Origin of the sequence: Streptomyces sp. NPDC059909 (genome assembly GCF_042730885.1) — a bacterium.
Taxonomy (GTDB): domain Bacteria; phylum Actinomycetota; class Actinomycetes; order Streptomycetales; family Streptomycetaceae; genus Streptomyces.
In genome coordinates, this window is record NZ_JBHWKX010000066.1 from 1 (window position 1) to 41632 (window position 41632).

General features: G+C 71.2%; 32 protein-coding genes and 1 pseudogene. 9 read left to right on the top strand and 24 right to left on the bottom strand.

Going from position 1 to position 41632, the window contains the following annotated elements:
* Positions 1–174, top strand: a 174-nt coding sequence (locus ACFV9O_RS31590) for a zinc ribbon domain-containing protein (protein WP_385423900.1), incomplete at its 5' end; no start/stop codon positions are given.
* 73 nt (positions 175–247) lie between these two features.
* Here ACFV9O_RS31590 and ACFV9O_RS31595 read toward each other — a convergent pair.
* Positions 248–337 (bottom strand): annotated as a pseudogene (locus tag ACFV9O_RS31595) (repressor LexA); the annotation flags it as partial.
* Between the two features lie 94 nt (positions 338–431).
* Here ACFV9O_RS31595 and ACFV9O_RS31600 point away from each other — a divergent pair.
* The 3 genes from ACFV9O_RS31600 (at position 432) to ACFV9O_RS31610 (ending at position 3878) form a co-directional block, all read left to right on the top strand.
* Positions 432–671, top strand: a complete 240-nt coding sequence (locus ACFV9O_RS31600; protein ID WP_385423844.1) for a helix-turn-helix domain-containing protein — start codon at positions 432–434, stop codon at positions 669–671.
* Between the two features lie 206 nt (positions 672–877).
* Entirely contained in the window at positions 878–1783 is a 906-nt protein-coding gene (gene tnpB, locus ACFV9O_RS31605) for an IS607 family element RNA-guided endonuclease TnpB (protein ID WP_385423846.1), read from the top strand.
* Positions 1784–3425: 1642 nt separating this feature from the next.
* On the top strand, positions 3426–3878 hold the full coding sequence (locus ACFV9O_RS31610) for a MarR family winged helix-turn-helix transcriptional regulator (RefSeq protein ID WP_385423848.1): 453 nt from the start codon (positions 3426–3428) through the stop codon (positions 3876–3878).
* A 116-nt stretch (positions 3879–3994) separates the two neighbouring features.
* On the opposite strand, the gene ACFV9O_RS31615 is transcribed toward ACFV9O_RS31610, so the two are convergent.
* The 7 genes from ACFV9O_RS31615 to ACFV9O_RS31645 all read right to left on the bottom strand — a co-directional run bounded on the left by ACFV9O_RS31615 (position 3995) and on the right by ACFV9O_RS31645 (position 13024).
* Positions 3995–5698: an NAD-dependent malic enzyme gene (locus ACFV9O_RS31615; RefSeq protein WP_385423850.1), complete on the bottom strand. Its 1704-nt coding sequence runs from the start codon at positions 5696–5698 to the stop codon at positions 3995–3997.
* A 223-nt stretch (positions 5699–5921) separates the two neighbouring features.
* Positions 5922–7112 (bottom strand): thiolase family protein, encoded by a 1191-nt coding sequence (locus tag ACFV9O_RS31620; protein ID WP_385423852.1) that lies wholly within the window; start codon positions 7110–7112, stop codon positions 5922–5924.
* An 11-nt stretch (positions 7113–7123) separates the two neighbouring features.
* Positions 7124–7771 carry a CoA transferase subunit B gene (locus ACFV9O_RS31625; RefSeq protein WP_385423854.1) on the bottom strand — a complete coding sequence of 216 codons (648 nt, stop codon included), beginning with the start codon at positions 7769–7771 and terminating at the stop codon, positions 7124–7126.
* Positions 7768–8526 (bottom strand): CoA transferase subunit A, encoded by a 759-nt coding sequence (locus ACFV9O_RS31630; RefSeq protein WP_385423856.1) that lies wholly within the window; start codon positions 8524–8526, stop codon positions 7768–7770. The genes ACFV9O_RS31625 and ACFV9O_RS31630 overlap by 4 nt, the downstream gene beginning before the upstream one ends.
* 10 nt (positions 8527–8536) lie before the next feature.
* Positions 8537–10300 carry an FAD-dependent oxidoreductase gene (locus tag ACFV9O_RS31635; RefSeq protein ID WP_385423858.1) on the bottom strand — a complete coding sequence of 588 codons (1764 nt, stop codon included), beginning with the start codon at positions 10298–10300 and terminating at the stop codon, positions 8537–8539.
* Positions 10301–10314: 14 nt separating this feature from the next.
* Entirely contained in the window at positions 10315–12255 is a 1941-nt protein-coding gene (locus ACFV9O_RS31640) for a maleylacetate reductase and hydroxyquinol 1,2-dioxygenase domain-containing protein (RefSeq protein WP_385423860.1), read from the bottom strand.
* 379 nt (positions 12256–12634) lie between these two features.
* A complete protein-coding gene (locus tag ACFV9O_RS31645; protein ID WP_385423902.1) occupies positions 12635–13024 on the bottom strand; it encodes a helix-turn-helix domain-containing protein in 390 nt (129 codons plus the stop codon).
* A 1171-nt stretch (positions 13025–14195) separates the two neighbouring features.
* On the opposite strand from ACFV9O_RS31645, the gene ACFV9O_RS31650 reads away from it, so the two are divergent.
* Positions 14196–14390, top strand: coding sequence for a hypothetical protein (locus ACFV9O_RS31650; protein ID WP_385423862.1), 195 nt, complete (start codon positions 14196–14198; stop codon positions 14388–14390).
* Between the two features lie 65 nt (positions 14391–14455).
* Here ACFV9O_RS31650 and ACFV9O_RS31655 read toward each other — a convergent pair whose 3' ends face one another.
* The 3 genes from ACFV9O_RS31655 to ACFV9O_RS31665 all read right to left on the bottom strand — a co-directional run bounded on the left by ACFV9O_RS31655 (position 14456) and on the right by ACFV9O_RS31665 (position 19336).
* Entirely contained in the window at positions 14456–16918 is a 2463-nt protein-coding gene (locus ACFV9O_RS31655) for a SpoIIE family protein phosphatase (protein ID WP_385423864.1), read from the bottom strand.
* 239 nt (positions 16919–17157) lie between these two features.
* The gene (locus ACFV9O_RS31660) at positions 17158–18456 is read right to left on the bottom strand and encodes an MFS transporter (protein ID WP_385423866.1); all 1299 of its coding nucleotides are present in this window, start codon (positions 18454–18456) and stop codon (positions 17158–17160) included.
* A gap of 250 nt (positions 18457–18706) precedes the next feature.
* Entirely contained in the window at positions 18707–19336 is a 630-nt protein-coding gene (locus tag ACFV9O_RS31665; RefSeq protein ID WP_385423868.1) for an isochorismatase family cysteine hydrolase, read from the bottom strand.
* A gap of 172 nt (positions 19337–19508) precedes the next feature.
* On the opposite strand from ACFV9O_RS31665, the gene ACFV9O_RS31670 reads away from it, so the two are divergent.
* Positions 19509–20114, top strand: a complete 606-nt coding sequence (locus tag ACFV9O_RS31670; RefSeq protein ID WP_385423870.1) for a TetR/AcrR family transcriptional regulator — start codon at positions 19509–19511, stop codon at positions 20112–20114.
* A gap of 980 nt (positions 20115–21094) precedes the next feature.
* On the opposite strand, the gene ACFV9O_RS31675 is transcribed toward ACFV9O_RS31670, so the two are convergent.
* The 7 genes from ACFV9O_RS31675 to ACFV9O_RS31705 all read right to left on the bottom strand — a co-directional run bounded on the left by ACFV9O_RS31675 (position 21095) and on the right by ACFV9O_RS31705 (position 30372).
* Positions 21095–21385, bottom strand: a complete 291-nt coding sequence (locus tag ACFV9O_RS31675) for a hypothetical protein (protein ID WP_385423872.1) — start codon at positions 21383–21385, stop codon at positions 21095–21097.
* 137 nt (positions 21386–21522) lie between these two features.
* Complete coding sequence (locus ACFV9O_RS31680; RefSeq protein ID WP_385423874.1) at positions 21523–23385, bottom strand: VanW family protein; 1863 nt, start codon at positions 23383–23385, stop codon at positions 21523–21525.
* A gap of 210 nt (positions 23386–23595) precedes the next feature.
* Complete coding sequence (locus ACFV9O_RS31685; protein WP_385423876.1) at positions 23596–23847, bottom strand: type II toxin-antitoxin system RelE/ParE family toxin; 252 nt, start codon at positions 23845–23847, stop codon at positions 23596–23598.
* Complete coding sequence (locus ACFV9O_RS31690; protein WP_385423878.1) at positions 23844–24101, bottom strand: type II toxin-antitoxin system Phd/YefM family antitoxin; 258 nt, start codon at positions 24099–24101, stop codon at positions 23844–23846. The genes ACFV9O_RS31685 and ACFV9O_RS31690 overlap by 4 nt, the downstream gene beginning before the upstream one ends.
* Positions 24102–24265: 164 nt before the next feature.
* On the bottom strand, positions 24266–25009 hold the full coding sequence (locus ACFV9O_RS31695) for an RNA-guided endonuclease TnpB family protein (protein ID WP_385423880.1): 744 nt from the start codon (positions 25007–25009) through the stop codon (positions 24266–24268).
* A 25-nt stretch (positions 25010–25034) separates the two neighbouring features.
* Complete coding sequence (locus tag ACFV9O_RS31700) at positions 25035–27563, bottom strand: amino acid adenylation domain-containing protein (RefSeq protein ID WP_385423882.1); 2529 nt, start codon at positions 27561–27563, stop codon at positions 25035–25037.
* A 37-nt stretch (positions 27564–27600) separates the two neighbouring features.
* Positions 27601–30372: a Pls/PosA family non-ribosomal peptide synthetase gene (locus ACFV9O_RS31705; RefSeq protein ID WP_385423904.1), complete on the bottom strand. Its 2772-nt coding sequence runs from the start codon at positions 30370–30372 to the stop codon at positions 27601–27603.
* Between the two features lie 891 nt (positions 30373–31263).
* Here ACFV9O_RS31705 and sbnA point away from each other — a divergent pair.
* The gene (gene sbnA / locus ACFV9O_RS31710) at positions 31264–32250 is read left to right on the top strand and encodes a 2,3-diaminopropionate biosynthesis protein SbnA (protein ID WP_385423884.1); all 987 of its coding nucleotides are present in this window, start codon (positions 31264–31266) and stop codon (positions 32248–32250) included.
* Positions 32251–33509: 1259 nt separating this feature from the next.
* Here sbnA and ACFV9O_RS31715 read toward each other — a convergent pair.
* The 6 genes from ACFV9O_RS31715 to ACFV9O_RS31740 form a co-directional block, all read right to left on the bottom strand.
* The gene (locus tag ACFV9O_RS31715) at positions 33510–33881 is read right to left on the bottom strand and encodes a hypothetical protein (protein WP_385423886.1); all 372 of its coding nucleotides are present in this window, start codon (positions 33879–33881) and stop codon (positions 33510–33512) included.
* A gap of 133 nt (positions 33882–34014) precedes the next feature.
* Positions 34015–34245 carry an AAA family ATPase gene (locus ACFV9O_RS31720; RefSeq protein ID WP_385423888.1) on the bottom strand — a complete coding sequence of 77 codons (231 nt, stop codon included), beginning with the start codon at positions 34243–34245 and terminating at the stop codon, positions 34015–34017.
* 93 nt (positions 34246–34338) lie between these two features.
* On the bottom strand, positions 34339–34593 hold the full coding sequence (locus ACFV9O_RS31725; protein WP_385423890.1) for a hypothetical protein: 255 nt from the start codon (positions 34591–34593) through the stop codon (positions 34339–34341).
* Positions 34594–34682: 89 nt separating this feature from the next.
* The gene (locus ACFV9O_RS31730; protein ID WP_385423892.1) at positions 34683–35465 is read right to left on the bottom strand and encodes a phosphotransferase; all 783 of its coding nucleotides are present in this window, start codon (positions 35463–35465) and stop codon (positions 34683–34685) included.
* Positions 35466–35612: 147 nt separating this feature from the next.
* A complete protein-coding gene (locus ACFV9O_RS31735; protein WP_385423894.1) occupies positions 35613–35813 on the bottom strand; it encodes a hypothetical protein in 201 nt (66 codons plus the stop codon).
* A gap of 123 nt (positions 35814–35936) precedes the next feature.
* Complete coding sequence (locus ACFV9O_RS31740) at positions 35937–36194, bottom strand: hypothetical protein (protein WP_385423896.1); 258 nt, start codon at positions 36192–36194, stop codon at positions 35937–35939.
* A gap of 1347 nt (positions 36195–37541) precedes the next feature.
* Here ACFV9O_RS31740 and ACFV9O_RS31745 point away from each other — a divergent pair.
* Together ACFV9O_RS31745 and ACFV9O_RS31750 are read left to right on the top strand one after the other, a co-directional pair.
* Positions 37542–40490 carry a SpoIIE family protein phosphatase gene (locus ACFV9O_RS31745; protein ID WP_385423897.1) on the top strand — a complete coding sequence of 983 codons (2949 nt, stop codon included), beginning with the start codon at positions 37542–37544 and terminating at the stop codon, positions 40488–40490.
* A gap of 36 nt (positions 40491–40526) precedes the next feature.
* Entirely contained in the window at positions 40527–41219 is a 693-nt protein-coding gene (locus ACFV9O_RS31750) for a lysophospholipid acyltransferase family protein (protein WP_385423898.1), read from the top strand.
* The last annotated feature ends 413 nt before the right edge of the window (positions 41220–41632 follow it).

Sequence of the window (41632 nt, forward strand, 5' to 3'; positions counted from 1 at the left end):
TGCTGCGAGTGCGGCCACATCGACAAGAAGAACCGGGCAAGCCAGGCCCTGTTCACCTGCCGGAACTGCGGGGTCGTTGCCCACGCAGACCGGAACGCCTCCCGCAACATCGCCCAGCGCGGCGAGGCTGCGTGGACTGCGGGGCGTGAGTCACGCGTCCCTGCCACCCCATAGGGGTGTCTGGACGGAGGAGCCCACCCAGCAGCCAGTTGGGCACTACCTCCAAGCCCGGTCGTTTACGGCCGGGTCAAGTTGACAGAGTGCGCAGGACGGCTACCACCTTGCCGAGGATGGCCGCGTCGTCGCCCGGGATCGGCTCGTAGGACGGGTTGTGGGGTTGTCAACTGCTGCGGGTTTCATCAGCGGCTCAGCGTTTCTCAACTCTTCTGTCGGTTCGGGGTGTTGTGGGTGGGGGTCGGTAGGCTGATCGGGTGATCGTTACGCATGCCTACCGGTTTGCGCTGGACCCGACTCCTGGTCAGGTCGGGGCGCTGCTGCGGCATGCCGGGGCGGCGCGGGTGGCGTTCAACTGGGGCCTTGCCCGGGTGAAGGCGAATCTGGGTCAGCGGGAGGCGGAGCGCGCGTACGGGATCGCTGAGGATGCGTTGACGCCGCCGCTGTCGTGGTCGATGTACTGCCTGCGCAAGGCCTTCAACCTGGCCCAGGGGTGAGGTTGCGCCGTGGTGGGCGGAGTGTTCGAAGGAGGCGTATGCCACCGGTCTTGATCAGCTCGCCGTTGCGTTGAGGAACTGGTCCAACTCCAGGAGCGGCAGGCGCAGGGGTCCGCGGATGGGCTTCCCCCGGTTCAGGGCGAAGGCCAGGGTGACGCCGTCCATCCGGTTCACCACGGGCACGATCCGGCTAGGACCGGCGGCATGTGACGCTGCCGGTGCTGGGCACGATCCGCACGCATGAGTCCACCAGGAAGCTTCACCGCCGGATCACGGCCGGCAGCGCGGTGATCAAGTCCGCGACGGTGCGCCGCGGGGCCGGGCGCTGGTTCGTGTCCTTCACGGTCGAGGTCGAGCGGGCCGACCGCACGCCGTCCAGGCCGGATGCGGTGATCGGCGTCGACCTCGGTATCAAGTCCCTGGCGGTGTTCTCCGACGGCCGCCCGGCCGCCGAGAACCCGCGCCACTACGACACCGCCCGCAGGAAGCTGCGCCGCCTGTCGCGGGCGGTCTCCCGCAAGCAGGGGCCCGACCGGCGCACCGGGCAGAAGCCGTCGAACCGATGGCGCAGGTCGAACGCCGCGCGCAACCGTGTCCACTACCGCACCGCCTGCCTGCGGGCCGATGCCCTGCACAAGCTGACGACCCACCTGGCCCGCGCGTACGGCACGGTCGTCGTGGAAGACCTCAACGTCGCCGGGATGCTCAAGAACCGCAAGCTCGCCCGCGTCGTCGCCGATGCCGCCTTCGCAGAAATCCGCCGCAAGCTCGCCTGCAAAACCGTGTGGAACGGCGGCCGGCTCGAAGTCGCCGGCCGCTGGTACCCCAGCAGCAAGACATGTTCCGGATGCCAGGCAGTGAAACCCAAACTGCCTCTTGGGGTACGGACGTACGTGTGCGAACACTGCGGACTCGTCATCGACCGGGACGAGAACGCAGCACTCAACCTCGCCGCGCTGGTGAAGCGGCACGTCACCGGGAGTGGCCCGGAGACAGAAAACGGACGTGGAGCCGACCGTAAGACCCCGCCTCGCGGGGCCGGTGGCCGTGAAGCGCCTACCCCGCATCGATCCCCCCAGGGATCGAATGAGACGGGGACCTTCGCCCGGTAACGGGTGAATCACTGAGATTCGCTGAAACTCAGTGAACGGCATCAGCCACACACGGCCGTTCAGGTGCTTGCTGCCCGGCCGATGAAACACGGTCGACCGGCTGGGACCGCTTTGGGCCCGCCCGCCGGGCCGCCCACACGTGGCAGGAGTCGATCACGTCCGCGACCAGTCCAGCTGCCTCGTAGACCGCAACGTCTTCAGCAGCACCGCTGCAACTGATCCCAGGCCCGCCTCGCTCCATGCGGCCAGGATGCGTCAGCAAGTCGTGCCCGAGCCGGAGCTCAGCTCCTGGGCAAGCACTCCCACTGGAACCCGACAATGACACAGGCGTCCTCCGTTTGGCCTGCCTGCGGTCGCGGGCGTGACGATGGCTCTCTAGCGTCTGGGTGACTGGGTGCGTTCCCTGCCCTGTGGGAACTGCTCCGATGCGTTCCTCGGGGGAACCGGAGGTTCGGGTATGCGCGGGATGCCTGTTGTATGCGCTACGGCGTGGGGAACGGCTGCGTTCGCCGTGTCGGCTTGTGGCTCGTTGTCCTCGGGCGCCGACGGCGAGGAAGGCCCTGCAGCCGCACCGAGACAGGCGCTCTCGTTCGCCGTGTCGCCTTCGAGTGTTGCGCCGGGCGGTCGCGTGACGCTGACTGCCTCAGGCTGTGCAGCAACAGCCACGGCCTCTTCCGCCGTCTTCGACACGGTCACCATCCCGCCGGGTCTGTCAGGTACGGCTACGGTCGACTCGCAGGCCCGGCCAGGCGCGACGTACTCGGTGACGTTCACCTGCAACGGCCGGACGGAAACGATCAATCTGAGCATCTCCAGCACCGGAGTCCCGGCGGCAACCAGTCCACCCGTCACGACCCCGCCTCGGCCGGTGCCGTCCGTCAGCCGTTCCTCCGGCACGACCCCCACGACGTTTCCCCGGGGAACAGACACCGGCGTGGGTGGAAGCGCCGGCGAAGTCAACACACTCGGCGTCACGGTCGGGGCGGCGCTCGTGCTGACTTCCGCGACGGGCGTGCTGCTTGTCGCGCGAAGGATCTTGAGAAAGCGTACGCACTGAGCGTTCTGGCTCTCCCGGTTCGCCACAGCAGCGGACCGTCCTCGGCCGCGGGCCGGCCATCCTGGTGGTGATCCAGGACAGTCCCGCGCGTTCCGCTGTCGAAGCCGGCCAGGTCCTGCCCGACCCGGGCCAGGAGAAGGAATGGCTGAGGCAGCACGAAGCGTAAAGCCCGGGGCGACAGCCCGTGGGTCCTTGTCCGACGTCGTGCCGCCACCCGGTGCCCGGGGGGCCTGGGGAACGATTCCGCGGTACCGAAACTCCGATCGGTCCGTACGCGAGGACCGTCTGATCTGCGACGTGCCGGCATCCACCACTGCCGGGCCGGCTCGTCGCCGTCGAACTCGGCCACGGCGGGCAGACGGGGCGGCGGCCCAGTCGCAGAACCGTTCGCCCTTTGGCTCCCGGCCCCGCCGACAGACGCTGCCACGCCTCGGGCGGAGCCTGAAGCCATCAGCGTGCTGACGCGAATCTGTATGTGTGGCCTTCAGTCCGGTGAGCGCCACGCGCGGAGGTGGCGTTGCGGGCCCCCCTTCACATATGCGAGCACATGCTCGTACCCTGGGTGGGGAAGCTCTGGAGGAGACGATGACCGCTACGGCGACGAACCGCGACGACCTGTGCAACAACCTGGCACTGCGCAAGGCGGCCCGGTACCTTGGCGCGACTTACGACAAGGCTCTGGCCTCGGCCGGTCTTCGTGCGACGCAGTTCAGCATCCTGCAGAAGCTCAGCGCCCACGGAGAAATGACGATCACCAGACTTGCCGACATGATCGCCATGGACCGTACGACGCTGGCCTCGAACCTCAAACCGCTCGCGCGGGAGGGCCTGGTGACCGTCGAGCCGTCGGCGGTCGACCGCCGCGCACGGATCGTCACGATCACGCCGGACGGCCTCTCCCGAATAAAGGCGGCGCTGCCACTGTGGCAAGCAGTGCAAGCCCAGTTCGAGGAGCGCTTCGGCGCCGGTGAGGCAGCCGAACTGCGCGCATCCCTCGACGCCGTTCTCCAGACTGGCTTCGAACCCTGGGCCGAGTAAGCTCGCAGCCTCGCCGAGGCCGACCTCAGCCTCCCGGACGTTTCGTCTCCGGACCGGTCGGCGAACACGTGCGCATGGTCCCGGACACCGCCGGGCCCGATCCGCCGTGGGGTGCGTCAGACGGCCTGGACCGGCGGGTAGACCGGCTCCCACATGGCTGCGCGCACCCGCTGGTCGATGGTGTCGTCGACGGATGCACGGGCGACCCCGTCGCGGGCCGCGGCCCGGGCGACCGCGGCCGCCACGGCGGCCGAGGTGTCGCGCAGCCGGCTGATGGGCGGCAGGATCGCCGCCCCGGGGGCGTCGAGGTCGACCTGCTCCGCGACCGCGTGGGCGGCGGCGACGAGCATGCCGTCGGTGACCCGGGTGGCGTTGGCGAGGATGGTGCCCAGGCCCAGGCCGGGGAAGACCAGCGCATTGTTGGCCTGGCCGATCCGGTGGGTGACGCCGTTGCGGGTGACGGGGCCGAAGGGGCTGCCGGTGGCGACCAGGGCCCGGCCGTCGGTCCATTCCAGCAGGTCGGCGGGCACCGCTTCGGCCAGCGGGGTGGGGTTGGACATCGGCAGGATGACGGGGCGCTCGGTGTGGGCGGCCATCTCGCGGACGAGCGGTTCGGTGAAGGAGCCGGCCTGCCCGGAGGTGCCGATCAGGACGGTGGGCCGCACCCGGCGGACCACCTCCGCCAAGGGGATGCCCCCCAGTTGCTCGTCCCGTGCCCATGCGGCCACCTCGCCCGGTGGACGGGCGTAGCTGGCCTGGAAGTCGAGCAGGGTGTCCTGGTCGTCGGTGAGCAGGCCGTACCGGTCCACGGCCCACAGGCGGCCGGTGGCCTCCTGCTGCGACAGGCCATCGGCGATCAGGGCGTCGCGGAGCTGGTCGGCGACGCCGATGCCGGCGGTGCCCGCACCGAAGACGACGATGCGGTGCTCGCGCAGCGGCTGTCCGCCGATCCGCACCCCCGACAGCACGGCGGCGAGGTTCACGGCGCCGGTGCCCTGGACGTCGTCGTTGAAGGTGCACACCTCGTCCCGGTAACGGTCCAGGATGCGGCGGGCGTTGGCGGACCCGAAGTCCTCCCAGTGCAGCAGCGCGCCGGGGAAGATCTCGGTGGCGGCCGACACATAGGCCTCGATGAAGGCGTCATAGGTCTCGCGGTCCACCCGGGGGTGCCGGTTGCCCAGGTACAGGGGGTCGTCCAGGAGCTCCTTGCGGTTGGTGCCGGTGTCCAGCATCACCGCCAGGGTGCGTGCCGGGTCCACGCCGCCGGCGGCGGTGTACACCGCCAGTTTGCCGACCGAGATGTCGATGCCGCCCACGCCCCAGTCGCCGATGCCCAGGATCGCCTCGCCGTCGGTGGCGACGATCAGGTCGACGTCGCCGGCTCGTAGCCCGCAGGCGCGCAGTGCGCGCCCGATCTCCTGCGGGGCGTCCACCGACAGGTACGCCCCGCGCGGCCGGCGGTATTCGTAGCTGTAGCGCTCGATGGCGGTGCCGACGGTCGGGGTGTAGACGATCGGCAGCATCTCCGGGAGGTGGTCGCCGACCAGCCGGTAGAACAGCACCTCGTTGCGGTCGTGCAGCGCGGTCAGATAGATGTTCTTGGCCAGGTCGTGCGGCTGGGCGGTGTACTGCGCGTAGGCGCGGGCCACTTGCTGCTCCAGGGTGAGCACCTGCGGCGGTACCAGGCCCACCAGGTCGAGCGCGCGGCGTTCGGCGGGGGTGAAGGCGGTTCCGCGGTTGAGCCGGGGGTCGGCCAGTACTGCACGGCCCCGGGCCGTCGTCTCGAGCCGGCCCTTCGCGGCGTTCCATCTGGTGCTCAACTCGGCTCCCTGTGTCCGGTGTGCGGCCCGGCCCGGGCGGTGCGGATGGCCACGATCCGTGCGGTGCGCCAGTGGCATGGCTGTCCTGTCGCCCAGCTTGCATGGCGCGGGGCGGTCATGCACGCACCGCGACGAGGCGCTCGCCTCTACCGGGTGCGGGGCGAGGCGGGCCGGGTGAGCGGTCTGCCCGCCGCCGCCCGTCGGGGCGGGCGGCGGGGTGCCGTCAGCGTTCGAGGATCAGCGCGAGTGCCTGGCCCACGCCGATGCACAGGGCCGCCAGGCCCGTTCCCGAGCCCGCGGAGGCCAGTTGGTGGGCCACCGCTCCGGTGATGCGTGCGCCCGACGCGCCCAGCGGATGGCCGATCGCGATCGCGCCGCCGCGCGGGTTGACGATGGAGGGGTCGAGTTCGGGCAGGGCGGCCAGGCAGGCCAGCACCTGTGAGGCGTAGGCCTCGTTGAGTTCCACCGTGTGCAGGTCGGCCGCGTCCGTTCCTGCCTTCTTCAGCACCTTGCGGATCGCGTCGACCGGGCCGAGACCGAAGTACTGCGGCTCGATACCGGCCACTGCCGCGGCGCGCACCCGGGCCAGTGGTTCGCGGCCGATGGCCGCAAGGCCGTCGGCGTCGGCGAGCAGCAGTGCGGCAGCACCGTCGTTGAGCGGGGAGGCATTGCCGGGCGTGACGGTGCCGTCGGCGATGAAGGCGGGCTTGAGCGCGGCCAGCGCTTCCAGGGACGTGTTGTCACGGATGCCTTCGTCGCGTGGCAGCGTGACGCCCTCGACGGGGACGATCTCTCCGTCGTAGAGGCCCTCGCGCCAGGCGCGGGCGGCGTTTTGGTGGCTGGCGAGGGCGAACGCGTCCTGGGCCTCGCGTGTGATGCCGTGCTTGGCGCCGACCAGTTCGCCGCTCTCGCCCAGCGGGATGGTCCACTCGCTGGGCATGCGCGGGTTGACCATCCGCCAGCCGAGTGTCGTCGAGTACAGCTGCTGGTCCTTCGCGGGGAAGGCGCGCTCCGGTTTCGGCAGCACCCAGGGGGCGCGGCTCATGGACTCCACGCCGCCCGCGACCGCGATCGAGGCGTCGCCGAGCGCGATGGCGCGGGCCGCCTGGATGACGGCCTCCATGCCGGAGCCGCACAGCCGGTTGACGGCGGCGCCGGGCACGCTGACGGGCAGACCCGCCAAAAGGACGGCCATGCGGGCCACGTCGCGGTTGTCCTCGCCGGCGCCGTTGGCGTTGCCGAACAGGACGTCGCCGATGCTTGCCGGGTCGAGGTTCGGGCTGCGGTCGACGAGGGCACGCAGCACGCCGGCCGCGAGGTCGTCGGGCCGTACCCCTGACAGGGCGCCGCCGTAGCGGCCGAAGGGGGTGCGGACGGCGTCGACGATGTACACGTCACGGGGTCGCTCGATCATCGGTGGATCCTTCAGGCGGTGGTGGAGGGCTGGTGGCTGAGGGGCACGGGGGTGCGGGCGGCGATCTCGGCCGCGGTCACGCCGGGTGCCGTCTCGACGAGTTCGAGGCCGTGCGGGGTGACGTCGATCACCCCGAGGTCGGTGATGATCCGGTCCACGCAGGCCCGGCCCGTGAGCGGCAGCGTGCACTCCTCGACGATCTTGGGGCTGCCGTCCTTGGCGGTGTGGTCCATCACGACGACGACCCGGCGCGCGCCGTGGACGAGGTCCATCGCACCCCCCATACCCTTGATCATTTTTCCGGGTATGGCCCAGTTGGCCAGGTCACCGCGGGCCGAGACCTGCAGGGCACCCAGGACGGCGGTGTCGATGTGGCCGCCGCGGATCATGCCGAAGGACAGTGATGAGTCGAAGAACGATGCTCCCGCACGTACGGTCACGGTCTCCTTGCCGGCGTTGATCAGGTCCGGGTCGACCTCGTGCTCCTGCGGGTAGGGGCCGACGCCGAGGAGGCCGTTCTCCGAGTGCAGCACGACGTCCACGCCCTCGGGGAGGTAGTTGGCGACCAGGGTGGGGAGTCCGATGCCCAGGTTGACGTAGTCGCCGTTGCGCAGTTCGCGTGCGGCCCGGGCGGCCATCTCGTTCTTGCTCCAGCTCATGGCTGCCGCACCGTCCTGTTCTCGATGCCCTTGTCCGCCGCCTGCTGTGGGGTCAGTGCCACCACGCGCTGGACGAAGACTCCGGGCAGATGGATCTCGTCGGGGTCGAGGGTGCCGGGCTCGACCAACTCCTCCACCTCGGCCACGGTGATCCGCCCGGCCATCGCGGCGAGCGGGTTGAAGTTGCGTGCGGCACGGTGGAAGACGAGGTTGCCGTGGCGGTCGCCGCGGGCGGCCCGTACCAGCGCGTAGTCGGTGGTGATGCCGTGTTCCAGCACGTAGTCGGTGCCGTCGAACGTACGCACCTCCTTGGGGGGCGAGGCCAGTGCCACGCTGCCGTCGGAGGCGTACCGCCAGGGCAGTCCGCCGTCGGCGACCTGGGTGCCGACGCCGGCCGGGGTGTAGAAGGCGGGGATGCCGCAGCCGCCGGCGCGCAGCCGCTCGGCGAGCGTGCCCTGCGGGGTGAGTTCGACCTCGAGTTCACCCGCGAGGTACTGGCGGGCGAACTCCTTGTTGTTGCCCACATAGGAACCGGTGACGCGGGCGATGCGGCCCGCGGCGAGCAGGATGCCGAGTCCGCGTCCGTCGACGCCGCAGTTGTTGGAGACCACGCTCAGGCCGAAGGCTCCGGTGTCGTACAGGGCGTTGATCAGGACGTCGGGGACGCCGACGAGTCCGAAGCCGCCGACGGCGAACGAATGTCCGTCGCCGACGTCCGCCAGGGCCTCCTCGGCGGTGGCCACCTGCTTGTTCATGTGCGGGTTCCTATCGGTCCAGTACGTGGCGCAGGGCGGTCAGCAGCTCGTCCTGCGCGGCGGACGCGGTCTGGGGGACGGCGGCCCGGCGCCAGGCGATGTAGCCGTCGGGGCGTACGAGGAGCACCCCGTCCTCGGCGATCTCCGAGCGGCGCCTCCACTCGCCGTAGGCGTCGCGGAAGTCGTCGGCGCCGATGCTCACCACCCGTAGCGGTACGCCGAGTTCGTCCGCGCAGGCTTGTGCGGCCGTCTCCCAGACGCCGCCCGACAGGCCCGTCACCACGGTGAAGCTGCCCTTGCCGACGGCGTCGAGCGTGGAGATCCGCCGCCCGTCGGTGTCCACGAGCCAGGCGTGGGGAAGTTTGGCGCCGGGCCGGGTGGCCGGCTGGTGGACCAGTTCGGCATCGTCCTGCCAGGTCTCGGCCGGGCTGTGGTCGGTGAGGACCGCACCGGATGCGTATCGCTGGTTCATTTCGACGCCGTGCGCGTTGAACTCGTAGTTCTTGAGCTGGATCGCCTCTTCGAGCAGGCGCCGCTTCTTGGCGCCCTCGGCCGTTGCGGCGTGCACGGCCGCGAGCCCTTCGGCGATGGATTCTTCGTCGCTTCCGTCTCCGATGCCGAGGGCTGCGAAGATCGGGCCGAACTGGTCGCGGCTGAGGTTGGCCCGCTCCACGATCTGCCGTCCGACGGGGGCGCGTTCGTCGGAGTAGCTCTCCAGCAGCCCGGGCCCGGCCTCGCCGCGGATGACCATGGCGAGTTTCCAGGCGAGGTTGTAGGCGTCCTGGATGGAGGTGTTGGATCCCAGTCCGTTGGACGGCGGGTGGCGGTGCACCGCGTCGCCGGCGGCGAAGACCCGTCCGCGGGAGTACGCGCTCGCGTAGCTGTGGTTGACCGTCCACAGCGAGGTCGAGGTGATCTCCACCGGCAGTTGCGGGTCACCGACGAGGTCGCGCACGATCTGCCGCGCCGCCTCCTCGTCCACGGCCGGCGGCGGCTGCTCGATGTCGTAGCCCCACACCAGCAGCCATTCGTTCCAGGGCCGCACCATGCGCACCAGGCCCATGCCGATGCCGCCGGTCTGTGCGCCGGGGCGCATCACCCAGTACAGGACGCTGGGGCGGTGGGCGCAGTAGCGGGACAGGTCCGCCTTGAAGACGACGTTCATGCTGCCGGCCTTGCCCATGCGGCCGTCGACGGGCAGGCCGAGCTGTTCGACGACTTTGCTGCGTCCGCCGTCCGCGCCGATCAGGTAGCGGGCCCGGACGGTGAACTCGTCGCCGCGTACCCGGTCGCGCAGCAGTGCCGTGACGCCGTCGTCGTCCTGGGTGAAGCTCAGGAACTCGGTGTCGAAGCGGACCTTGGCGCCGCGGGAGGCGGCGTTGCTGATGAGGATCGGCTCCAGGTAGGTCTGCGGGAGGTCGATCATCTGGCTGGGGCTCTTGGAGGCGTACTCGGTGGCCGATTCGTCTCCCGTGCCCCAGCTGCGGATCCGGCCGATCTCCTGCCCGGTGAGCGACGTGCACAGGACGGTGTCGCCCATGAGGTGCGAGGGGCTGCCGGCCGCCAGTGCCTCGGCCTCGACGCCGAGGTCACGCAGGACCTCCATGGTGCGCTGGTTGGTGATGTGTGCTCGTGGGGTGTTGGCCAGCCAGCCGTACTTCGTCACCAGCATGGTGCGGATGCCGTAGGTGGCCAGGAGCAGGGCGGCGGAGCCTCCGGCGGGGCCGCTGCCGACGACGAGGACGTCGGTGTCGTAGGTGTCTGGACGCGTCATGGGGCGCTCCTCGGTCAGTCGGCCAGGGGGGCGATACGGAAGGTGTAGTCGAGGCGGCGCCAGTCGCCGTCGACCGGGCGGCCGTCGGGGGTGGGGCCGCTGTGGGGGGTGAAGTCGACGACGAGGTCGTCCTTGACGCCGAAGACGGTGTCGCTGTCCAGGTAGGAGCCGCCCGCCACGAACAGCTGCGTGACGAGCCGGCGGTGGCCCGGGGCGTCGATCATGAAGTGGATGTGGGGGGCCCGGTAGGGGTGGCGCCCGGTGGCGGCGAGCATCTGTCCGACCGGCCCGTCGTCGGGGATCGGGTACTCCGAGGGCAGGATCGACCAGAAGGCGATGCGTCCGTCGTCGTCGGTGCGCAGCCGGGCGCGGAGCACCGGGCCGTCCGCGTCGGGGAGCTGGACGTCGTAGAAGCCGTCCTCGTTGGACTGCCACACGTCCACGACCGCGCCCTGGACGGGTGCGTCGGCGGTGTCCGTGATGCGTACGTCCACCCACAGCGGGGTGCCGGGCAGTTGCCGGGCGATGTCGCTGCCGTGCGCGGCCTCGGGCGGGCCCTCCACGTAGAAGGGGCCCAGCACCGCCGACGGAGTGGTGGCGGGCGTACGGGAGTTGGTGAGCAGGTCCACCACGCTGGAGACGCCGAGGGTGTCGGAGAGCAGCACGAATTCCTGACGGGCCGGGCTGCACATCTGCCCGGTGCGGGTGAGGAAGTCGATCGCGTACTGCCATTCGGACTCGGTGACGTCGTTGGCGGTCACGAAGGTGTGCAGGTGCCGGACGAGGTCGGTGAGCAGGGTGCGCACCCGGGCGTCGGGGGCGCCCTGGAAGCTGGCGACGACCTGTTCGGTCAGGCGGCTCACCGTGGAGTCGGCAGCGGCGAGGTGGGGTGCGGTGGGGGCCGGGCGGCGTCCGTGCCAGGCGTCGGCCAGCAGGCCCGCGATGCCCGCGCCGGTCAGCTCGCGCGGGTTCGGGTACGGCGTCGCCACGGCCAGCTCGGCGGCGCGCGCGAGGTCGGCCTCGGCCAGGCCCAGGTCCCTGAGCGAGGTGGGCCCGCCCAGGGACGCGACCAGGTCGTACACCGCGGTGGGGGCGTCGGACACGCCGAGGACTTCGGCGATACGGCGCATCGCGCCGGGTGCCGCGGGCGCGTTGTAGGCCATGGCGTGCGGCAGGACGACGGTGTGCGTGGGCGCGTGCGGCAGGTCGAAGCTGCCGCCCAGCGTGTGGCACAGCTTGTGGTGCAGGCCCATGCCGACCGTGGCGAGGCAGGTCCCGGCGAGCCAGGCCGCGTGCAGCAGGTCGGCGCGCGCGTCCGCATCGGCCGGATCGGCGGCGAGCCGGGGCAGCGCCCGGGCGATCCGGGAGACGGCGTCGAGGGCCTGCCGGTCGGTGACCGGGTTGGCGTCGGCGGAGTACAGCGCCTCCACGGCGTGCGCGAGGGCGTTGACGCCGCTCGTGACCGACATGGCCAGGGGCAGGGTCAGGGTGAAGTCGACGTCGTAGACCACGGTCTCCGGCAGGATCGCCGGGGACGACTGGGTGACCTTGCGGCCCTGGCGGGTCTCGCCGAGCACGGGGGTCACCTCGGAGCCGGCGTACGTGGTCGGCAGGATCACCTGCGGGAGGTCGGTGCGCAGCGCGAGGGCCTTCGACAGGCCCGTCGTCGAGCCGCCGCCGACGGCCACGAGACAGTCGGCGTCCGCGTCCCGCAGCATCTGCAGCGCACGCTCCGTCACCTCCACCGGCGTGTGCATCGCCGCGCCGTCGAACTCCGCGGCCACCAGGTCGCCGAGCGCGTCGCGGACCCGGGCGGAGGCCTCCGCCAGGGGCGGGCTGGACAGGAGCAGCACCCGGGAGCGGCCGAGCCGCTCGACCTCATCGCGGAGCCGGCCGGCTGTGCCGGCCCCGAAGACCACCCGTGAGGCACGGGATGTGTGAACGAAGGTCCGCATTCAGGTCCGCCTCTTCAGATCGGTCGATCATGTCGGCCGTGTTACGTGACGTGGCTGGCCACCGAGTATGTGAGTGACACGCAGGTAAAGGCCTGCACGTTCGGCTCGTTGTGCTGCACAAAAGACGCGACGGCGGTGCGGCAGGCGGCCCCGGGTCCAGAAAAACCCCCACCGCGGGCGAAAAGGGGCGCCCCCGGGCCGGGGCGGAGGGGCGGGGCGGGAGGGCTGCTTCGACGGCAGCACAGAGGCGCTGCGGCCCAGGACGCCGGAAGCCGCCGCCGGGCAGCAGGCAGCAGCCTCGCCGGGCAGCAGGCAGCCGCCGCGCCGGGCAGCAGGCAGCCGCCGGGCGTGCCCGGACGCACCTGGGCGTGCGGGTGTGTCAGCGCGCGCGGCGAAGGGCCGCGGGGGTCGTGCCCAGGCGGTTGCGCATCACGCGGGTGAGGTGTTCCTGGTGGGAGAAGCCGCAGCCGGCCGCGATCTCGCCGATCGGAGCGTTCCCCGTCCGCAGCAGGCGACAGGCCTGTTCCAGCCGCAGCCCGAGCAGGAACTGGTGGGGCGACTGGCCCGTGCGGGTCCGGAACTGCCGCGTGAACTGGCTGACGCTCAATGCGGCCGCCGAGGCGAGGTCCGCGACGGGCAGCGGCTCGGCGAGGCGTTGCTCCATGAGCTCCCGCACGGCGTTCATCTGCCGCGCGGAGAGCCCGGCGCCGGCCGGCGCCGGCCCACCGGCTCCGGTGCGGTGGCGCCGCACGAGCTGCGCGGCCAGCATCCCGGTCAGGTGATCCGTGTACGTACGCGCGGACGGCTCCCAGTGCCGTACCGCGCCCTCCAGCGCCAGCACGAGCTGCTCGGTGAGCGGATCCGTGGCACCGAACTCCTCGGACAGCTCGACGGACCGGCCCTCGTTGGCGTCGCGCAGCGCCTCGTCCGTGAGGTACGCGTGGATCGTGTCGAGTCTGCCGCCGAGCTCGACGTCCAGGGTCCGGCCGGCCGGCTGCAGGAAGAGCCCGCCGGCGGGCACCTTCCGCGACCGCGCGGCGCTGCCCTTGCCCCGGCACACCGCGACGGGCCCGCTGAGGTGCAGGATCAGCAGGTGGGTGGGCGCGGGATCGAACTGAGCCCGGTAGGGCTGCTCCTCCTGCGCGGAGAGATACAGATGCTCCCACCCCAGGCCGGAACTGCTTCTGCGCGGGCGCACGCCCGGCTGCCGCAGGATGCCGACCGTGTGGGTCGGGCCGAGCTCCGTCACGGTGCGACCTCCTCCTGCACCAACTCACATGATTGAAATCTAAACCATGAAAGAGGTGTTCGGCATTCCCTGCAGGACGGCCTCCACGGCGAGGCCGGCCCGCGCGTTCCGCCGGCCGCCCGGCGCCCCCGTCGGCTGACCGAGCGGCACCCCAGCACCCCTGGCTCGACGCCTGCGGTGGACCAATGCCCGATCCGTCAGAATTCCACGCGATCAGGGCATCTACAGAACAGCCCTCGCGCCCGGCCCGTGAGACCCACCACCCCCGTCACCCTCTTGACAGGTGACGTAGTGGGTGCGAGGGTCGACAGCGAACGCACCTGGGGACGTATCCGGGCCGGCCGGCACGAGCCGCTCTTCGCGACCGGCCCGGCCGATGCCGCCCCTCGGAGCGGATCGGGCTGCGCAGCGCGGCGCCCCTCCCGGTTCACGCAGCGCCCCCGGTGTGGTCCGCGGACCCGCGGACCACACCTGTTCCCCCGTCCCCCACCAGAGGAATCCCGGTGAACATTCCCAAGGTCTTGAAGACGGCCGCGGTAGCGGTGGCCGTGCTCACCATCACGTGCGGCTGTTTCCTCCAGGTCTTCTGAGGTCCGAGGACGACGGCGAACGCCGCGCGCGGGGCGGCAGGGCTCCACGCCTGTCCGCCACCGCCGGATCCCCGACACCGAAACGACAAGGACGCGACGCGATGCCGAACACGTGGAAAGTCACCAAGGTCCGCACGGTCGAGGATGCCGACGCCTCGGCGCGGCGGGCCCGGTTCGGTGCCCTGCCCGTGCGCATCCGGCCGCAGGACACGACGGAAGTGGTCCCCCTCATAGCGCGGTACCCGTCACAGGACCTCTACGACCACGAGAAGTGGCTCACCTGCAGGTTCTTCTAGCCGGCGCCCCGCGGCCGCGGCGGCTCGCCCGCGCCTCGCCCGTCGCCTCACCTTCCGGCCGCCGGTCAGACGGCGGCCATGGACGCGAAGAGATCGAGGCCCGCTGCCGTGGCGGTGTGCTGTTCGCACCAGATGGTCTTCCCCTGCCGTGCGTGGCGTGTGCCCCAGTTCTGGGTCAGCTGGGCGACCAGCAGGAGGCCGCGTCCTCCTTCGTCGGACAGCCGGGCGCGGCGCATGTGGGGCGCTGTGCTGCTGGCGTCGGAGACCTCGCAGATGAGCGTGCCGTCCCGGATCAGGCGCAGCTGGATGGGGGGCCGGCCGTAGCGGATGGCGTTGGTGACGAGTTCGCTGACGACGAGTTCGGTGACGAAGCCGGATTCGCCAAGTCCCCAGTCCTCGAGGCGGTTCGCCGTCCATGAGCGGGCGTGGGCGACGAAGGAGTCCTGTGCGGGGACGTCGAGGACGGCGACGTGGTCGGCGCCCAGGGCGTGGGTGCGGGCCAGCAGGAGGGCCGCGTCGTCCGTCGGGTGTGGGGGCAGCAGGTGGCGGAGGACGTTTTCGCAGAGGTCGTCCAGGGAGTCTGCGGGGGCGGTGAGCGAGTCGCGCAGCGTCTCCAGCGCGTCGTCGATGTCGCGGTCGTGGGTGTTGAGGATGCCGTCGGAGTACAGGGCCAGCAGGGCGCCTTCGGGCAGGGGCAGTTCGGTGGACTCGAAGGGCAGGCCGCCGATGCCGAGGGGCGGCCCGCTGGGGACGTCCAGGAGTGTTGCCGTGCCGTCGGGCAGGACGACGGCGGGGGGCGGGTGCCCGGCCCGGGCCACCGAGCAGGTCTGCGCTATCGGGTCGTACACGGCGTAGGTGCAGGTGGCCCCGAGGTCGCCGCCCTGGTCCGGGCGTTCGTTCTCGTCCCGCAGGCGGGTCAGCATGTCGTCGAGGTGGGTGAGGAGCTCGTCGGGAGGCAGGTCCACGTCGGCCAGGGTGCGCACCGCGGTGCGCAGCCGGCCCATGGTCGCCGCGGCGTTGATGCCGTGGCCGACGACGTCCCCCACGACGAGGGCGACACGCTTGCCCGACAGGGCGATGACGTCGAACCAGTCGCCTCCGACACCCGACTGGGAGTCGGCGGGCAGATACCGGCTCGCCGTTTCGACCGCGGTCTGCTGCGGCAGCGTCTGCGGCAGCAGGCTGTGCTGGAGCGTGAGTGCCGTGGCGCGCTCGCGCGTGTAGCGGCGGGCGTTGTCCAGGCAGACGGCGGCCCGCGAGACGAGTTCCTCGGTGAGCAGCCGGTCCTCGTCGGTGAACGCGCCGTGGGCGCTCCTGAGCAGGACGGCGACGCCGAGGATGGCGCCCCGGGCGGCGATGGGGACCGCCATGACGGAGTGCACCTGATGCTCGCGGAACCGCTCGGCGCGCACGGGGTCCTCGGCGAGCCATGCCCGTACGGGCCCATCGGTCGTGGCGTGCACGAGGGAACGGTTCGCCGCCATGCTCCGGACCGGGGGCGAGTGGGCCGGGTAGAAGTCGACTTCGCCGAGCCGGCTCACCGTCTCCGGCGCGCCCGCCCGCAACGACTTGTGCGCCGCGCGGTACAGGGCGACCCGCCCGGTGAAGGGTCCGGGCTCTTCACCGTGCAGCATGCTCTCCAGCAGGTCGACATGGGCCCACTCGGCCAGCCGAGGACACAAGACGTCGACGAGTTCCTGGGCCGTGGTCAGCACGTCGAGCGTGCTGCCGACGCTCGTGCTCGCCTCGTTCAGGAGCATCAGCCGTTGCCGGGCGCGCTGCTGCTCGGTGATGTCGGTGACCGTGGAGCAGATGCCGATCGCACGGCCGGCGCTGTCGAACATGGGGCCGGCCGATGCGGCAAAGACACGCTCGCGGTGCGGGTTCGCCGGCACCCGGCAGTGCACCTGCCCGTGGGAGACCGCCCGGCCGCTTTCGACGGCCTCGTGCAGCTTCGTCTCCCACTCCGCCGCATCGGGCCCCGAAAGAATCTGCGACGGGCGCAGCCCCCGGCGCTCCTCCTGCGACATCCCGGTCACCCGGGCCATGGCCGCGTTCTGCCTCACGCACCTCAGGTCCGCGTCGTAGACCGTCAGCGCAACGGGCGAGCGGTCGAACAGCCACCGCAGGATGGCCTGATCGGTCTCGTCGTGCTCGTCGTGCGGCGCGGCGGTGGGGGGCGTCAGGCTGATGAACCAGAAGGGGCCGCCCGGGGCGGCGGCGACGGTGGCCTCGTAGGCGTGCGCGAAGAGCGAGCGCACCGCGCCCCGGCCCAGGTCGAACTCGAGGGGGCCCGCCCACCGCGCTGCCGCGGACGGGTCCTGCCAGAACGCCGGAGCCGGCGTGGCCAGGAGATCGCTCAGATGCCGCCCGAGGACGTCACCCGACGCGTAGCCCAGCACGGACTCGGCGCTGGGGCTCCAGACGGTGAGGCGGCCCCGGCCGTCGACAGCGATCAGGGCGCCGTCGTGTGCTGTTGTGGCATGCGACGCGTCGTAGGGGTTCATGCCGCCGCTCCCGTCGGGCATGCCGCTCGGAGGGTGGCCCGATCCGACCGGCCGTGTACAGCCAGCGTGCTCCTGCCGCAGCGGCACAGCCAGCGGTGAACGGCGAGGCAGGAACGGACCGGGCCGGGAGGGACCGGGGCGGGAGCGGCGACGCGGGGCGAGGCGGGGCGGGGCGGGGCGGGGCGGGGCGGGGCGGGGCGGGGCGGGGCGGGGCGGTCGCGCCGCCGTCCCGGGTGACATCCCCTCGTGACCGAAGTCCCTCACCTCGGCCGGGCGCTCGCGGCAGGAGCGAGAGGCCTCGCGCCGGCCGTCTTTGCGGCGCCCTCGGCACCGGCCGTCTCCGCGGCCTCCTCGGTGCCGGGTGTGCGGCGCCGCCTGAGCGCATGGGCCGCCAGGGCCAGCGCGCCGACGGCGAGGAAGGCCATGCCCTCGCAGACCACCGCGGTCCAGCCATGCCGTTCGAACAGCGCGAGGGCGAGGGCGGAGCCGATCGCGCCGGCGGCGAACTGGAAGAAGATGTAAAGGGTGTTGAGCCTGGCGCGTACGGGGGCGGGCCCGGTGAAGACGCGGGCCTGGTTGGCTGTCTGGGCGCTGGTGGTGCCGTAGCCCAGCAGGTTGCCACCGATCACGAGGGCCGCAACGGAGTCGCCCGCGAGGAGGAAGACGGTGAAGGCGGCGCCGGCGGAGGTCAGGGCGATGACGTTGACGGTGTCGGGGCCGTAGCGGTCGGTGAGCCGGCCGGAGTAGCGGGCGGCCAGGGCGCCGGGCACGCTGCTGAGGCCGAAGAGGCCGGCCGCCGCCGGCCCGAGCCCAAGTGGCTGCTGGGACAGGTGGAAGGCCAGCGTGGCCCAGTACGCGGAGAAGGCCGCGAAGCCCGCCGCGCCGAGAACCGCGGACAGGCGCAGGGAGGCGTGCCGGACGATCAGCGGCGGCATGGACGCGAGCAGCTTCAGGTAGCTGGTCCTGTCCTGGCCGGCGCCCGGCCTGTGTTCCGGCATGTACCGGGGCAGGACGAGCAGCAGGGCGGCGGTGGCGGCCGCGGCGGCGAAGTAGCCGGCGCGCCATGTCCCGGTCGCTTCCGCGAGGACTCCGGAGACGGTACGGGAGAGCAGCGCGCCCATGGTCAGTCCGATACCCACGGCGCCCAGGGCCCGCCCCGCCCGGCCGTGCGCGGCCATCGAGGCGACGGTCGGCATGATGACCTGCGGCAGCACGGTGGTGACCGACAGGACGAGGGTCGCCGCGCTCAGCAGGGTGATCGAGGGGGCCAGGGCTCCGGCGAGCAGGGCCAGCGCGGTGACGGTGAGCAGGACTCGGGCGATCCTGCGCAGCCGGGCGCGGTCGGCGAGGGGAACGACCGCGACGATGCCCAGGGCGTAGCCGATCTGGCCGGCCGTGGCGACGGCGCCTGCCGCCGTGGAGGAGACGCCCAGCCCCTGCGCGATCCGTTCGAGAAGCGGCTGGGTGAAGTAGATGTTGGAGACGGTGACGGCGGTGGCGATGGCGAAGACGGGGATGGTGCCGCGCTTCACGCCCGGGACGGTGGACAGTGCGCTCATGAGGGGCTCTTACGGGGGCAGAAGGGCAGGACGAACGGGGACGGGCCGGCAGGACGAGGGAGAGGGAGGGAGAAGGAGAGGCGCGAGGGATACGAGCCCCTGGTGCGGGCGGGCGTCGGCCGCCCGCACCGCGCCGCGGGCGCCGGTGCGGTGCGGGCCCGGCGGCGTGGGAGGCGCCGGAGGCGGTGTGTCGTCGCCGCGGTGCGGGCGGTCGCGCAGGCCGCTCCCCCAGGCAGTCACCCGGCCTGGATCACGCCTGTGCTTCCTTGATGGCGGTGACGAGCTCTCGCGTGGTGACGATGGCGTGGGCGTAGGTGGGGCCGTTCAGCTCGTGGGCGGCGTGCATCATCTCGGGCTGGAAGGCGGCGGTGGCGTCGCGGACCAGCGTCACGTGGTAGCCCAGCTCCATGGCGTATCGGCCGGTGGTCTCGATGCAGGTGTTCGCCAGCAGGCCGACGACCGCCACGTGGGTGATGCCGTGCTGCCTCAGCTGGAGGTCCAGGTCGGTGTTGGCGAACCCGCTTGCCCCCCAGTGCTCATGGGCGACGATGTCGCCCTCCTGCGGCTGGAAGTCGGGATGGAACTGACCGCCCCAGGTCCCTTGGGCGAAGTGGCGCCACTTCTGGATCTTTTGCTGCGTGGGGCTCGGGTGGGCCCAGGTCTCGTAGTCGCCCGGCTGCCAGCGGCGGTGCGGGACGAACACCACGCGCACGCCGGCCTCGCGGGCGGAGCCGACCACGGAGCGCAGGTTGTCCAGCAGGCCGACCTCCTTCGCCACGGCCTCCAGCCGCGGCCAGACCTTGCCGCCCTCGGAGAGGAAGTCGTTGTAGGGATCGACCAGCAGAACCGCCGTGCGGCGGGGGTCGTAGGTCTCGGTCATGTTTTCTCCTCGTACAGATCTGGATGTTTGACATCATCCAGATATCAGGATTACCTCCGTCATCCTCGAAGTCAAGAACCGGCAGCTCACATCCCCCGGCTGCCTCCAGGTGTATGATGTGCATCATCCAGCTGGTTGCGGCATGTGCCGCTCCTCGAAGGGAAGGCCTGATATGGGGCACTCGCAAGCGGAGAAGGCGGCGTCCCGCGAGCGCGTGCTGCGCATCGCGGCCCGCAAGGTCCGCGCGGAGGGCGTGAGCCGTCCCGGCATCGCGGACCTGATGAAGGAAGCGGGACTGACACACGGCGGCTTCTACAAGCACTTCGCCTCCCGCGACGACCTGATCGCCCAGGCCTCGGCCGCGGCCCTGGCCGAGGGCTCGGCGAAGATGGAGAGGGCCGCGCGCAAGAACGAGCAGGATCCGCGGGCCGGCCTCGTCGACGCCTACCTCGGAAAAATGCACCGCGACTCGCCGGCCACCGGCTGCGCGCTGGTCACGCTCGGCGCCGCCGCCGGGCGCAGCGACCAGCACTTCAAAGAGGCCTACGAAAAGCAGGTCCGCACCTACCTGGACCTGCTCACCGGCCTCGACGACGACTCCGGCGCCTTCGGCGACGACTTTGAACAGGCCCGGGCCGAGGCGATGCTCACCCTCAGCGCCCTGGTCGGCGCCACGCTCATGTCCCGCGCCGTGGCCGACCCCGCCTTCTCCGACGAACTGCTGGAGACGGTCGCCGGCCGGCTCAAGCAGCACGGGTCACGGGCCTCCGCCGCCTGACGTACGCCGCGGCGGGCCGGACGCAGTGTCACGAGGACGCCGGGCCGGGGCGCCTCGCGTGTCCGGGGTCCGTCTCGGAGCGGCCCGGGATCGTGCCGGTTCCCGGTTGCCGTCCGGAGCCGTTGCGTGCGCCGTGGAGGCAGGCGGGGCTGGTCGATGCGGCTGTCGCCCCGATCGAAGTGCCCGCCGTGTTCGCGGCTTCGCGGATCTGCGGGAGCCCTTCCTTATCCGGGCAGGGGCCCGGCTATGGCGCCGCCCTCGCCCCCACCGTCCGGGACCGGTTGCGTGACACGCTCAGCAAGGCCCTGCCCACGCGGCCGGACGGGTCGATCGCGTTCCGCCCGCGCCGGGCCGTCAGGGGCCGGCGGCCGGGGCTCGGCGGGCGCCGAGGCGAGCAGGTCCGATGCAGCACGGCGTACGGGCGCGGCGAGAGGGGACCGAATGCCTGCGGGCATCCCTGGCCCACGCCCGCGCGAACTCCCTGGACGAACTCGCCGACGGCTCCTCACAACGCCCGCGGCTCCTCCTGCCGGGCCGACGACATCGCCCTGCTCACCGAATACGGTTCCGGGTCACGGCGCCGAGAAGAGCCTGAGGCACCTGAGGAAGGACCCTGCACACCCGGCCGCCACCCTCGCCTGCCCTGTCCGTTGAACCCTGCTCGGCAAACTCCCCCGCGCGCACGGGCAGTACGAGCTCCCGGCCCGATGACCGGTCAGCCGGCAGGACAACTGCGACCGGCCGTCGTACCCAGGCGTGGACGCCAGCGGGTCAGTAATCCGGTCGCCTGACGGCGACACCCTGCGTGCGTGAAAATCGGTGTGTGGCCGTCCGGCGGACGTCGTGTCGCCGCACCGGCCGGGCCAGGCAGACCTGACGCCTGGTCAGCCAGCTCAACCAACTCGGCTACCAAGCGACCCTCCAAGCAGAAGGAGCTGCCTGACCAGCGGCTACGGAAAACAGGACGGGGGATTTTCGAATCAGGCGGCGGGGAAGGGGAAGGTGAGAACGGCGCCGCCGCCCGCTTTGACCGTCTCCACGGCTGCCTGGTGGACGGCTCTGCCGGTGGCCTCGTCGGCTGCGGGTACGGGGCTGCCCTGCATGGCGTACCACTCGGTCGCTCCGGTGTGCTGGACGGTCACCTGGGCCAGGCCGTCGATCCAGGCGGTGTGGACCGTCAGGTCTCCGGTGATCGGGCCTCCCTCGGTGGTCATCACGCCGCCCGAGCCGGCGATGATTCCCTGGGTGGTCCATGTCGCCCAGGTATCCACGGCGCCTCCGCAACAGTGCCTCATATCGAGCGATATCGGTGGGTTTGACCCATCCTCTCCGGATCCGCGGCCGAACGCCCGAAGGCCGCTCGCCCCGGGCGTGGCGTCGAGGACGCGGGCGGCGGGGCGCGTGCGGGTCAGGCGGTGCGGGGACTGCCGCTCGGCACCGGCGTGGCCGCGGTGCCCGGCCGGTTGGCCGCCGCCGAGGCGGGGGCGGGTGTGGGGGTGGTCTCCTCCTGCGGAGTGCAGGTGACCTTGTCGCGGGGCGTGTAGTGGGTGTGGAAGTTCTCGCGCCCGACTTCCTTGCCGCCCTGGACGAAGATGCGGCCCACCGCGACGTCGAAGCCTTCGAGGGGGGTCTGGACCTCGCAGGTGGGGCCGCTGCCGGTGCGGGTGGAGGGCTGCGTGATGTGGGTGCGCGGGCCCTTGGTCGCGCGTATCTCGTCGTACATCCTGGTGCCGAGGAAGGTGATGGTCACCGAGGTGTCGGTGGAGTGGGCCTGGACGTAGAGGGCGTGGTCGAGGGTGTTGGTGAAGCGCAGGTCGAGGGTGCCCCAGACGACGGTGGCTTCGCGGCCTTCGGGATAGCGCTCGATGTAGAAGGAGTGGGCGCCGTACTCCACGGGTTTGACGCCGGCGAAGAACATGGCGTTGAACATGGTGGTGGCGACGGCGGAGACGCCGCCGCCGGGTGACTTCTCGTACTGACCGTTGTTGATGATGATGCCGTCGACGAAGCCGTTCTCCCTGGTGCGTTCGCCGACCCTCTTGTTGAAGCTCCACTCCTGTCCGGGCAGGACGAGGGAGCCGTTGATGAGTTCGACGGCGCGGCCGATGTTGGTGCTGCGGTAGGGGGCGGCCGGGAAGTTGACGGTGAAGGAGGAGACCTTCTCCTTGATGCCGAGCTGCCCGACGCGCTGGTCGGTGAGGTCCGGCTGGATGGGGGTGGTGGCGATCGGGCCGGTGCGCGCCGCCGGGCCGGTGCGGGCCAGCAGGGGCCGCACGGCGTCGCCGAGCGCCTGCTCGGTGACGCGGTGCCCGGTGCGGGCCGGTTCGTCCACCACGACACGGTCGTCGCCGGTGAGCCGGAGTTCGGCGTCCTTGGCGGCCGGTGCGGCCTGTGCGAGCGCGCGGGCGACGGCGGGGTCGGCGAGCAGACCCCTGGCGTCGAGGTCCCATGCGAGGCGGCCCTTGCTGTCGGGCTTCATCGTCAGATGGCCGGCGAGGGTGGCGGGGCCGATGGATATGCGGGTGCCGGCGAGGGTGAGGGTGACGGGGCCGGAGAGAGCGGGCCGGGCGAAGGTGTTCATGGCCCGCTCCACCTCGCTCTGCCCGATCCGCGGCTGTGTCCGCTTGACCGGGAGCACCACGGGGCGGGCGCCGGTGGTGGTGCGGGAATAGGCCTCGCGCAGGGTGCCCACGGCCTGGTCGGTGTTCAGGGCGATGCCGGTCTTGGGGGCGTGGGCGGTGGCGGTGCCGCCCTCGAAGGAGATGGCCCCGTCGCGGACCTGCTGCCCGGCGGCCGCGCCGATGCGGGCGAGCGCGGCCCGGGTCCTGGTCTCGTCCATGCGTATCACCGGCTCGATGTCCTGGCCCTCGGGGGCGAAGAGGCGGCCGATGGCGGTGAGCGGACCGGATCCTGCGCGGGCGGCCTCACCGGCGGTCGCGGCCGTATCGAGGGACAGCCCGAGCGCCTGGGGGTCGGCCTTCTCGGTCCGGTCCCCGATCTTCAGGGCGACCGGCGCCGCGAAGGCCGGCGCGAGCCTGCGGTCCAGCACCTGCTGGGCCTCGGTGCGGCTCATGCCGCCGATGCCGACCCCGTCCACCCGGGTGCCCTCGGGGATGTCGCCGGCCGCCAGCCCGGCGGCGTAGAGGCCGCCCACCGCCAGCAGGGCGGCCCCGCCCGCGATCGGCAGAGCGATCCGCCAGGCACCCATGCCCAGGCCCATACCCAGGCCCGTGCCCGTGCCCGTGCCGGTGGTGCGGGGTGCGCGTCGCATATCTCTCCCAGGGGCGCCGGCCGGCCGGACAGGCGCTCGGGGGCCGCCAGAACAGCCCGATGTACGTGGATTCGCCCCAAATGATTCGGCAAAACAGGCAAAAAGTGATCAAAATGTGACTGTTTTCACGGCGTGGGGGCGCCCTCGCAAAGGTGCCGACGCCGGCCGGCAGCGATCCGGAGCCCGCCCGCCGAAACGCTGTATCAGCCGTCAGCCGATCCGGCCGACGTGGATGACCACGACGGTGACGGTGGCCTCCGTGATCTCGTAAAGCACCCGATAGCGGCCCACATGCATCCGGCGCAGGTCGGCGGAGCCGTACTCGGCACTACCCTCCGGTCGCGGCTGGCCGGCGAGCAGATCAACAGCGTCCATCAGCTGCCGTAAGCCCTCAGGGTCGTCCTTCAGGAACCGGGCGGCGGCGCCGATGGCCGCTTCATCCCAGATGATCGCGTACGTCACGAACCGCTCTCCAGCCCAAGCCTGGCCCGCACGTCTGCATGCGGCACGCCCGCGGCCTTGCCGGACGCCTGTCGCTCGCGGTACAGCGCCAGCGCGAGGGCGTCCTCGAGGTCAGCCAACTCCTGCGGATTGATCAGGACCGCCGCAGGCTGCCCGTGATCCGTGATGGTGATGCGCTCGCGGGCGTGCGACGCCCGGCGTACCAGCGACCCGAATCGGGCGCGCGCCTCAGTGATCGGAAAAGTGTCACTCATGCACAGAACTGTACACTTCTCGCCGCTGGCTAGGCAGTGCCTCCTCCTGCAGGCTTGTCCGAGCCGTCCGCCCTCGCCTCGGCAGTCCCTTCCACTCCCGTCCCTCGATGGCCTGTCGGCTCCAGCCGTTCACTGAGTTTCAGCGAATCTCAGTGATTCACCCGTTACCGGGCGAAGGCCCCCGTCTCATTCGATCCCTGGGGGGATCGATGCGGGGTAGACGCTTCACGGCCACCTGCCCCGCGAGGCGGGGTCTTACGGTCGGCTCCACGTCCGTTTTCTGTCTCCGGGCCACTCCCGGCGACGTGCCGCTTCACCAGCGCGGCGAGGTTGAGTGCTGCGTTCTCGTCCCGGTCGATGACGAGTCCGCAGTGTTCGCACACGTACGTCCGTACCCCAAGAGGCAGTTTGGGTTTCACTGCCTGGCATCCGGAACACGTCTTGCTGCTGGGGTACCAGCGGCCGGCGACTTCGAGCCGGCCGCCGTTCCACACGGTTTTGCAGGCGAGCTTGCGGCGGATCTCTGCGAAGGCGGCATCGGCGACGACGCGGGCGAGCTTGCGGTTCTTGAGCATCCCGGCGACATTGAGGTCTTCCACCACGACCGTGCCGTACGCGCGGGCCAGGTGGGTCGTCAGCTTGTGCAGGGCATCGGCCCGCAGGCAGGCGGTGCGGTAGTGGACACGGTTGCGCGCGGCGTTCGCCCTGCGCCATCGGTTCGACGGCTTCTGCCCGGTGCGCCGGTCGGGCCCCTGCTTGCGGGAGACCGCCCCATCCGCCCTGTAGAGAACGGGGCATTGGAGCGAACTCACTTCCCGAGGGACGAGCTGGCCCGTACGGCGGGATCCGCCGGGTTCATGCGCGAACTCCACCGCGAGCCGGGACGCCGCCGGGATGGGATTCGACATGGTGGTTCTTTTGCGGTGCTGTTTCTCAGGACGAGGCGGCCGACAGTTCGGCTTCACGTCGCCGGGTTCTGCCGTCGACCAGTTCGGCGAGGTCGGCGAGGTGGGGGTGGCGGGTGATGTCCTTCAGGGACACCGCCCGGTCCAGGGCGATGGCCAGCTTCACCGCGGACAGGGAGGTGCCGCCGCGGTCGAAGAAGTGGTCGCTGCGCCCGATCTGGTCCCGCGGGATGCCGAGCACCTTGGCCCAGGCGGCCGCCAGCCGTTCCTCGGCCGCAGAGCCCGGGGCCTCGTGGCCGTCATCGTCCTGGACGGCAAAGGCGTCGAGTTCCGCGGCGAGCGCGGTCAGCCTCTTCTTGTCGATCTTGCCGTTCGGGGTGAGCGGGAGGCTGTCCTGCCAGTGGAACGCGGAGGGAACCATGTAGCCGGGCAGCGATGCGCCGAGCTGGTCCTGCAGGACGCCGGTATCGATCGGGCGGGGGCCGGAGCAGAAGGCGACCAGGTGCTTGCTGTGGTCGGCGCGCTCGGCGACCACCACCGCCCCGTCACGCACCCCGGGCACCCGCAGCAGGGTGTTCTCGATCTCGCCGATCTCGATCCGGAACCCCCGGATCTTCACCTGCGTGTCCCGGCGCCCGAGGAACTCCAGCTTCCCGCCCGGCTGCCAGCGGCCGAAGTCACCACTGCGATACAACCGCTCACCCGGCCGGTGCGGATCGGGCACAAAAGCCGCCCTCGTGCGCTCCGGGTCGTTCACATACCCCCGGCCCACACACACCCCGGAGAACACGATCTCACCCGGCGCTCCCAGCGGTACCGGGGCCAGGTGGTCGTCGACGACGTAGACCTGCACGTTGTTCACCGGCCGGCCCAGCAGGACCTTCTGCGGCGTGTGGTCCATCACCTCGTGGTTGGTGTCGTCCGAGGTCTCGGTCAGCCCGTAGGCGTTGACCAGGCGGACCGACGGCATCGCGGCGAACCAGCGCTCGGCCAGCTCCTTCTTCAGCGCCTCACCCGTGACCGACACGCAGTGCAGGTCGGTCAGTTCGCGCGGGTGCCGCTCCAGATCCGACAGGACGGCTTCGAGGTAGGAGGGCACGACCTGCAGCACACTGACGTTGCCCTCGATGAGGGTGTCGAGGAAGCGGGGGACGTCGAGGATCACCTCCTGCTCGATCAGCAGGGTCCGGCCGCCCACCAGCAGTCCGGCGATCAGCTGCCACAGGGAGATGTCGAAACACTGCGGCGCCGTCTGCGCCACCACCGTGCCCTCACCCACACCCAGATCGTCGATCTTGGCGAACAGATGGTTCAGCAGCCCCGCGTGCTCACACATCGCGCCCTTCGGCTCCCCCGTGGAGCCGGACGTGAAATAGATGTAGGCCAGCTGGCCGGGGGCCACGCTGAGGCCGAGGTCACTCTCGGCGTGGTCATCCCAGCAGGCCGCGTCGACGAAGAGCTTCTGGACACCCGAATCGAGGGCCTCATCGAGTGTGCCGGTGCTGCCCGCTTCGGTCAGCACCACGGTGCAGCCGGCGCGGACAAGCGTCGCGGCAATCCGGTCGGCGGGGAAAGACGGCTCGATCGGCAGGTAGACGCCCCCGGCCTTGAAGACTGCAAGGACCGCGGCGAGCCAGTCCAGGTTGCGTTCGGTCACGACCGCGACCACGTCCTCGCGGCCCAGCCCCCGCGCCAGCAGGGCGCGTGCCAGCCGGTTCGCCCGGGCGTTCAGCTCCCCGTACGACCACACCCGCCCTGCGCACACCGCCGCCACCGCATCCGGACACACCCGCACCCGCTCCTCGAACAACTCGTGCACCCGCAGGTCCGGCAGCTCCCGGCACGGTCCGGCGAGGCCTTCGAGCTGGAAGCGGAGCTCCTCGGCGGACAGCACACTCTGCCGCCCGTGCTCCGCATCCGGGTCGGCGGCGATCAGCGCGAGCGCGGTCAGGTGGTAGCCGGCGATCCGCACCGCGTACTCGCCGTCCAGCACCTCGGCCCGATACCGCAACCGCAGCACCAGCCCGCTGCCCCGCTGCGCGAACCCCACCCCCAGCACGATGCCCCCGCCGAGATCACCGCCCACCCCGGCCGGATCGAAGACCGTCTCGAACGCCGGACCGGCCAGGCCCAGCTCGTGTGCGAGGTCGTCGACGGGATGGTCTGGGTGCGCCAGCAGCTTCGACTCGGCCCGGCGGGTGTGGTGCAGCAGCTCCCGCCACGAGCCGGGTGTGCTGGTCAGCGGGCAGGGCAGGGGCGGCCCGCCTTCCGTGGCGGCGTAGCCGGCCGTGACGTCGTGTTCGCCGGACAGTGCCGCAAGGACCTTGGCATGTGCGGCCAGCAGCATCGTGCCGAGGGGTATCACCAGGTTCCCGGCCAGTTGGCACAGGGCCGTGACGACGTCGCCGGGGACGTGTGCCTCGTATACGGCAACGCCTCGGGTCGCCGGGCCGGGCGCTGTCCACCGCGGGATCGCGGTGGAACCGCCGGCCGTCAGCACACCGCGCCAGAACTCCCGGCCGGACTCCATGCCCCTCACGTGCGTTTGCCTCGTCATGGTGTTTCCTCTGCTGTGCTGGTGGTGTGATGCGTGGTCAGCCGGCCGCTGCCGGGGCAGCGTTGACGCCGCTGCGGCCGTCGGCGCGGTGGCCGTCGGTGCGGTGGCCGTCGGTGGTGCTGTGGCCGTCGGTGCGGTGGCCGTCGGTGGTGCTGTGGCCGTCGGTGCGGTGGTCGGTGGGATCGTCGGTGCGGTGGCCGGTGCGGTGGTCGCCTTCCGCCGGGCGGGGCTGTGTCTGGCGGGCGGGGCCGGTCGCGGGCAGGGGCCGGGCCGGGTTTGCGCCCCACCGGGCGTGCGCCGGGACTTCCTCGCCCTTCATGAGGAAGGAATCCGCGGCGAGCACCGCGCCGTCGCCGATCGTCACGCCGTAGTGGACGAAGGCACCCACGCCGAGCGTCACGCCGGCGCCGAGTGTGGTGCGGTCGGACTTGAAGGCGCCGTCCTCCTGCGAGTGGCACTGGATGACCGTGCCCGCGTTCAGCGTGCAGTCGTCCCCGATGGTGACGAGCGTCCGCTCCGGGAAGAAGCCGCCGTCGTCGAAGACCCGCCGGCCGATCCGGACACCGAGCATCCGCCAGACCACGCTCTTGAACGGGGTGCCGTCGAAGGCCTGGATGTAGTCGGGCGAGGCCATCTTCCAGAAGCGTTCGTGCCGCCAGAAGGAGGGCTCGTAGATCGAGCAGTACAGCGGCTTGAGGGCCCTGAAGCCCCGGCCTGCCCGTTCGACCAGCACGAAGTAGACGGCCGTGAACAGCAGGGTGAGGACACTCGCCAGCGCGATCACCGGCGCGCCGAAGGAGGGGTACAGGCGCGCGGCGCCCATGGCAATGAGGGTGATGACGAAGAAATGGATCCACCGCACCAGCACGTACAGCACCGCGGTGAGGGCGTTGTGCCGGTTCTTGGCGGCGAGACGGCGGCGCAGCTCCTCCCCGCCGGCCAGGTGGTTGAACTTGTTGTCGCGCATCACGGTGCGCGGGATCTCGAAGCTGGGCGAGCCCAGCAGGCCCACCCCCTGCCGCAGGGGGCCGTCGATGGGGACCATGACCTTCGTCGCGAGCAGGCAGTCGTCACCGACCCGGGCCCGGGCGGGGTAGGCGATGCGGTTCCCGAGGAAGCTGCGCTCCCCGATCGAGACCGGGGACACGCAAAAGGACGTGCTCGAGACCTCGGCGTTGATGATCGACAGCCCGTCGGCGACCATCGTCTGGTTGCCGACCGTGCTCAGATACGGGCTGTCGTGCTTGACCTCCGTGCCGAAGTTCGACCCGGTCTGCTCCACCCCTCGCAGGCCGTACCCGAGGCAGCGCAGATAGTGGACGATCGCGGAGCTGTCCCCGAAGAGGGTGGTGAAGAACTTCCGGTTGGTCATCAGCGTGATCGCCCGCTGGATGCCGTAGTGGAAGCCGTAGAGCGGATAGACCCTGTCCGGCCTGATGAACAGGTTCAGCAGGCGCGGCACCGTGACCACGACGGTAAGGCCCGCGAGCACGGCGCCGAAGAACAGCACGAGGGACAGCACCGCCGCGTCGAGGACGAACGCCCCGCCGGTGAAGGCCGCCGTCGAAAAGTGGTCGGGGGCCAGGGACTGCGGCAGGGCGGCCCGGAGGATGCTCACACCGCCCATCGCCAGCGGCAGGTGCACGGCCAGCAGCATCAGCAGCTGCCCGGCGCTGTAGAGGGCCCGGCGCAGCGGGCCGCAGCCGGCGGCGGTGAGGGCGGGGGGCCGGTAGTCCACGTCGGCCGGCTGCGCCGGGGAGCCGTGCCACCGCTCACCGGCCGGGACCGCCTGCCCCGGGTGCAGCGAGGAGGCGTGGCCCAGCTGGGCCCCGTCGCCCATCTGCGTGCCGATGTCGAGGACCGTCTGCTCGCAGACGAGCACATCCCGGCCCAGGGTGACGGGCCCGGTGAGGATCATGCCGGCCTCGGCCCGGTAGCCGGACAGCAGCACGTCCTTACGGATCACCGTGCCGTCGCCGATGGTGAGCAGGTCGGTGCACACGGGCACCTGCGTGGAGAAGACCGCCACCCCGCGCCCGATCCTCGCGCCCAGCGCCCGCAGATACAGCACATACAGCGGCGAGGCGGTCAGCAGACGCATCGGGCTGGTCCGCAGCAGGGTCTTCACCAGCCACAAACGCAGATACGCCAGGGACCAGACCGGGAACTCGCCAGGCTTCCAGCGGCCGATGAGGACCCACTTCGCCAGGACCGGCAGCCCGCACAGACCCAGAAAGCCGGCACCGCCGAAGACGACCGCCCGCAGGTAGACACCCAGGGGGCCGGAGGCGTCCGCCACCCACGCACAGCCCCGGGTGGCGGCAAGGGCGGCGAGGCAGGAGTACCCGATGAACAGCACGAACTGCCAGACACCGCACACGACGTACCCGCCGGTGCCGCCGCTACGGCTACGGCGGGCACGGGGGGTGCGGGGGGCACGGGGGGTGCGGGGGGCCGTGGCGCGCCCGAAGGCCGGTGCCGCCACCCCCACGGTCACCTCCCCGGCCGGCACCGGGGCCGACGGGACGGGCGCCTGCACCGGCACCGAGGCCGGCCCGTCGGCCGGCGCGTCGGCCTCGGTGCCGGCCGGCGAGGGGGCAGGCGAGGGGGCAGCGGCCACCGCGCTCGCGGCGGCCGTGAGCGCGGTGGCCAGGCTGCGGACCGTGGGATGCCGGTAGATGTCCTTCATCGACACCGACGGCAGGTCCGCCCGCTTCCTGACCCGGGCACAGAACTGGGCCATCACCAGCGAGTCGGCGCCCAGGTCATGGAAGAAGTGACGGTCCAGCGGCACCTCCTCGACGCGCACGACCCCGGCCAGCACCCCGGCCAGCACCCCGGCCAGCGCCCCGGCCGGCGCCCCGGCCGGCAGCCGCGCGGTACCGCCCGCCTCCCCGCCGTCGCCGTACTCGCCCTCGCGCCTGCCGCCGTACGCGTCGTCCGGGACGGCCGAAGCCGGCGGCGGATCTGCGGTCAGAACCTCGACGGATTTCCCTGTCACGTGAGCTCCTTGAAGACGTTCCGCTCAGCAGCAGAAAACGCCCGGTCTTTGTGGTTGCCGTTGACATGAGGGCTCCCCTTTTCCGCTTTTCCCGCTCCCGGAAGGCCTGCGTCTTCAGGGACGCATGCCGGATGCCCGCCCCTCCAGTAGGCCCGGCAGGCCGCGCCCCTGTCCTGCCCCTGAAATTCGGAACTTGACACCGAAAGAAGGCCTTGGTAATCGGCCGCCGTTGCCGGTCGGGGCCGGCGGACATCAGACACGACGGATGGGCAGGCAGGCGGCAGGCCCCAGAGCGTGGCCGCGGCAGTCACGCCGTAGCGGCCACGCCCCACCGGGGCCGGACTGCGGCGGCGGGCCGCACCCGGCAGGCCACGCACGGCGGGCCGCGTACGGGCCGCGTACGGGCCGCGTACGGGCCGGAAACCGCAAGGCGCAGTCCCCGTCCTCGCCGGGTGCTGGGGGGCCGGTTCAGCCCCGCCCCGCCGCGGCCGCATTCGCCTATCCGACGTCGCGGAATGCGTCAAGTCCCGAATTCCGGTGGCATGACAGCACTGCCGGGACAGGGCGTACTGGAGGTGTTCCGGCGAGTCGCGCCTTCGTGTCTTGCCGGCGAGACCCGACTTCTTCCATGAGCCGCAGAACCGGCACGGCAACGCGGCCGAAAAGAATTGGCGCTCTGCCGCAGCCGAGGAGGCGATCGTGCCTGTCATATCCGTCCCCCAGGATTTCAACGAGGACGAGCTCTACGTCGACGTCGAGGCGGTGTTCGGACATCCGCTGTTCCTCAAGTGCGAGGGCTTCAACTTTGCCGGCTCGATCAAACTCAAGGCCGCCGCGGAAATGGTCGAGGCCGCCGAACGCGACGGTCTGCTGACCCGGGACTCGGTCCTGGTCGAGTCCTCCTCGGGCAACCTGGGCGTGGCCCTGAGCATGATCGCCGCGAGCAAGGGCTACCGGTTCGTGTGCGTGACCGACTCCCGCTGCAACCTGGCCACCCGGCTGCTCATGGAGGCCCTGGGCAGCGAGGTCCACGTCATCGCCAAGCCCGCCGCCGAGGGCGGCTTCCTCGGTGCGCGCATCGACCACGTCCGCAAGCTCGTCGCCTCCAGCGGCCGCTACGTGTGGCTCAACCAGTACACCAACCCCCACAACGGCATGGCCCACTACCGCACCACAGCCCCGGCCATCGCCCGGCAGTTCCCCGGCCTGGACGTGCTGTTCGTCGGCGCCGGCACCACCGGAACCCTGATGGGCTGCGCACGCTACTTCCGCCAGTGGCACCCCCGGGTGCGCATCGTGGCCGTCGACAGCGTCGGCTCGGTGACCTTCGGAGGCGCCCCGGGCCGGCGGATGATCCCCGGCCTGGGCACCAGCGTCCGCCCGCCGCTGCTGGATGCGTCCCTGGTGGACGAGGTGGTGCACGTGAAGGAGGCCGACACCGTCCGGGCCTGCCACCGCCTGGCCCGGCGCGGGTTCCTCTTCGGCGGCTCCACCGGCACGGTGGTCAGCGGCGCGATCGACTGGCTGTCCCGCCAGGAGGACCCGTCACTGACCGCGGTCGCCATCGCCCCGGACCTGGGCGAGCGGTACCTGGAGACCATCTACCAGACCAACTGGGTCCAGGAACTGTACGGCGAGGACGCCCTCGACTCCCCCACACTGACCGCACCCTCCCCGGCCGCCTGACTCGAAAATCCCCCGTCCCGTGTCCGTAGCCGCTGGTCAGGCAGCTCCTTCTGCTTGGAGGGTCACTTGGTAGCCGAGCTGGTTGAGCTGGCTCACCAGGCGCCGGGTCTGCCTGGCCCGGCCGGTGCGGCGACACGACGTCCGCCGGACGACCACACACCGATTTTCACGCACGCAGGGTGTCGCCGTCAGGCGACCGGATTACTGACCCCCACCACCCACCGCGGTCACACGGCCGCCGCCATCCCCGTGGCCGCCCCGGGGCCCAAAGGCCTGGTACGGGCCGCGCGTCCGCCACCATGCGCCGCCGGCCCGGAAGGCTGTCACCGGCCTCCACCGGCACCGTCTCGAGACCAGCATCGCCTCCTCGCGCCGCGCCGGCATCCCCCTGGCCCGCGCCGGACCACATGCAGCCGCGGCCCCCCTGCCGCCCAGCCCCACATCCACCGGATCCAGGCCGGTGAAAGCGGTGAACTCGCCGGTGGCCCTCACCCCCACCGCCCACCACCCCCCGGCCCCGCTGGCCGAGGTCCGCCGGGAAAAGGGGGCCCACGGACGCCTCGCTCTGCCCGGGCGTCAGGACGCCGGGAGAGTATTCACCAACCACCCGATCGGCATCCGTCGCCGCCCAGGGCCCCGGAATGGGACTCCCGCCCCCCACCCGGCACAAGACGGTCCATCTCGCCGCCGGCGACGACGAAGTAGCCGGGTGAGGTCCGATGAACATGCCCGAGCTCGTGGAGCAGTGGAGCAATGACGCCAACGGCCCCCGGCCGCCTGCCCCGTGCGGGCAGGCGGCCGGGGGCAGGCGGCGGGATGAACCGTTGGGCGAAGCTGAAATTGCCGACGGGTGCGGCATTCAAGGTGCCGATGGGCGGAAGTGGAATCGCCCCGCTGGGTGTGGTCCCAGCGGGGCGATTGCGGGCGAGGTGTCGCGCCCCTCGGCAAGGTGCCGGTGTCAGTGAGTGTTCTGCGGCTGTTGCCGACTGTGCTGGTCATCATCGGCAGCGCCGTTCGTGTCTGTGGGGGGCCGGACAGTGAAATTCAGTCCACGCGTTCGGTTTTGGGCGAACATCGGTGGTTGCGTCTTTTGGGTGGCGACCGGCTACCTGTTGGTGATGCAGGACCCTGTCTTCGAGGGCGCCTGGCGGTGGATCCCCTGGATCGGCGCTGTGCTCGGGTTTCTGGGTGCGTGGCGGGGGGCGTATGTGGCGAGGCAAGACAGACTCTCTTCTGAGTGAGTGAATGCCGAGACTGTGTCAGTCGAGGACTTCGGTGACCGCAAACTGGGCGGCTTTCTCGTCGACGAGTGACGTGCCGGCGGCGAATGTGGCGACGAGGGATTGCAGGCAGAGGTTGTTGACCGCGCGGGGGAAGCCGCGCGAGGTGGTGTGGATCAGGGTGACGGCGTCGTCGGTGAACAGCCGGCCGCTTCGGCCGGCGAGACCGAGGTGGTGCTTGATGCAGCCGGCGGTCCCGGTGGAGGTGATGCCGGGCATCGTGCAGCGCAGGGCGGTCCGCTGTTCGAGGGCGGCGAGGACCGCGACTTTCATGGTCCGCCGCAAGGTCGGCCGGCCGACCAGCAGGCAGGACACCGGTGAGTCCTGGACCATGGCTGTGTTCGTCAGCATCCGGATGGCTTCGAGTTGTTCGTAGGACAGCAGATGGGCTTGTTCAGGACCAGAACCGGGGCGGCCGCGTTCCTCACGCTCGCCGGCCGGCGCCAGACCGGTCTGTGCGGTGAGCCGAGCCGAGGCGGAAGGGCTACCGGCCGAAGGCGGTGACGATCGCCTCGTGGATGCCACGGACCCCGATCATGGGGTTGGGCAGGTAGATCACGGTGTGTGTCGACGGGTCGATGCCGTGCAGGACGGTGCGGACGCAGACGGTCCTGCCAGCGCCGACCTCGCCGGTGACCACGCCGATCGAGCGTTCGCAGATGCACCAGGTGATGCGGGCGACGGCTTCGTTGCGGGACGCGTGGCGGTGCAGCATGCCCGGGGGCGAGGCCGCGGCCGAAGGGCGTCCGGGTGAATCCGCATTCTCTGAACTTCCTGCGCCAAAAGTCGTGTTGCTCGGAAGAGAGGATCAATCCGGTTCCGGTGGACGGGTCTGGTGGGGAACGGCGCCGGGGCTGGTGATCGTGGGGATGCCAAGGTCGACAACACCGCGGCTGGCGCGCCGGTCGAGCTGGACGAGTTTCTCCTCAGCGCCGGCGAGGCTGACCTGGAGTCCTTCGACCTCGCCGGGCCAGCCTTCCCGCTCGGCCTCAGCGATGCGGGCGAGGAGGTTGTCACAGATCTCGACGAGCCGGTCGCGCTGTGCGGGGTCGGGCCAGAGCATCGGGCAGCGGACACAGGCTTCTTTGAACCAACTCCGGAAGGTGCTGAGCGTCAGCGGTTCGCCACGCGCCCGCGTCCGGCCAGGTCGCGTCAACCGTGGCCGAGGAGTTCCTCGCGCCGGGCCAGCGCCCACGCGCGCTCCTCCTCGATGTCCGGGATGAAGTTCTGCCGCAGGAATACCGCCCAGGGGTCCGCGCCGAGCGGGCCCAGGCGCGCTATCCGCTCGGTCTCCTCGCATTGCAACCGCGCCAGCGCGTCCAGCACGTCGGCTGGGTCCGCGCCGTAGGTGCCGCAGAGCAGCCGCAGCCGTCGCGCCAACGGCGCGCCGCCTTTGCCGTAGCCGACCCTGCGCTGACGGTCGGGAAGCCGCAAAGGCACGCTGTACCAGGCAAGTTGTGCGAGGTCGTCCAATGCCTCACCGGGGATGGCCAGGTCCCAGTCAATGACGCCCACCAGGCGGTCGTCCGCCCAGACCGAGTTCCAGCTCGTGAGGTCGCCGTGGCGCATGATCAGCCCGGGCCGCCAGCGGGCGTCTGGGTCGCACCAGACGGCCTGGGACGAGGGCCGGAAGTCGCGTACCGCCTCGTGGTAGTCGCGCAGCCACCGCCCGAGCGCGGTGACGCCCTCGTCCGCGAGGAGCGCCCGTGGCCACGGGTACAGCCCGACTTCGCCGCGCAGCAGCGACACCACCTCGTGGCCGTCCACGGGACCGTCACCCAGGGCGCGCGGCACGCCAGCGAATCCCACCTGCTCCAGGTGGCGCAGTAGTTCCCGCACCGCGGGGGTCCACACGCGCCAGGGCCTGAGGATGGTCTCGCCCTCACGGCGCACCGTCGACAGGCCGCCGCGCATCGATTCACCGTCCTGGATCATGGTGGAATCCTAGTGAGCGGCGGAATCCTGGGCCTGGGCGCGGTACCACTTCCGGCAGGCTCCAGGCGCGGGAACTGGGCCGGGTCGGGCGGTGCACGGTGCTTCTCTGAACTTGCCGGTTGCATGGTGATCGAGTCAGGAAAGTTCTCACTCGCGGTTGAGTTCGTGGTAGGCCCGAAAGCCGAAGAAGCGCAGGCCGTCGTTCAATGCTCCAGACTTGATCTCCTGCAAGGTCCAGGGGTGGCCGGAATAGTCGTCGGTCGCCACGCCTCCGTGCTCAAACAACAGCTCGACCAGTTGGTGAACCTCTAAGGTGCCGTCGATTCGTGCGGAGATGTCAATCTGCACTGCCCAGATGGGGCAATGCCCGAGGGCCGTCTCCAGGGCCCGGCGCAGGGGTCCCTCGCTCCGCCGCCGCGGCATCCGCCGGCAGCACCGGGAAAAGAGTCCCCGACTCACCCCGAGAACACGTCAGTTGTGCTTCTTGAGGACGACGACCAGCTTGGTCTTCCCCTTCTTGAAGACAATCTTGAGCTTGCTCTTCTTGCCCTCGTCACGGTCGTGGTGGCCATGGCCCTCGTGATGGGACACCACCGTGGTGACGGTACCGGCCTGCGGCGCGGCAGCCGGGGCAGCGAACGCACCGGAGGGCAGCAGCGCACCTCCCGCAGCCAGAGCGGTCGAAGCAGTGAGCATCACAAAACGCTGCGTACGGGACGTGCGAGCCATGGGAAATTCTCCTCCGCTGAAAAAAAAGGGGGGGTCGAAAAGAAAAAAGGGGGGGGAATCTGTCTGCCGAACATCCCGCCCGCCGAAAAAACGGGGGGGACGCGGCACCAACGCCGTCGTGGACGATGCGGGTGGATCACCCGTCACTGCGTGACCCGATGCCTCAATTAAGCCCCCGGACAAGCCAACCCCGTCATGCCGCTGAAATCCGGGACTTGACAGACGCGACCCGCCCCGACAGGCGGCGCGGGACATCGCCGGTCGCCCGCGCATGACCGGCGGACAGGCGGCACACCGGCACGAACAGCCGCCGTCCGGCACACCCCGGCACATCCCGGCCCCCGGCCGGGCACCACCCGCCCCCGCCCCCGCCCCGGCCCCGGCCCCGGCCCCGGCCCGGGGGCACACCGGCCCGTTCCACAAACGCCCACGACACCCGGCCCAAACACACCAGCGCCTGACCAAGACACCAGGCACCAGGCGCGCGCCACGACGGCAGCCTCACCCAGAACAGGCCCCCGGGCAGAGCCGCCCGCACCACAGCCCAGCAAGAACGCCAGACGGGCCGGCTCGGCGGTACCGCCGACACCGAGCCCAACCCGGACACCGCGCAGCCGGGCACCGACCGTGTCCTGCGACAGCCCCACACGGCAGGCCGCGCCCGACGGCACCCACACCCCTGGGCCACACACCCCAGCCTCCCCCACACCCGGCGCCGGCACAGACCACACACAAACCACGGACACAGGCCAAAACGACGACAGCGGCCACCCACACCCAGCACGGGCGCAAGACCCACGCGACCCCCTTCACCACATCGGTCAGGCCACCACCCCCCACCCCCAAAAAAACAGCACACACATCCCCAAACAAGAACATCCAGCCCACACCACGCGGAAAGGCCCCGACCCCGCTCCACACCCCGGCACCCTTCCCGAACCCTCCTTCATCCACCCCGGCCGGCCGACAGAGCCCCGCCCGACCCCACCAGACCCCAGACACCGCCCTCCGCCCTCCGCCCCCAGGCCGCCTGCAGCCCGGGCAAGCAAGCCGCCGACAGCACAGGCGAGCAAGCCGCCGACAGCCTGGCCGAGCGAGCCGCCGACAGCACAGGCCCGCGGCACAGGCCCCCACCCCCTCCCCCTCCCCCACGACCCGCCCACTCCGCCCCGGCCCGCACCGGACCGGGGCGGGGCGGGCCGCCCGGTCCGCCACGGCCGCCGGCCCGGTGCCTGGTGACAGCGCCGCGTTGGTGCTCCATGCCCCGCAGGATCATGCTTGTCACAAGAGCCCTGGCCGCGCAGCATCCCGTGGGACAGCGGGCACGAAGAAACTAGCGAGGGCGAGATGAGCGGCGACGAGCGACTTCCCACCCCTCCCGGCAAGCCGCCCGACGAGGCGGACACCCTGCCCGAACCCCCCTGCACCACCACGGCCACGGCCACCGTCAACGAGCAGGGCATCGTAACGGGCTGGAGCGAAGGCGCCCGGCGCCTCCTCGGCTACGAACCCACACAGGTCATCGGCCACCCCGCCGCCCGCCTGCTCGCCGACGACACCACCGCCCCCGCCCGCCACCACACAGCCGGAAAACAGCGCTGGAACGGCACCGTGGCACTGCGCCACCACGACGGCCACCGACTCGAACAGAAACTCCTCGCACACCGCCGCACCCCACACGACGGCACCGCCGAATGGCTCCTCGTATCCGCCATCACCCAACCCCCCACCCCCACCCCCACACACCAGACACCAAGCCGACCACCCCAACCACACACCCCCCACCAACCAAACGAACCAAACCCACAGGGCCCACCTCCCGAACCAACCCGGCCGGGCGAGCCTCAGGAACCAGGCGGGCCGAGCGAACCGACCGGGCAGGGCGGGCCAAGCCGGCCAGGCGCACCGAACCCACAGGGCGCACCTCCCGAACCGACCCGGCAGGGCGCACCAACCGGCCCGGGCGGGCCAAGCCGGCCAGGCGCACCTCAGGACCCGGGCGGGCCGAGCCCGCCAGGCGCACCGAACCAGCAGGGCGAACCGAGCGGGCCGAGCCCGCCAGGCGCACCGAACCCACAGGACGCACCTCCCGAACCGACCCGGCAGGGCGCACCAACCGGCCCGAGCGGGCCGAGCCGGCCAGGCGCACCTCAGGAACCGGGTGAACCGGGCGCACCGACCGGGCAGGGCGGGCCGGGCGGGTCCTGGGATCCGGGCGGGCCGGGCGGGCCGGGCGGGCCTGGGGACTGGAGGGCATGGGCGTTCACCCAGAGTCCCTGCATCCTGGCCGTCTTCGACGCCGGCCTGCGGCTGACCGCAGCGAACACCGGCATGGAGCGCGCGCTCTCACTCACCGAGGCCGACATGCGCGGGCTGCGTCTGGTCGACATCGCACCAGGCCCCGCAAGCGAGGAAACCGAGCGGGCGATGCACCAGGTACTGCAAAACGGCGAGCCGCAATCGCTCCAGACCTTCGCCGGCCCCACCGGACCCTCACCCCAGCACGGCTGGTCGACCACACTCACCGCCCTGCACGACCAGGCACACCACCCCCGCGCGGTATGCCTGACCGCCCACCACCGGCCCCAGGAACACCTGGCCCGGCAACGGATGATCATCAGCGAGGCCGGCGCCCGCATCGGCACCACCCTGGACATCGCCCGCACCGCACAGGAACTCACCGACATCGCCGTCCAGCACCTCGCCGACTTCGCCGCCGTCGACCTGCTGCCCACACACGGCGACGAACCCCCCACCCCACCCACCAAAGACGTGCGCCTGCGCCGCGCCGCCGTCCGCTCGGTCCTCCAAGGCAGCCCCGAATCCCTCGTCGCCGTCGGCGAAACCAGCACCTACCCCGAACTCTCCCCCGTGGCCGAATGCCTGACCAAAGGCCGCGCAGCACTGTACGAGACGACCAGCCCCGCACTCGCCCGCTGGGCCGGACAAGACCCCCGAGCCGCCCGCATCCGCGAATACGGCACCCACAGCCTGATGGTCATCCCCCTACGCGCCCGCGGCATCACCCTCGGCGCCGCCCTCCTCAGCCGCCACCAACGCCCCGACCCCTTCACCCCCGACGACCTGCAACTCGCCGAAGAACTCACCAACCGCGCAGCCCTCAGCATCCACAACGCCCGCCGCTACACCCGCGAACGCACCACCACCATGACCCTCCAACGCAGCCTCCTCCCCCACACCCTCCCCGACCAGGCCGCCCTCGAAATCGCCTCCCGCTACCTGCCCGCCGGCACCCGCGCCGGCGTCGGCGGCGACTGGTTCGACGTCATCCCCCTCTCCGGCGCCCGCGTCGCCCTCGTCGTCGGCGACGTCGTCGGCCACGGCATCCGCGCCTCCGCCACCATGGGCCGCCTACGCACCGCCGTACGCACCCTCGCCGACGTCGACCTGCCCCCCGACGAACTCCTCACCCACCTCGACGACCTCGTCATCCACCTCTCCGCCGACGAAGCCACCACCGACGACACCCCCGAAACCGCCTCCGGCATCGGCACCACCTGCCTCTACGCCGTCTACGACCCCATCACCCGCCACTGCACCCTCGCCCGCGCCGGCCACCCCCCACCCGCCATCGTCACCCCCACCGGCAACGTCTACCTCCTCGACATCCCCCCCGGCCCCCCACTCGGCCTCGGCGGCCTCCCCTTCGAAACCACCGAAACCGACCTCCCCGAAGGCAGCCTCCTCACCCTCTACACCGACGGCCTCCTCCAACCCCACCACCACGACATCGACAACGCCCTCGACAACATGTTCCAAGCCCTCACCCACCCCACCCCCACCCTCGACACCCTCTGCGACCACGTCCTCGCCACCGTCCTCACCCACCACCCCGACGACGACATCGCCCTCCTCATCGCCCGCACCCGCGCCCTCAACCCCCACCACGTCGCCACCTGGACCCTCCCCCCCGACCCCGCCATCGTCGCCCAAGCCCGCACCCACGCCACCACCCAACTCACCACCTGGGGACTCACCCACACCACCTTCCCCACCGAACTCATCGTCAGCGAACTCGTCACCAACGCCATCCGCTACGGCCACCCCCCCATCCAACTCCGCATGATCCACGACACCACCACCCTCACCTGCGAAGTCACCGACACCAGCAACACCACCCCCCACATGCGCCGCGCCCGCACCTACGACGAAGGAGGCCGCGGCCTCCTCCTCATCGCCCAACTCGCCCAACGCTGGGGCACCCGACACCACCCCACCGGCAAAACCATCTGGACCGAACAAACCCTCACCCCCACACCCACCCCACACCCATAAACCCCCACCCCCCGCGCGGCAGTGGGGAGCCGCCCCGTGTTCTATTACCTGCTCAAGTACGTCCTTCTGGGGCCGCTACTGCGGCTGGTGTTCCGACCGCGGACCGAGGGACTTGAGCATGTTCCGGCACAGGGCGCGGCAATCGTCGCCGGGAACCACCTGTCGCTCGCGGACCCCCTTTTCATGCCCGCGGTCCTGAAACGACGCATCACCTTCCTGGCCAAAGCCGAATACTTCACAGCGCCGGGCCTCACAGGCCGCCTCACCGCGTCATTCCTCCGCCACGCCGGGCAAATTCCCGTGGACAGGTCGGGCAGGGCGGCAGGGCAGGCGGCGATCCGAGAGGGGCTGGGGATACTGGCGAAGGGAGAGCTGCTCGCGATCTACCCGGAGGGCACGCGCTCCCCCGACGGCCGGCTGTACAAGGGCAAGGTCGGGGTCGCGATGATGGCGCTGGCCGCACAGGTGCCGGTGATCCCGTGCGCGATGGTGGGGACGTTCGAGATCCGGCCTCCGGGCGGGGTCCTGCCGAGGATCCGGCCGGTCGCGATCCGTTTCGGGGAACCGCTGGAGTTCTCGCGCTTCGCGGGGATGGAGCACGACAGGACGGTCCTGCGGGCCGTCACCGACGAGGTCATGTACGCGATCCTGGGGCTGTCGGGCCAGGAGTACGTGGACCGGTACGCGGCCGACGTGAAGGCCGGACAGACGAAGGAACGGCGGGGCTGAGGCCCCCGCCGTTCCGGCTGCGGTCCGTCCGGACGGCCGCCCCCGCAAGGGACAGGCCGTATACCCTCGCTCTCCGCCTCCAAGGCGTCCTCCCAGGGCCCGGATTTGACGGCGTCAAGCGGTTCACCCAGATCGCGGCCGACGCCTCGGGCCACAACAGCTGCCACCCGCTCCGCCTCTGGGGGGCGACTCCCGAGGCCGCCGCGTCGCCCAGCAGGCCCTGCGGGAAGGCGGCCGAGGGGGCGGACGGCGAGGCCGCGGACAGCGGCTCGCAGGCAAACCACCCGCCAGCCGCGTCCCCAACCTCACAAGGCGATACACCTAGGAGCGTGTCTCGGTAACGGGCCACTGGCCGGGAGGTCGTGATGGGCGGGATCGGTCGTGGTCGCCCGGTCAGCGCCTATGGGGCCGAT

Bases quoted from the DNA above. Each gene is read 5' to 3' on its own strand.
- ACFV9O_RS31700 (WP_385423882.1), bottom strand. From the start codon at position 27,563: ATGACGAGGCAAACGCACGTGAGGGGCATGGAGTCCGGCCGGGAGTTC.
- ACFV9O_RS31690 (WP_385423878.1), bottom strand. From the start codon at position 24,101: ATGAGTGACACTTTTCCGATCACTGAGGCGCGCGCCCGATTCGGGTCG.
- ACFV9O_RS31740 (WP_385423896.1), bottom strand. From the start codon at position 36,194: ATGGCTCGCACGTCCCGTACGCAGCGTTTTGTGATGCTCACTGCTTCG.
- ACFV9O_RS31655 (WP_385423864.1), bottom strand. From the start codon at position 16,918: ATGCCCGACGGGAGCGGCGGCATGAACCCCTACGACGCGTCGCATGCC.
- ACFV9O_RS31680 (WP_385423874.1), bottom strand. From the start codon at position 23,385: ATGCGACGCGCACCCCGCACCACCGGCACGGGCACGGGCACGGGCCTG.
- ACFV9O_RS31745 (WP_385423897.1), top strand. From the start codon at position 37,542: ATGAGCGGCGACGAGCGACTTCCCACCCCTCCCGGCAAGCCGCCCGAC.
- ACFV9O_RS31640 (WP_385423860.1), bottom strand. From the start codon at position 12,255: ATGCGGACCTTCGTTCACACATCCCGTGCCTCACGGGTGGTCTTCGGG.
- ACFV9O_RS31620 (WP_385423852.1), bottom strand. From the start codon at position 7,112: ATGATCGAGCGACCCCGTGACGTGTACATCGTCGACGCCGTCCGCACC.
- ACFV9O_RS31695 (WP_385423880.1), bottom strand. From the start codon at position 25,009: ATGTCGAATCCCATCCCGGCGGCGTCCCGGCTCGCGGTGGAGTTCGCG.
- ACFV9O_RS31730 (WP_385423892.1), bottom strand. From the start codon at position 35,465: ATGATCCAGGACGGTGAATCGATGCGCGGCGGCCTGTCGACGGTGCGC.
- ACFV9O_RS31650 (WP_385423862.1), top strand. From the start codon at position 14,196: ATGCCGAACACGTGGAAAGTCACCAAGGTCCGCACGGTCGAGGATGCC.
- ACFV9O_RS31625 (WP_385423854.1), bottom strand. From the start codon at position 7,771: ATGAGCTGGAGCAAGAACGAGATGGCCGCCCGGGCCGCACGCGAACTG.
- ACFV9O_RS31610 (WP_385423848.1), top strand. From the start codon at position 3,426: ATGACCGCTACGGCGACGAACCGCGACGACCTGTGCAACAACCTGGCA.
- ACFV9O_RS31660 (WP_385423866.1), bottom strand. From the start codon at position 18,456: ATGAGCGCACTGTCCACCGTCCCGGGCGTGAAGCGCGGCACCATCCCC.
- ACFV9O_RS31665 (WP_385423868.1), bottom strand. From the start codon at position 19,336: ATGACCGAGACCTACGACCCCCGCCGCACGGCGGTTCTGCTGGTCGAT.
- ACFV9O_RS31635 (WP_385423858.1), bottom strand. From the start codon at position 10,300: ATGACGCGTCCAGACACCTACGACACCGACGTCCTCGTCGTCGGCAGC.
- ACFV9O_RS31630 (WP_385423856.1), bottom strand. From the start codon at position 8,526: ATGAACAAGCAGGTGGCCACCGCCGAGGAGGCCCTGGCGGACGTCGGC.
- ACFV9O_RS31725 (WP_385423890.1), bottom strand. From the start codon at position 34,593: ATGCTCTGGCCCGACCCCGCACAGCGCGACCGGCTCGTCGAGATCTGT.
- ACFV9O_RS31715 (WP_385423886.1), bottom strand. From the start codon at position 33,881: ATGCTGACGAACACAGCCATGGTCCAGGACTCACCGGTGTCCTGCCTG.
- ACFV9O_RS31645 (WP_385423902.1), bottom strand. From the start codon at position 13,024: ATGCTGGCCGCGCAGCTCGTGCGGCGCCACCGCACCGGAGCCGGTGGG.
- ACFV9O_RS31720 (WP_385423888.1), bottom strand. From the start codon at position 34,245: ATGCTGCACCGCCACGCGTCCCGCAACGAAGCCGTCGCCCGCATCACC.
- ACFV9O_RS31670 (WP_385423870.1), top strand. From the start codon at position 19,509: ATGGGGCACTCGCAAGCGGAGAAGGCGGCGTCCCGCGAGCGCGTGCTG.